The 57,479-nt window shown below is 75.0% G+C and carries 49 protein-coding genes and 3 tRNA genes (1 of these 52 only partly in view); 24 read left to right on the top strand and 28 right to left on the bottom strand.

Going from position 1 to position 57,479, the window contains the following annotated elements; all coding sequences use genetic code 11:
- Window positions 1-37 precede the first annotated feature (37 nt).
- The 3 genes from B8281_RS11055 to B8281_RS11045 all read right to left on the bottom strand — a co-directional run bounded on the left by B8281_RS11055 (window position 38) and on the right by B8281_RS11045 (window position 3,094).
- Entirely contained in the window at window positions 38-1,297 is a 1,260-nt protein-coding gene (locus B8281_RS11055) for a bifunctional RNase H/acid phosphatase (protein ID WP_085387733.1), read from the bottom strand.
- Window positions 1,294-2,037: a zinc ribbon domain-containing protein gene (locus tag B8281_RS11050; protein WP_034653131.1), complete on the bottom strand. Its 744-nt coding sequence runs from the start codon at window positions 2,035-2,037 to the stop codon at window positions 1,294-1,296. The genes B8281_RS11055 and B8281_RS11050 overlap by 4 nt, the downstream gene beginning before the upstream one ends.
- A 79-nt stretch (window positions 2,038-2,116) precedes the next feature.
- Window positions 2,117-3,094 (bottom strand): Nif3-like dinuclear metal center hexameric protein, encoded by a 978-nt coding sequence (locus B8281_RS11045; RefSeq protein WP_085387732.1) that lies wholly within the window; start codon window positions 3,092-3,094, stop codon window positions 2,117-2,119.
- Between the two features lie 90 nt (window positions 3,095-3,184).
- Between B8281_RS11045 and B8281_RS11040 the strand changes: the two genes are divergently transcribed.
- Genes B8281_RS11040 through B8281_RS11025 form a run of 4 tightly spaced genes read left to right on the top strand, consistent with a single transcriptional unit; the run spans window position 3,185 to window position 6,717 of the window.
- Window positions 3,185-3,631: a metalloregulator ArsR/SmtB family transcription factor gene (locus tag B8281_RS11040; RefSeq protein ID WP_085387731.1), complete on the top strand. Its 447-nt coding sequence runs from the start codon at window positions 3,185-3,187 to the stop codon at window positions 3,629-3,631.
- Entirely contained in the window at window positions 3,628-5,340 is a 1,713-nt protein-coding gene (locus B8281_RS11035; RefSeq protein WP_085387730.1) for a SulP family inorganic anion transporter, read from the top strand. The genes B8281_RS11040 and B8281_RS11035 overlap by 4 nt, the downstream gene beginning before the upstream one ends.
- Before the next feature lie 17 nt (window positions 5,341-5,357).
- A complete protein-coding gene (locus B8281_RS11030) occupies window positions 5,358-6,263 on the top strand; it encodes a helix-turn-helix domain-containing protein (protein ID WP_198163056.1) in 906 nt (301 codons plus the stop codon).
- Window positions 6,229-6,717: a VOC family protein gene (locus B8281_RS11025; protein WP_085387729.1), complete on the top strand. Its 489-nt coding sequence runs from the start codon at window positions 6,229-6,231 to the stop codon at window positions 6,715-6,717. Before B8281_RS11030 ends, B8281_RS11025 begins: the two co-directional genes overlap by 35 nt.
- Before the next feature lie 28 nt (window positions 6,718-6,745).
- On the opposite strand, the gene B8281_RS11020 is transcribed toward B8281_RS11025, so the two are convergent.
- The 10 genes from B8281_RS11020 to B8281_RS10975 all read right to left on the bottom strand — a co-directional run bounded on the left by B8281_RS11020 (window position 6,746) and on the right by B8281_RS10975 (window position 21,728).
- Window positions 6,746-8,437 carry a bifunctional 3'-5' exonuclease/DNA polymerase gene (locus B8281_RS11020; RefSeq protein WP_085387728.1) on the bottom strand — a complete coding sequence of 564 codons (1,692 nt, stop codon included), beginning with the start codon at window positions 8,435-8,437 and terminating at the stop codon, window positions 6,746-6,748.
- Window positions 8,434-10,035, bottom strand: coding sequence for a hypothetical protein (locus tag B8281_RS11015; RefSeq protein ID WP_085387727.1), 1,602 nt, complete (start codon window positions 10,033-10,035; stop codon window positions 8,434-8,436). The genes B8281_RS11020 and B8281_RS11015 overlap by 4 nt, the downstream gene beginning before the upstream one ends.
- A 505-nt stretch (window positions 10,036-10,540) precedes the next feature.
- On the bottom strand, window positions 10,541-11,746 hold the full coding sequence (locus B8281_RS11010) for a VWA domain-containing protein (RefSeq protein WP_198163055.1): 1,206 nt from the start codon (window positions 11,744-11,746) through the stop codon (window positions 10,541-10,543).
- Window positions 11,722-14,241 carry a DUF5682 family protein gene (locus tag B8281_RS11005; RefSeq protein WP_085387726.1) on the bottom strand — a complete coding sequence of 840 codons (2,520 nt, stop codon included), beginning with the start codon at window positions 14,239-14,241 and terminating at the stop codon, window positions 11,722-11,724. Before B8281_RS11005 ends, B8281_RS11010 begins: the two co-directional genes overlap by 25 nt.
- Window positions 14,232-15,365, bottom strand: coding sequence for an AAA family ATPase (locus tag B8281_RS11000; RefSeq protein WP_085387725.1), 1,134 nt, complete (start codon window positions 15,363-15,365; stop codon window positions 14,232-14,234). Before B8281_RS11000 ends, B8281_RS11005 begins: the two co-directional genes overlap by 10 nt.
- Window positions 15,362-16,783, bottom strand: coding sequence for a YihY/virulence factor BrkB family protein (locus B8281_RS10995; protein WP_085387724.1), 1,422 nt, complete (start codon window positions 16,781-16,783; stop codon window positions 15,362-15,364). Before B8281_RS10995 ends, B8281_RS11000 begins: the two co-directional genes overlap by 4 nt.
- A 36-nt stretch (window positions 16,784-16,819) precedes the next feature.
- The gene (locus B8281_RS10990) at window positions 16,820-20,548 is read right to left on the bottom strand and encodes a DUF4132 domain-containing protein (RefSeq protein ID WP_085387723.1); all 3,729 of its coding nucleotides are present in this window, start codon (window positions 20,546-20,548) and stop codon (window positions 16,820-16,822) included.
- Window positions 20,549-20,690: 142 nt separating this feature from the next.
- Window positions 20,691-20,764 (bottom strand) — tRNA-Val (locus tag B8281_RS10985).
- Between the two features lie 69 nt (window positions 20,765-20,833).
- Complete coding sequence (locus tag B8281_RS10980) at window positions 20,834-21,331, bottom strand: peroxiredoxin (RefSeq protein WP_085387722.1); 498 nt, start codon at window positions 21,329-21,331, stop codon at window positions 20,834-20,836.
- Entirely contained in the window at window positions 21,315-21,728 is a 414-nt protein-coding gene (locus B8281_RS10975; protein WP_031316633.1) for a DUF3052 domain-containing protein, read from the bottom strand. Before B8281_RS10975 ends, B8281_RS10980 begins: the two co-directional genes overlap by 17 nt.
- 431 nt (window positions 21,729-22,159) lie before the next feature.
- On the opposite strand from B8281_RS10975, the gene aceE reads away from it, so the two are divergent.
- Window positions 22,160-24,922: a pyruvate dehydrogenase (acetyl-transferring), homodimeric type gene (gene aceE / locus B8281_RS10970; RefSeq protein ID WP_034655442.1), complete on the top strand. Its 2,763-nt coding sequence runs from the start codon at window positions 22,160-22,162 to the stop codon at window positions 24,920-24,922.
- Between the two features lie 85 nt (window positions 24,923-25,007).
- Here aceE and B8281_RS10965 read toward each other — a convergent pair whose 3' ends face one another.
- Window positions 25,008-25,694, bottom strand: coding sequence for a hypothetical protein (locus B8281_RS10965; RefSeq protein WP_034651756.1), 687 nt, complete (start codon window positions 25,692-25,694; stop codon window positions 25,008-25,010).
- A 119-nt stretch (window positions 25,695-25,813) separates the two neighbouring features.
- Between B8281_RS10965 and B8281_RS10960 the strand changes: the two genes are divergently transcribed.
- From B8281_RS10960 to B8281_RS10940, 5 genes are all read left to right on the top strand, one after another.
- Window positions 25,814-27,013, top strand: coding sequence for a CdaR family transcriptional regulator (locus tag B8281_RS10960; protein WP_034651758.1), 1,200 nt, complete (start codon window positions 25,814-25,816; stop codon window positions 27,011-27,013).
- Between the two features lie 132 nt (window positions 27,014-27,145).
- Entirely contained in the window at window positions 27,146-28,132 is a 987-nt protein-coding gene (locus tag B8281_RS10955) for an ACP S-malonyltransferase (RefSeq protein WP_043654919.1), read from the top strand.
- Window positions 28,129-29,136 carry a beta-ketoacyl-ACP synthase III gene (locus B8281_RS10950; protein WP_034651764.1) on the top strand — a complete coding sequence of 336 codons (1,008 nt, stop codon included), beginning with the start codon at window positions 28,129-28,131 and terminating at the stop codon, window positions 29,134-29,136. The genes B8281_RS10955 and B8281_RS10950 overlap by 4 nt, the downstream gene beginning before the upstream one ends.
- Before the next feature lie 163 nt (window positions 29,137-29,299).
- Window positions 29,300-29,548 (top strand): acyl carrier protein, encoded by a 249-nt coding sequence (locus B8281_RS10945; protein WP_021482065.1) that lies wholly within the window; start codon window positions 29,300-29,302, stop codon window positions 29,546-29,548.
- Window positions 29,549-29,645: 97 nt separating this feature from the next.
- Window positions 29,646-30,890 carry a beta-ketoacyl synthase gene (locus tag B8281_RS10940; RefSeq protein WP_085387721.1) on the top strand — a complete coding sequence of 415 codons (1,245 nt, stop codon included), beginning with the start codon at window positions 29,646-29,648 and terminating at the stop codon, window positions 30,888-30,890.
- 112 nt (window positions 30,891-31,002) lie between these two features.
- Here the strand turns inward: B8281_RS10940 and B8281_RS10935 are convergent, their stop codons facing one another.
- The 3 genes from B8281_RS10935 to B8281_RS10925 all read right to left on the bottom strand — a co-directional run bounded on the left by B8281_RS10935 (window position 31,003) and on the right by B8281_RS10925 (window position 33,031).
- Window positions 31,003-31,503, bottom strand: coding sequence for a DUF3145 domain-containing protein (locus B8281_RS10935; protein WP_021481145.1), 501 nt, complete (start codon window positions 31,501-31,503; stop codon window positions 31,003-31,005).
- A gap of 168 nt (window positions 31,504-31,671) precedes the next feature.
- The gene (gene def, locus B8281_RS10930) at window positions 31,672-32,157 is read right to left on the bottom strand and encodes a peptide deformylase (protein WP_021481144.1); all 486 of its coding nucleotides are present in this window, start codon (window positions 32,155-32,157) and stop codon (window positions 31,672-31,674) included.
- Between the two features lie 67 nt (window positions 32,158-32,224).
- Entirely contained in the window at window positions 32,225-33,031 is an 807-nt protein-coding gene (locus B8281_RS10925) for a DUF1206 domain-containing protein (RefSeq protein ID WP_232322544.1), read from the bottom strand.
- 142 nt (window positions 33,032-33,173) lie between these two features.
- Here B8281_RS10925 and B8281_RS10920 point away from each other — a divergent pair, with 142 nt between their 5' ends.
- Window positions 33,174-34,292: an acyltransferase gene (locus B8281_RS10920; RefSeq protein ID WP_085387720.1), complete on the top strand. Its 1,119-nt coding sequence runs from the start codon at window positions 33,174-33,176 to the stop codon at window positions 34,290-34,292.
- Here B8281_RS10920 and B8281_RS10915 read toward each other — a convergent pair.
- Together B8281_RS10915 and B8281_RS10910 are read right to left on the bottom strand one after the other, a co-directional pair.
- Window positions 34,265-34,624: a DUF488 domain-containing protein gene (locus B8281_RS10915; RefSeq protein WP_198163054.1), complete on the bottom strand. Its 360-nt coding sequence runs from the start codon at window positions 34,622-34,624 to the stop codon at window positions 34,265-34,267. The two genes, B8281_RS10920 and B8281_RS10915, sit on opposite strands and share 28 nt — an antisense overlap.
- Window positions 34,625-34,675: 51 nt before the next feature.
- Window positions 34,676-34,749, bottom strand: a tRNA-Ile gene (locus tag B8281_RS10910).
- Between the two features lie 58 nt (window positions 34,750-34,807).
- On the opposite strand from B8281_RS10910, the gene B8281_RS10905 reads away from it, so the two are divergent.
- The 3 genes from B8281_RS10905 (at window position 34,808) to B8281_RS10895 (ending at window position 36,341) form a co-directional block, all read left to right on the top strand.
- Complete coding sequence (locus tag B8281_RS10905; RefSeq protein ID WP_085387719.1) at window positions 34,808-35,323, top strand: hypothetical protein; 516 nt, start codon at window positions 34,808-34,810, stop codon at window positions 35,321-35,323.
- A gap of 55 nt (window positions 35,324-35,378) precedes the next feature.
- Window positions 35,379-35,454 (top strand) — tRNA-Asn (locus B8281_RS10900).
- 182 nt (window positions 35,455-35,636) lie between these two features.
- Window positions 35,637-36,341, top strand: coding sequence for a hypothetical protein (locus tag B8281_RS10895; protein ID WP_085387718.1), 705 nt, complete (start codon window positions 35,637-35,639; stop codon window positions 36,339-36,341).
- Window positions 36,342-36,393: 52 nt separating this feature from the next.
- On the opposite strand, the gene dnaG is transcribed toward B8281_RS10895, so the two are convergent.
- Entirely contained in the window at window positions 36,394-38,340 is a 1,947-nt protein-coding gene (dnaG, locus tag B8281_RS10890) for a DNA primase (protein WP_085387717.1), read from the bottom strand.
- Window positions 38,341-38,349: 9 nt separating this feature from the next.
- Window positions 38,350-39,312, bottom strand: coding sequence for a helix-turn-helix domain-containing protein (locus B8281_RS10885; RefSeq protein ID WP_198163053.1), 963 nt, complete (start codon window positions 39,310-39,312; stop codon window positions 38,350-38,352).
- Window positions 39,313-39,408: 96 nt separating this feature from the next.
- Between B8281_RS10885 and B8281_RS10880 the strand changes: the two genes are divergently transcribed.
- On the top strand, window positions 39,409-39,861 hold the full coding sequence (locus B8281_RS10880) for a VOC family protein (RefSeq protein WP_043651788.1): 453 nt from the start codon (window positions 39,409-39,411) through the stop codon (window positions 39,859-39,861).
- Window positions 39,862-39,882: 21 nt separating this feature from the next.
- Here the strand turns inward: B8281_RS10880 and B8281_RS10875 are convergent, their stop codons facing one another.
- Entirely contained in the window at window positions 39,883-41,172 is a 1,290-nt protein-coding gene (locus B8281_RS10875) for a deoxyguanosinetriphosphate triphosphohydrolase (protein WP_051027575.1), read from the bottom strand.
- A gap of 113 nt (window positions 41,173-41,285) precedes the next feature.
- On the opposite strand from B8281_RS10875, the gene B8281_RS10870 reads away from it, so the two are divergent.
- On the top strand, window positions 41,286-41,717 hold the full coding sequence (locus B8281_RS10870) for a hypothetical protein (RefSeq protein ID WP_051027564.1): 432 nt from the start codon (window positions 41,286-41,288) through the stop codon (window positions 41,715-41,717).
- Here B8281_RS10870 and B8281_RS10865 read toward each other — a convergent pair.
- The 4 genes from B8281_RS10865 to B8281_RS10850 all read right to left on the bottom strand — a co-directional run bounded on the left by B8281_RS10865 (window position 41,714) and on the right by B8281_RS10850 (window position 47,503).
- A complete protein-coding gene (locus B8281_RS10865; protein ID WP_043651725.1) occupies window positions 41,714-43,555 on the bottom strand; it encodes a glycoside hydrolase family 13 protein in 1,842 nt (613 codons plus the stop codon). The genes B8281_RS10870 and B8281_RS10865 overlap by 4 nt on opposite strands.
- Before the next feature lie 4 nt (window positions 43,556-43,559).
- Complete coding sequence (locus tag B8281_RS10860) at window positions 43,560-44,471, bottom strand: sugar ABC transporter permease (RefSeq protein ID WP_043651727.1); 912 nt, start codon at window positions 44,469-44,471, stop codon at window positions 43,560-43,562.
- 1 nt (window position 44,472) lies between these two features.
- Window positions 44,473-46,119: an ABC transporter permease subunit gene (locus B8281_RS10855; RefSeq protein ID WP_051027565.1), complete on the bottom strand. Its 1,647-nt coding sequence runs from the start codon at window positions 46,117-46,119 to the stop codon at window positions 44,473-44,475.
- A gap of 151 nt (window positions 46,120-46,270) precedes the next feature.
- Window positions 46,271-47,503, bottom strand: a complete 1,233-nt coding sequence (locus B8281_RS10850; RefSeq protein WP_043651729.1) for an extracellular solute-binding protein — start codon at window positions 47,501-47,503, stop codon at window positions 46,271-46,273.
- A 264-nt stretch (window positions 47,504-47,767) separates the two neighbouring features.
- Here B8281_RS10850 and B8281_RS10845 point away from each other — a divergent pair, with 264 nt between their 5' ends.
- A complete protein-coding gene (locus B8281_RS10845) occupies window positions 47,768-48,844 on the top strand; it encodes a LacI family DNA-binding transcriptional regulator (RefSeq protein ID WP_232322543.1) in 1,077 nt (358 codons plus the stop codon).
- Between the two features lie 181 nt (window positions 48,845-49,025).
- A complete protein-coding gene (locus B8281_RS10840) occupies window positions 49,026-50,879 on the top strand; it encodes a glycoside hydrolase family 13 protein (protein WP_051027567.1) in 1,854 nt (617 codons plus the stop codon).
- Between the two features lie 113 nt (window positions 50,880-50,992).
- Here the strand turns inward: B8281_RS10840 and dusB are convergent, their stop codons facing one another.
- Window positions 50,993-52,228, bottom strand: coding sequence for a tRNA dihydrouridine synthase DusB (gene dusB / locus B8281_RS10835; protein ID WP_085387714.1), 1,236 nt, complete (start codon window positions 52,226-52,228; stop codon window positions 50,993-50,995).
- A gap of 117 nt (window positions 52,229-52,345) precedes the next feature.
- On the opposite strand from dusB, the gene B8281_RS19290 reads away from it, so the two are divergent.
- The gene (locus B8281_RS19290; protein ID WP_021483859.1) at window positions 52,346-52,504 is read left to right on the top strand and encodes a hypothetical protein; all 159 of its coding nucleotides are present in this window, start codon (window positions 52,346-52,348) and stop codon (window positions 52,502-52,504) included.
- A gap of 111 nt (window positions 52,505-52,615) precedes the next feature.
- On the opposite strand, the gene B8281_RS10830 is transcribed toward B8281_RS19290, so the two are convergent.
- On the bottom strand, window positions 52,616-54,019 hold the full coding sequence (locus tag B8281_RS10830; RefSeq protein ID WP_085387713.1) for a glycine--tRNA ligase: 1,404 nt from the start codon (window positions 54,017-54,019) through the stop codon (window positions 52,616-52,618).
- 155 nt (window positions 54,020-54,174) lie between these two features.
- Here B8281_RS10830 and B8281_RS10825 point away from each other — a divergent pair, with 155 nt between their 5' ends.
- The 5 genes in view from B8281_RS10825 to B8281_RS10805 are tightly spaced (at most 3 nt apart) and all read left to right on the top strand, a layout consistent with a single transcriptional unit that may run on beyond the window.
- Window positions 54,175-55,179 carry a metal ABC transporter substrate-binding protein gene (locus B8281_RS10825; RefSeq protein WP_085388722.1) on the top strand — a complete coding sequence of 335 codons (1,005 nt, stop codon included), beginning with the start codon at window positions 54,175-54,177 and terminating at the stop codon, window positions 55,177-55,179.
- The gene (locus B8281_RS10820) at window positions 55,176-56,006 is read left to right on the top strand and encodes a metal ABC transporter ATP-binding protein (protein ID WP_085388721.1); all 831 of its coding nucleotides are present in this window, start codon (window positions 55,176-55,178) and stop codon (window positions 56,004-56,006) included. Before B8281_RS10825 ends, B8281_RS10820 begins: the two co-directional genes overlap by 4 nt.
- Window positions 56,003-56,971, top strand: coding sequence for a metal ABC transporter permease (locus B8281_RS10815; RefSeq protein ID WP_074809730.1), 969 nt, complete (start codon window positions 56,003-56,005; stop codon window positions 56,969-56,971). The genes B8281_RS10820 and B8281_RS10815 overlap by 4 nt, the downstream gene beginning before the upstream one ends.
- On the top strand, window positions 56,968-57,360 hold the full coding sequence (locus B8281_RS10810; protein WP_009864106.1) for a Fur family transcriptional regulator: 393 nt from the start codon (window positions 56,968-56,970) through the stop codon (window positions 57,358-57,360). The genes B8281_RS10815 and B8281_RS10810 overlap by 4 nt, the downstream gene beginning before the upstream one ends.
- Window positions 57,361-57,363: 3 nt before the next feature.
- Window positions 57,364-57,479: the 5' end (the start) of a DedA family protein gene (locus B8281_RS10805; RefSeq protein ID WP_198163052.1), read on the top strand. 493 nt of this gene lie beyond the right edge of the window; 116 of the gene's 609 nt are visible here — the first part of the coding sequence; its start codon is at window positions 57,364-57,366; its stop codon lies beyond the right edge, outside the window.

Genomic DNA, 57,479 nt, shown 5'->3' with positions numbered 1-57,479 from the left:
CTCTACCTCGCGCTACCAGGCCTCTACCTCGGCCGGGTCAGAGGTCGCTCGGGACGCCCTGGGCCGTGAGCTCGCTCGTGCCGTCGGCCCACAACCGCAGGATGCTCACCGACGCCGGAGGGACGCGGATCCGCGACCACTGCTCGGGCGGCGCGCCCACGGACGTCCCGATCGCGGCCCGCACCTGGACGGCGTGACCCACGACGACGACGGTGCGGCCCGCGGGCCCGGCACCCGGCAGCATGGTGTCGACGAGGTCGCGCAGCCCCTGCCGGACGCGCACGCCGACGTCGGCGGCGGACTCGCCGCCCGGGGCCGGCGTCGTCCCGGTCGTGTACCAGGCGGGCAGGAGGCCGGGCCACCCGGCGTCCACCTCCGCGGCCGTGAGCCCCTCCCACGCGCCGAAGTCCACCTCGGCGAACCGGTCGTCCGTCGTCACGGGCACCCCGAGGCGGCGGCCGACGGCGCGCGCGCTCTCCTGGGCCCGGACCATGGGCGAGGAGACGACGGCCGACGGGCGCGGCAGGTCGGGCCACGCCTGGCGACCGATCCGGAACACCAGGTCCGCGGCCTGCGCGGCCTGCGTCCGGCCGCGCGCGGTGAGGGACGGTCCCGGCACCGACGAGCCGCTGAACGCGCCCGCGACGGTGAGCGGCGTCTGCCCGTGGCGCACGAGCACGACCGTGAGCGCGGGCGCGTCGTCGAACCGGACGGTGGCGCCCGACGGCCGGGCGGGCGTGTCGACCGCCGCGCCCTCGGGGACGGCGGGGAGGGTCGTCCCGTCCACGGGGACGGGTGCGGTCTCGGTCGCGGGGTCGGCCGCGGCGTCGGACGGCACCTCCGACGTGTCCGCGGGCTCGTGGTCGCGCACGACGGTCCCGCGGGTGTCCATCGCCTCGTTGGCCAGGGCGTCGGCTGCCGCGTTCTGCGCGCGCGGCACCCACTCGTAGGTGACCTGCGCGGCGGGGAGCACCGCCGCGGCCTCGGCCGCCAGGCGGCGCATGTCGTCGTGCTTGATCTGCCACCGCCCCGACATCTGCTCGACGACGAGCCGCGAGTCCATCCGGACGGTCACGCGCGCGTCCGGGTCGATCTCCGCGGCGGCGCGCAGCCCGGCGACGAGACCCGAGTACTCGGCGACGTTGTTCGTCGTCGTGCCGAGGTACGCGGCCCGCTCGGCGAGCACCTGGCCGGTCGCGGCGTCGCGCACGAGCGCCCCGAAGCCCGCGGGCCCCGGGTTGCCGCGCGAGCCGCCGTCGGCCTCGACGACGAGCTGCCGACCGCTCGCCCCGCTCACGCGCCGGCGCCCTCCGGCCGCACCACGATGTGGCCGTAGTCCTCGAGCCGCACCACCTGGTCGGGCGCGGCCGACGTGATCGCCGCGAGCTCGGCCGGGCTCAGCGAGACGTTGAGCCCGTCGACGTGCTGGCCGCGCAGCGCGACGACGCCACGCCCGCCGTTCTGGTCGCGCACGCGCTCGTAGAGCGCGAGCAGGCCCGCGTCGAGACCGGCGACGGCGTCCGTGCGCCGCCCCGCGACCTGCGCGGCCTCGGCGTCGAGCTCGGCATACCGGGCGTCGCGCGCGGCCACGACCTCGGCCTTGGCGGACTCGAGCTCGGCGTGCGCCGACTCGAGCTTCGCGAGGGCCTCCTCGTGCGCCTCGAGCCGCTCCATGACGTCGAGCTCGACCTCCTCGAGGACGCCCTGCCGGCGGGCGAGCGACTCGAGCTCCGCGACGAGCGCCTGCGCGTCCTTCGCCCCGACCTGCCCGGAGTCCAGGCGCGACTGGTCGCGGGCGGCGCGCGTGCGCACCTGCTCGACGTCGCCCTCGGCCTTGGTCAGCTCGCGCCGGAGGTCGCTCACCGCGGTCCGCGACTCCACGAGCTTGCCGCGCAGGTCCTCGAGCTGGGCGTCGAGCTCGGCGATGCGCGCGTGCTCCGGCAGGTTCTTGCGCTGGTGCGCGAGCTGCTGGGCACGCGTGTCGAGCTCCTGGACGTCGAGCAGGCGGAGCTGGTCGGCGGGCGGTGCAGTGGCCACGGGTGGTTCCTTTCGTGGGCCCGATGAGGGCCGGCGTGCGGGTCGGTGGGGACGGGTGGGGGTCGACGCGCGCCGGGGGTCAGCCCTGCGCGGTGTCGCGGGGCGGTCCGGCGTCGGCTGCGGGGTCGGCGGGTGCGGACGGGAACCGCGCCGTCCACGGGTCGGTGACGAGCGTGCTGACCCGCGTCTCCACGGCCGCGCCGGAGCGCGCGAGGACGCGCACGAGGTCCTCGGCAGCGTAGCGGAGCCACGGCCACTCGGAGGCGTAGTGCGGCACGTCGACGAGGAACGGCGTCCCGGCCTCGCCGCCGTCGAGCCGCGCGCGCTCGCGCAGCTCGGACACGGGGTGGTGGCGCAGGTCGGACGTGAGGTAGACGTCGGCCCCGCTCGCGCGCACGGCGTCGAACAGCGAGTCGCCGGACCCGCCCACCACCGCGACCGACTCCACGCGCGCATCGAGGTCGCCCGCCACGCGGACGCCCTGCACCGTCGGAGGCAGCACCTGCGCGACGCGCTGCGCGAACGCGCGCAACGTCGTCGGCTCCGCGAGCCGGCCCACGCGGCCGGTGCCGGTGCGCGCCGCCTCGTGCGGCGACGGCGCGGGGTGCGGCACGAGGGGGACGCGGTGCAGCAGGTCGAGCGCGTCGGCGAGGGCGTTTGCGACCCCGCGCTGCGCGGCGTCGGCGTTGGTGTGCGCGACGTAGAGCGCGCAGCCGCCCCGGATGAGGCGGTGCACGAGCGAGCCCTTGAAGGTCGTCGCGGCGACGGAGTGCACGGGCCGCAGGAACAGCGGGTGGTGCGTCACGAGGAGGTCGGCGCCCCAGGCCAGCGCCTCGTCCGCGACCTCCTCCACGGGGTCGACGGCGAGCAGCACCTTGCCCACGGGCGCGTCCGGGTCCCCGGCGACCAGGCCGACGGCGTCCCAGTCCTCCGCCGTCGACGGCGGGTACAGCTCGTCCAGCGTCCGCACGACGCGGCCGAGCGTCGGGTGCCCCGCGCCCTCGGCCGCCGGGTCCGCAGGAGACGTGTCGGTGCTCGGGTCGGGCGCGGCGGTCATGGCGGCAGGCTATCCCGGGCGGGCCGCCGGACGCCGCTCGCCATGGTTTGATGGATTGCGCAAGCCATCATCCCGTAGCCCGGAGGACCCGTGCCCCGCCCACCCCGACCCGACGACGGCGCCCCGGCCACCGACGAGACCGCCCCCCTCTACCGCATCAAGGCCGAGCTCTTCCGGTGCCTCGCGCACCCCACGCGGATCCAGGTGCTCGAGGTCCTCGCTGCCGACGCCGACCACACCGCGCCCGTCTCCGTGCTGCTCGACGTCACCGGGTGCGAGGCGTCCCAGCTCTCCCAGCACCTCGCGGTGCTGCGCCGGGCGGGCGTCGTCACCTCGACGCGCAGCGGGAACGCCGTCGAGTACCGCCTCGCCGAGCCGCTCGTCGCCGAGCTGCTCGTCGTCGCGCGGGCGTTCCTCCTGTCGAACCTCGCCGGCGCGTCCGACCAGCTCGAGGCCGCGCGGCGGCTCCCGGCCCTGCCCGGCGCGTCCGCGCGCGCGGTGCTCGACGCGACCACGGCGTCGTCCCCCTCGGCATGAACCGCCTCGCCGCCGTCCGCGACCTGCTGCCCCGGCGCTCCGACTACGACCTGCGCCCCCGGACCCTGCGCGCCGACCTCCTCGCCGGCGTCACCGTGGGCGTCGTCGCGCTCCCGCTCGCGCTCGCGTTCGGCGTCAGCTCCGGGGTCGGGGCGGCCGCCGGGCTCGTCACCGCCGTCGTCGCCGGCGTGGTCGCGGCGGTCCTCGGCGGGTCGAACCACCAGGTGTCCGGACCGACCGGGGCGATGGCGGTCGTGCTCGCGCCGGTCGTCGTCACGCACGGCCCGGGCTCCGTGGCGCTCGTCACCGTCCTCGCCGGGCTCGTGGTCCTCGTCGCCGGGCTCGCCCGGCTCGGGCGCGTCGTCACGTACATCCCGTGGCCGGTCGTCGAGGGGTTCACGCTCGGGATCGCGTGCATCATCTTCCTCCAGCAGGTCCCGGCCGCGGTCGGCGTCGAGGTCGCGCCCGGCCACAACACCCTCGTGTCCGCGGTGGAGGCCGTGCGCGCCGCCGTCACCGACGTGCCCGCCGCCCCGGCACTGTGGACGCTCGGCTGCGTCGCGCTCGTCGCCGCGACCATGGTGCTGCTCCCCCGGCTCCACGCGGGGATCCCCGCGTCGCTCGGCGCGGTCGTGCTCGCCACCGTCCTCGTCGAGGTGCTCGGTGCGCCCGTCCCACGCATCGGCGCGCTGCCGTCGTCGCTGCCCGCGCCCGTTCTGCCGTCGGTCACGCCCGGCGCGCTGCGCGACCTCGGCGGCGCCGCGCTCGCCATCGCCGCGCTCGCCGCGATCGAGTCCCTGCTGTCCGCGCGCGTCGCGGCGACCATGGTCCAGTCCGGGCCGGGCGGCGGTTCCGTCTACCAGCCCGACCGGGAGCTCGTCGGCCAGGGCGCCGCCTCCGTCGCCAGCGGCCTCTTCGGCGGCATGCCCGCCACGGGGGCCATCGCCCGCACCGCGGTGAACGTGCGCTCCGGCGCCCGCACGCGGCTCGCCGCCGTCGTGCACGCGGTCGTGATCCTCGCGGTCATGTACCTCGCCACCGGCCCGGTCTCGCGGATCCCGCTCGCCGCGCTCGCCGGCGTCCTCATGGTGACGAGCTTCCGGATGATCGGCGGGCGCACGATCCGCTCCGTCGTCGGCGCCGGGCGCTCCAGCGCGGCGACCTTCGCCGTGACCGCCGTCGTCACCGTCGCGTTCGACCTCGTGCAGGCCATCGAGATCGGCATCCTCGTCGCCGCGTTCTTCGCGCTGCGGACCGTCGCCCGCGCCTCCGGGGTCCACCGCGAGCCGCTGCCCGGCCCCGCCGAGCCGGGCGACGAGCACGTCGCGCTCTTCCGCCTCGAGGGGTCCATGTTCTTCGGCGCCGCCGACCGCGTGCTCGCCGAGGTGACCGACGCCTCGGCGCACGAGGACGTCGCGGTCGTCGTCCTGCGGCTCTCCCAGCTCCGCATGGTCGACGCGACCGGGGCGAAGGCGCTCGGCGGGCTCATCGAGGGCCTCGAGGCGCGCGGCGTCACCGTCCTCGTCAAGGGCGTCCAGGACCGGCACCGCGCGCTGCTCACGAACGTCGGCGCGCTCGCCGAGCTCCGGCACGAGAACCATCTGTTCGACACGCTCGACGCCGCCGTCGAGCACGCGCGCTCCCACGTGCGCCGCGCGGCCACCGGCACCGACGTCCCGCAGGTGCGCGGTCTGCGACCCGCGACGTGAGTGCCTAGCCTGGAGGCGTGCACGAGTACGTGCGGGCCCTGCCGCGAACGCTGCCGCCCGGCGTCGTGTCGATGGTCGGCTACCGTCTGCGGACCGCGACGGCGGACGGCACGCCGTCCGTCCACCGCGGCCTGCCGTCGCCGTGGCTCACGCTCGTCGTGAGCACGGCGGGCGCCGTGCCGACGGCGGTCGGGCCGGACGACGCCCCGGTGGGCTACGCCTCGCTCGTCGGCGGGCTGCACACGCGGCCCGCGTACATCCACCAGCCGCCCGAGCAGGCAGGCGTGCAGCTCGCCCTCGACCCCCTCGCGTGCCGGGAGCTGCTCGGCGTCCGGGCCGGCGAGCTCGGGCTCGTCGAGGACGCGGACGCGGTGCTCGGGCCCGTCGCCGAACGGTTGCGCGAGCATGTGGCCGAGGCGGGCTCGTGGCGCGCGGCGTTCGACGTCGTGCGGGCGGTGCTCACGCAGCCCGGGGGCGTCGCGCCGGGTGGCTCCGTCGCCCGGCGCGACGGCGTGCGCCCCGACGTCGCGGAGGCATGGCGGGTGCTCGTGCGCACGCACGGGCGCGCCCGGGTCCGGGACGTGGCCCGCCACGTCGCGCTGGGCGAACGCCGTCTGGAGACATTGTTCCGGGCGGAGCTCGGGGTCTCGCCGCGCGCGGCCCGCGGGCTCGCGCGGTTCGACGCCGCCCGTCGCGCGGTGCAGCGCCTCGCCCTCGGCCGCGGGCCCCGCACGCTCGCGGACGTCGCCGCGAGCGCCGGGTACGCCGACCACTCCCACCTCGTGCGCGACTTCCGGCGGTTCGCCGGCACGACCCCGACCGGATGGGTTCAGGAGGAGGTCGGGAACATCCAAGCCGGGGGCCACACCGACGGCCCAGCCTGGGACCATGAGCATCCACGAGAGCACCCGGGACACCGCTGACCACACCCCCGCCGTCGACGCGGCCGGGACGCCGACCGGGACGCCGAGCCCCCAGGTCTGGCCCACCCTCCAGGCGCGCGACGCCCGCGCGCTCGTCGCGTTCCTCACCGACGTCGTCGGGTTCGTCGCGACGGCCGTCATGGCGGGCGACGACCGCGACGTCGCGCACGCCCAGCTCGACTGGCCGCACGGCGGCGGGATCATGCTCGGCAGCCACTCCCCCGAGCGGGAGTGGTCGCGCGAGCCGGGGACGTGCGGCACGTACGCCGTCGTGCCCGACGACGCCGCGATCGAGGCGCTCGACGCCCGGCTGCGCGAGCGCGTGCCGGGTACCGGCGGTCGCGTCGTCGTGCCGCTGCGGGACACCGACTACGGGAGCCGCGAGCTCGTGCTCCGGGACCCCGAGGGGAACCTCTGGTCCTTCGGCACGTACCGCGGCGAACCGCGACGGTGACTGCACCGGGCGTCCTGCCCGCCGCGCCTCACTTCGCCTCGGCGTAGTGGTCGACGACCGCGACCGTGAGCGGGAAGTCGACCGGGAAGTCGCCGAACAGGAGGCGACCCGCCTCGGCCGCTGCGGCGCGGACCTCGTGCGCGACCGTCTCGGCGAGCTCGGCCGGCGCGTGCACGACGACCTCGTCGTGCAGGAAGAAGACGAGGTGCGCCCGGTCGGCGAACGGGGCGGGCGCCGCCCCGGGGGTCGCGGCGAGGGGCAGGTCCCACAGCCGCCGCCGGATCGACGCGAGCCAGCACAGCGCCCACTCGGCCGCCGTGCCCTGCACGACGAAGTTGCGCGTGAACCGGCCCCAGGCCCGCGTGTACGACCGGGCCCGCGCCTGCGCGTCGGCCCCGGACCCGGCGTCCTCCGTGGCACCGACCTCCTCGACCGCGTACGCCCCGTCCTGCGCGGCGTGCCACGACTCGCCGGGGCGCGGGGAGCTGCGGCCGAGGAGCGTCGAGACGATCTCCCCGCGCTCACCCGCCTGGGCGGCGCGCTCCACGAGGCCGATGGCGTCGGGGAACGCCTTCGCGAGCCGCGGGAGCACGAGCGCGCTGTCGCCGGTCGTGCCGCCGTACATCGCGCCGAGCATCCCCACCTTCGCGTGGTCGCGGGTCGCGACGGCGCCCGACGCGACGATCCCCGCGTACATGTCGCCCCCACGGCCCGCGGCGGCCATGCGCTCGTCGTGCGCGAGCCCGGCGAGCACGCGCGGCTCGAGCTGCGCGGCGTCGGCCACGACGAGCCGCCAGCCCGGGTCCGCGACGACGGCGCGCCGCACCTGCTTCGGGAGCTGCAGCGCTCCCCCGCCGCTCGACGCCCACCGGCCCGTGACGACCCCGCCCACGACGTACTCGGTACGGAACCGGCCGTCGTGCACCCAGGTGTCGAGCCACGCCCAGCCGTTCGCCGTGAGGAGCCGTGCGAGCTTCTTGTACTCCAGCAGCGGCTCGACGACGGGGTGATCCGTGCGCTCGAGCTCGCCCTTGCGCAGGGACCGCACGCCGACGCCCGCGTACTGCAGCGCCTTGAGCAGGTCGGGGTGGGAGTCGGGGTTGAGCGTGGGCGGCGCGTCGAGCGCCGTACGGATGCGCGCGACGAGCTCCTCCATGCGCGCGGGCCGCTCGCCCGGCCGGGGCCGTGGTCCGAGCTCGCCGCTGAGGATCGCGTCGTGCACGTCGGCGCGCCACGGCACGCCCGCGTGGTGCATCTCGGCGGCGACGAGCGCGCCCGCGGACTCGGCGGCGAGCAGGAGCCGCAGCCGCCCGGCGGCGTCCGGCCCGTCCGCGGCGACGACGGTCGCGAGCTGGTCGCGGAGCTCGGCGACGGGGTCGAGCCGCACGCTCGGGCCGTCCTGCGCACCGAGCTCGAAGAGCCCGACGGGCTGCCGCGGCGCGGACGGGTCGCGCCCGGCCGGCACCGCGACGAGCGCGTCCCAGGGCCCGGGGTCACGTCGTGCGAACGGCGTGCCCGCGACGAGCCGCGAGCGTCGTAGCAGCACGTGGGACAGACGCAGGTCGTGCGACCGCTCCACGCGCCGCCCGGCCGTGAGCAGGGGCGGGTACCACCGGTTCGTGTCGTCCCAGGTCTCGCGGACCGGGTCCGGCGGACCGTCCGCGACGTGCTCGACCCGGGCCCGTCCCGGCGAGCCGACGTGGACGGCGTAGGTGCTCACGCGCTCGCCTCCCGTGCTCGGGGCCCGGGGTCGGGCGCGGCGGCCACGGCGCGCGCGAGCGCCCGGCCCCGGGACGCGATGAAGCCGGCGCGCAGGAGCCGGGCGGAGTCGGGCTCGTGCGCGACGAGGCCGACCGTGGCGGCGAGCGTCGTCGCCCCGAGGTCGTCGGCGGTGCGCGCGGCGCGCGCGAGCGCGCTCGCCTGGTGCGGCGTGAGGTGTCGGCGCCCCGTGGCGGCGAGCGCCACGACCGTGTCGAGCAGCGTGTCGCACACCTCCTCGACGGGCGTGGGCACGACCACCTCCCGCGCGTGCGCGCCGGCACGCCCGCGCAGCGACCGGACCCGGGCGCGGAGCCGGGTCCACGGGGTCGACCACGCCCGGTGGTCGTACGCCGGCGTCAGCGTCGGGACGACGACGTCGAGGCCCTCGCCCGGGCGGTCGACGAACAGCCCGACGGCCTCGTCGCGCCGCGACGCGAGGTCGCGCTCGACGGCGACGGCGACCACGCGCCGGCTCCCCGCCGCGACCCCGAGCAGGGTGTCGCACGCCGCCTCGTCCGCGGCGTCGACGCGCACGACCGTCTCCGCGCCGTCCGCCGCGACCAGCGTCCAGGTGAGCTCCTGGGCGACCTCGTCGAGACCGATCGCCCCTGCCTCGCGCACCATGACGACCCGCACGGCGGCGGGTGTCCGGCCGAACCCGGCCTCGACCCGCGGCGGGGTCGTCGCGGTGCGGGCCGCGACGTCACGGAGCTCGTCGGCGTCGAGCGCCCCGAGCGGCTCGACGGCGGGCCCCTCGCCCGCGCGCAGCCCCGTGTCCGCCCGCTCAGTCGCGCCGCGGAGCGCGAACGGGCCGCGGCACAGCGCCTCGACCGAGCGGCCCCAGACGAGCGGGAGGTCCCACGAGCGCCGGAAGGTCGGGTCGGCGCCCGGCGGGCGGCCGGTGGTGACCGACCGCACGCGCCCGGCGTCCGCGTCCCACAGGTGCACGGTCACCCCGCGCGCGCCCGACGCCGCGACCCACCACCGCGCACCGAGCGGCACGACCCGCGCCAGGTCGGTCGGGCGCTCGTCGGGCGTGCCGGCGTCGGGCGGCGGCTCCGCCTGCACGTACGCCCACAGCTCGGCCAGGGCCAGGAGGCAGTCCGTCTCGTCGACCGCGTCGCGGCGGTCCGCGAGCGCCTCGAGCCGCCCGACCGCGGACGTCACGAGACGCTGGACCGCGGGCCGTCGGCCGAGCCGCGCCACCACGCCCGCACCGCGCAGCTCCTCCAGGTCGTCGCGGCCGACGTGCGAGAGCCCGACGTCGAGCAGCCGCTCGACCGCGCGCACGACCTCGTCGGCCACCGCCCGGGCGTCGGGGACGCCCGTGACACGCGGCGTCGCGGCGGCCCGCTCGGGCCAGGGCCACGGCCGGCCGTGCGCACGCCACACGTGCACGAGCGCCTCCAGCCGCCACCGGCGCTCGTCGGCGTCGCTCCACGCCGCCCCCTCGCGGGCCACGAGCATCCCCGGGAACCCCGCCCCCGCGACGTACGTGACGCGCGGCGCGCCGGGCCACGAGACCTCCGCGCGCGGGCCGTCGACCGCCACCTCCACGGGCGGCCCCCGACCGCCCCCTCCACGGGCAGACCGTCGGCCGACGCCTGCGCGGGACGAGCGGGCACCGTCTCGGCGACCGCCCGCACGACGGCGGCGCCCGCGGCACGGTGCACGACGCGCGGGTCGAGCGCGAGGATCTCCGCCACCGGGTCCGGGGCGGGAGGGGACGGCGTCGCGCCGTCACCTGCCACGGCGGGAGGCGGCGCGGGTGCGGCACCCGTCCCCCGCGCCCACAGGCTCGCGGCCACGACGTGCTGGCACGTGCCCGGCGTCGGGCACGCGCACCGCGCCCCCGCGGGACCGCGCGCGTCGAGCTCGACCCGCACCCCGGCCACGGACACGACGACGCCGTCGGGGCGCGCCTCGACCGGCTCGACCCGCCCGGCGGCGACGTCCTTGCGGGCGCGCCGCACGAGGCCCGGGCTCGCGAGCGTGGCGAGGGCGTCGTCGTCGTACCCCGCGTACACCGCAGCCCACGCACCGGGCCCGGCGCCGACCCCGTTCACGGGAGCACCTCGCCCAGCCACTCGGCGAACCGCTCCGGCGTGAGCGCCGCGATCTCCATGCCCTGCTCCGCGAGCCGGCGCGCGACGCCGCGGTCGTACGCGGGGTTCGCCTGCCCGTCGAGGGCCGCGAGCCCGAGCAGCCGGACGCCCGACGCGTGCAGGCGCCCCACCGCGGACACCAGTTGCGACACCGAGCCACCCTCCTCGAAGTCGCTGACGAGCGCGACGACCGTGCGCCGCGGGTCGCGCACGTGCTGCTCCGCGTACCGCACGGCGCGCGCGATGTCGGTCCCGCCGCCGAGCTGCGCGGTGAGCAGCACCGTCACCGGGTCGTGCGCGAGGTGCGACATGTCGACGACCGCCGTGTCGAACAGGACGAGGCGGACCGTGATCCCCGGCAGCCCCGCGAGGATGCCCGCGCTCACCGCGCTGTAGAGCACCGAGGCCGCCATGGACCCCGACTGGTCGACGAGCAGCACGACGTCGTACGACAGCGCCCGGCGCCGCCGCGCCGAGAAGCGCAGGTCCGTGACGAGCAGGCGCCCGCGCTCCGTGTCCCACCGGCCGAGGTTCGCGCGGACCGTCGCGGCGGCGTCGAACGTGCGGCTGGATCGCACGAACGAGCGGCGGGACCGGTCCCGGCGCCCGTCGACGGCCGTCACGAAGCGGGGGCGCAGGCGGCGCACCACGTCCTCGACGACGCGCGCGACGAGCCGTCGCAGCCCGTCCTGGACCTGCGGCCCGAGCCTGCCTCGCACGCGCAGGAGCGCCGACGCCAGCTCGGTGCTCGGCTCGACGGCCTCGACCGCCTGCGGGTCCGCGAGCAGCTCCGTCATGCCGTACCGGCCGACCGCCTCGACCTGCATGCGCTCGAACGTCTCGCGCGGGAACAGCGCGCGCGCCGACCCCAGCCAGTCGAGCCCCTCGACGATCGACCCGCCGCGGCCGCCTCCGCGGCCCCTGCCCCGGTCGCCGTCGGGGTCTCCCCCGGTGCCGTGCCGGTGGCCCCGCGCGGTGTACTCGCGGTCATAGAGGTGCCCGAGCGTGCGGTCCAGCGACTGGTCCGGCGGCGCCACGGGCAGCGTGTCGCCCGCGTACCGGCCCAGCACGAGGCGCCAGCGCCGCGCGGCCTCCTGGTCGTCCGCCCGCCCGGCCACGCCCAGACCGCCGCCCGCCGTCACGAGGCGCTCCCGCGAGCCCACGCGCCCAGCCCGTCCCGCTCGAGGACGGCGACGAGCTCGCGCTCCACCACCAGCGCGGCCCGCAGGTCGTCCTCCGAGACGTGCACGCGCCGGTCCAGCGCGTCCGCGCGCGTCCCGGTGCGGGCGGCGACGCGCTCGGCGAGCCGGTGCGTCTCGGTCGGCCGCAACCACGTGAACGCGCGCCGCAGGTCCGGCAGGACCGCGCGGAACGCGTCCTCGTCGAGACCACGCAGGCCCTCGTCGACGGCGTCAAACATCTCCGGCGTGTGGAGCAGGAGGTCCGGGGCCGCGCGCAGGACCCCGCCGAGGAACGCCGTCGCCGCCACGGGGTCCGCGCCGGGTGCGAGCTGGGCCCGCACCCGCTCGACGAGCCCGCGGTCGCCGGGCTCGCCGCCGAGCTCGTCGTCGAGCTCGTCGTCGACGGCGGCGAACGCGGTGAGCGCGCCGCGCACCGCCGGGGACGCGTCGGCGTCCTCGCGCACGAGCGCGAGCGCCTGCCCCACCGTCGCGGCCGCCGAGCCCGGTCCGTCCCGGCCCGCGCCGCGCACGTCGCGCACGAGGGACCGCAGCGCGACGAGGCTCGCCAGGGCGTCGTCCTGCGTCGTCGCGTCGGCCGCCGCGAGGTCCGGGACCAGGTACGCGGCCGTGGCCAGCCCCTGCTCCGCGAGGTCGAGCAGGGCCTCCGCGTGGTCGCCCAGCTCCAGCTCGACGCGCGCCCGCCACAGCGCGACGAGCCGTCGCATGCCCGCGACGACGGACGCGAGCGACGGGTCCACGTCGAGCGTGGAGCGCACGAGCGCGACGAGCGGGGGCAGCCGCTCCGGCAGGCCGACGACGACGCACTGCGCGACGAGGCGCGCGACGGCGTCGCTCGAGCGCTCCTCGCGCGCCCGGTCGCGCGCGTCGTCGAGCAGCGCGACCGCGACCGCCTCGAGCGTCGCCCCGCGGTGGGAGAGCTCGACGAGGCGCGCCTCGACGAGCGGCGTCCACGCGTACGTCCACTCCTCCAGCACGAGACCCAGCCCGCGGCCCGCGACGTGGTCGGGGCCCGAGACCCGGCGGGCGAAGCCCAGCTCGAGGAACGCGCACAGCGCGAGGAACCGGCGCCGGTCGCGGTGCGCGGCACGACGGCGGGCGTCGAGCCGCACGGTGCGCGGCACGGCGTCGGACACGTCGAGACGCAGCGCCCGGGCGCGGGCCCGGGCCTCCTCGACGAGCGGCGGGGCCGCACCGCCCGGGGCGACGTCACCGAGCGCGCGCCCGGCGAAGACCTCGGCGACCGCGAGACCGAGCGGGCGGTCGCCCGCGGCGTCCAGGTCGTCCGGGTCCTTCACGTAGCACGAGGTGATCGCGTCGAGCAGGTCGGTGCGGCACGGCCAGGGCCGTTCCCGCAGGGCCGCGAGCCGGTGCGCGTGCTCGACGGCGGCCTGGGACTGGGCCACGCTCACGAGGGCCCCGCGCTCCGACGCCCCGCGCCCGACGTCGACCAGCACCCCGGCCGCGGCGGCAGCAGGCCCGGCCGGGTCGTGGTGCGCGGCCCAGAGCCGGTCGTAGTAGCCCGGCGCGGGCATGCCCGCGCCGTACCCCCGCAGGGCGTCGAGCCGCTCGTCGTCGTAGCGGACGAGCCACGCGGGAGCGTCGGCGAGGTCGCCGTACCCGTCCGCGGGGCGCCGCGCCACGACCGTCGCGCCGTGCTCGCTCCCGACGAGCGCCTCGACGAGGGCGAGCGTGTGGAACGCGCCCGTCACGACGACGACCGGCCCGTCCGCACGCGCGGCGTGCTCCGCGACGCGCGCGGACATGCGCGCCTCGCGGTCCAGCGAGCCGTCGGCGGCGAGCGCCTCGTCCTCGTAGTCGAGCCGCGCGAGCGCGGCCCACGCGAACACGTCGTCGACGAGCTCGCGCCAGTCGTGCAGGCGCGCCGTCTCGCGCGCCTCGAAGAGGTGGTCCCACAGCTCGTCGTGGTCGCGGCATCCGAGCCGCTCCGCGAGCCGGGCGACCGTGCGCGAGTGCGCGAGGTGGCGCTCCGCGAGGACGGTCCGCGCGGCCGCTCCCCGCTCGTCGTCCTCCTCGGCCGTCCGTTCCCCCCACGGGGAGTCGACGAACGCGAGCTCCGCGCCCGCCGCGTGCCCCGCGCGCAGGGCGACCCACTCGGGCGAGTACCGCGCGAGCGGGTAGAAGCCCGCGGCGCGCACGCCGCCTCCCGCGGCGTCCGCGAGGTCGCCGGCGAGGCTGAGGACCGCGACGGGCGGGACCGTCCGCTCGTCGAGCAGCGCGGGCAGGAGGCGCGTGTACTCCTCGGGCCCCTCGACGAGCACGACGGACGGCCGGACCTCGGCGACCAGCGCGGCCACCGCGACCGCGCAGGCGGGACTGTGGTGGCGCACCCCGACGAGGTGCACGCCGTCCCGCTCGCGCAGCAGCGCGAAGTCGTGGGCCGCCTGGCGCAGCCGCGGCGGCGCGGCGCCCCACGCGGCGCGCAGGGCTACCGCCACAGGTCGCCCGCCGCCGTGAGGAAGTCCTTCCAGCGTGCGTCCGACCGCGCGCGCTCCCGCACGACGTTGTCCACGTAGTGCCGCAGCCGCCGCGCGTCCTCCTCGTCGCCCTTGAGCGCGACGCCGCCCACCTGGCGCGCGACCTGCCCGGCCGTGACCGTGCCGTCGCCGAGGTAGCGCGCCTCGAGCGACGCCGCGATCGCGACGTTCACCGCCTCCGCCGTCGACATCACGGTCTCGGGGCGCTTGACCGGTGCGCCGCTCGCCGTCGTGCCGGTGCGCAGGTCCTGGAACACGGTGACGAGCACCTCGAGCACGTCACGGTCGAGCACGGGACGGTCCGCGGCCGGCCCCAGTTCCGCCGTGAGGCGCGTCTCGACGAGCTCGATCTCGAACGCGCGGTCGCGGATCGGCGCGACCGTCTCGAAGTTGAAGCGCCGCTTGAGCGCGGCCGACATCTCGTGGACCCCGCGGTCGCGCAGGTTCGCCGTGGCGAGCACGTTGAATCCGGGCCGCGCCGCGACACGGGCGTCGGCGCCGAGCTCGGGAACCATGAGCTGCTTCTCGGACAGCACGGAGACGAGCGTGTCCTGGATCTCCGGGGCGCAGCGCGTGATCTCCTCGAACCGCGCGACGCGCCCGCTCTCCATCGCGCGGTAGACGGGCGACGGGACGAGCGAGCGCTCGCTCGGCCCCTCCGCGATGAGGAGCGCGTAGTTCCACGAGTACCGCACGTGGTCCTCGCTCGTGCCCGCGGTGCCCTGCACCGTGAGGGTCGACGTGCCGCTCGCGGCCGCGGCGAGCAGCTCGGACAGCAGGGACTTGGCCGTGCCGGGCTCACCGACGAGCATGAGGCCCTGCCTGCCGAGCAGCGACACGACCGCGCGGTCGACGAGCGGGTCGTCACCGAAGAACTTGCGGCTCACGCCCAGCTCCCGGTCGCCCACGACGAACGCCCGCACGGCGCGCGGGCTCAGGCGCCAGCCCGGCGGGACGTCGGCCCCGCGCCGGGCGTCGGCCTGCGCGAGCACCGCGAGCTCGTCGGCGTACCGGACCTCCGCCGGCGGTCGCAGCTCGGCGAGCGCCAGGGGCGCCTGCTCGTCACCGGTCGTCGTGCTCGTCACCCGGGCTCCTCCTCGGTCCGGTCGCGGGCACCGTGCCCGTGGTCCTGCAGGTCAGCGTAGGAGCCGCGTCCCACACGGCCGGCGCCGGTGCCGCGGGAGCGGTCGTCGACGGGTTCGGCGGCCGTGCCCGTCACGGGGGCGCGCTCCCCACCGGCCCAGGATGCGCCCGTGGCACGTCCCGCCGGGACCACGCGGTGCGGGTCGGCCTCCGCGTTCACGACGCCGCCCACGAGCACGACGATGCTCGTGAGCCAGCCCCAGAGGACCCCGGCGAGGACGAGGCCGAGCATCTGCCCGGCCGCCTGGACGACCGCCGTCGTCCCCGCCTCGGAGCCCGGCGCCGCCGGTCCCGCGAGCCGGACGTAGAGACCGAACCCCCAGGACACGAGGAGGACGCCACCGGTCCCGACGGCCGCGCCGGGCAGGCACCGCCGCCACGTCGTGTCGACGTTCGGTGCGTAGCGGTAGAGCAGCGTGAGGTACGCGCCGCAGACGAGCACGACGGTCGGCCAACGCAGCACGTCCCACGTCTGCCGGAAGGCCGCGTCGAGGCCGAGCCGCTCGGCCAGGTCGGCGCCGTCGCCCAGGAGCGGGCCGACGACGACGAGAGCGACGACGGACACCGCCGTGACGATCGCGCCGAGGGCGAGCGCGACCCCCAGGACGTACTGCGCCACGACCCCGCGGCGCCGCTCGACGCCATACGCGTCGTCCAGGGCGCGGACCGCGGCGCGGAAGACGCGGCTCGCGAGCCAGAGCGCCACGAGGAACGACCCGACGGCGAACCCGGTGCGCTGCTCGTCGAGCAGGCTGTCGACGAGCGGCGCGACGACCGAGGTCGACACGTGCTCGGCGAACACCGTGGTGAGCCCGCCGACGATCGACGAGCGGATCGAGTCGACGGTGTCGTCGCCGAGGAGCGGGCGCAGGAAGCCGAGGCTCGACCCGATCGCGGTCGTCAGCGGGATGAGCGAGATGAGGCCGTAGTACGACATCTCGGCGGCGAGGCCCGTGACGCGGACCCCGGCGACGCGGAACGCCGAACGGGCGGCGACGTCGGCGACGCGCACGCCTCGCACGCGCGGCCCGGTGCGCGCCGCGGCGGCGAGCACGCGGTCCTGCCACGCGACCCGGCCCGCCGCGCGCTCGCGCCGCCGCGCCGTCCACGGGCGGACCACCGCTCGCGCGCACCACGTCCCGGCGGCGACCGCGCCGGCCGCGGCGGGCACGCTCGCGAGGGCGCCGAGCGCCCGGGTCCCGCCGTCGTCCGCGGCGACGGCCACCACGACGACGACCGCCCCGACGCCCGCGAGGGCGAGCAGCGTCGACGTCGCCGTGCTCACGGCGGACCGGACCGCCGTCGACCGACGCGCGAGCACGGCGACGAGCAGCCAGGCGAGCGTCGCGACGACGATCACGGGGCGGCGCCGCCGCTCACGGGAGCGTCCGGCGGGTCACCACTGGCTCTTCCGCTCCCAGTCGGGGTCGAACGAACCCGCCTCGGCCACCGCCACATAGTCCCGGTAGGCCTCCGCGACGAGGACGGGCGGCAGGTCCGCGATCCGCGCGGTCCCCCGTCCGGAGCCGCGGCCCGTCCGCTCGAACGTCAGCGCCGTCACCGCGGCCGGGATGTTCTCCTCCGGGACGAACGACCCCGTGAACTCGATCTGCACGACGATCCCCGCGCTCGTGAACGCCTTGGTGTACGCGCTGAACCACCCGGCGTCCTCGGCCTGCGAGCGGGAGTAGCCCCGCTTCGTGGCGCGCCCGCGGATCGAGAAGCTGTCGGAGAACCAGCCCTTGTGGTCGTCGATCGCGGTCGCGCCCGCGGGGACGTCGGGCGTCGCGACGTCGAGCTGCGCGAAGAGCGGGGTGACCTCGTAGTCCGCCAGGTGCGCCGTCCAGGCCGCCGTCGCCTCCGGGCCGAGCAGGACGGCGTGCGCGAGCCCGACCGTGGACCCCTCCCCGAGCTCCACGTCCTCGTCGTCGGCGTCGACGAGCGCGCCGCCGTCGGGCCGGAACGGGCGGGCACCCTCCGTCCCGGGGTTCTCGACCCAGACGAGCCGCTCGACGAGGCGCGACATCACGGGGTGACCGAGGAGGTACTCCTGCCACTCCGACGCCGTCCACGTGCGGCCCACGCACATCGCCTCGTAGAGCCGCTGGTTCTGCAGGGCGACCACGGCCTTGAGCTCCTTGCGGCTCGCGGTGAGCTGCTTCTTGGCGGCCGCGACGAGCTCGGGGTCGTCCTGCGCCCGGGGCGCCGGGAGCGCCTTGACCACCTTGCCGGCGTCGCTCGTGAGCTCGAGCGTGAACGCGGGGGTGATGCGCCCGACGTACTCCCGGGAGCCGAGGTCGAGGTGGAGCAGGCCATCGTCCTCGAAGCCCGCGGTCTGGACGGTGCGGTCGGCGAGCTGGTCCGCCGTCCAGCCGCGCCGCTCCGCGAGCTCGCCCGCGAGCCGCTGCGCGGTCTCCTGGACCGTCGCCTGGCGGAACCGCCGCGAGACGGCGAGGAGCTCCTGGATCGCGGCCGGCTGCCCGTTCGCCGCGAGCGCGTGCACGAGCGCCTCGGTCTGCGCGCGACGCCCGACGTGCGCCTTCGCGTAGCGCTGGAACGTCGCGGCGAGCTCGGCGCCCGGCATCGCGACGGTCAGCGCGAGCAGACCCTTGTCCTTGACCGCCGAGCCGACGTACGTGGCCTGGTGCTCGCGGTACAGGTCGCGGTGGTGGTCCTCGAGCGTCTTGGACGCCTCGACCGAGTAGTGCTCGGGCGAGCGCTTGGCCCAGGCCTGGTACTGGTCGTACCGCAGCTGGGCACCGGCCGTCGCGTACCCGTCGCTCTCCTGCGGCGAGGGGTTGCGCGTGTCCTGCGCGACCCACGCCGCGAGCACGTGGCTGCCGAGCCGTGCGCGGTCCTCCTCCTGGAGCAGCGACAGGTACCGCTCCAGCAGCCCGGCACCGCTCGGGTCCTTGAGCTTGACCGCGAGCACGACCCACCAGCGCAGGACCGTCGGGTCCACCGGCGAGCCGTCCGCCGCCCAGCGGGCCGCGGGCAGCGCGTCGAGGTCGAACCACGCCATGCTGACCGGCTTCTTCGCGCGCAGGCCCTTGGTCGCCTCCGCGAGCAGCGCCTCGGGCGCGAGGTCGGCCGAGATGTCCTCGCCCAGCGCCTCGAGCGCCGTGAGGAGCGCGGCGCGCACGACCTCGCTGCGCTCCTTGCCCAGCGCGGCGCGCAGCGCAGGCACCGCGTCGACGTCGCCGAGCCGGGCGAGCCACTCCGCCGCGCTGCGGCGCACCTCGGACCGGCCGTTCCCCAGGCCCTGCTCGGCCAGCCCGCGCACCCCGGGGTGCGTGCTCAGGGCCGCCTGCGCCGTCGCACGATAGGTGCGGCCCTCACCCAGTGCGAGCTCGGTCAGGCGCGGCAGGAACCGGCGCGGGACCTGCGGCAGCTGGGCGAGCACCGCGAGCGCCCGGGCCGGCTTGGCGCTGCCGTACGTGCGCTCGCGGTCGTCGAGCGCGGCGGCGAGCCGGTCGAGGTGCCCCGCGTAGTAGGGCCACGCGTGCTCGGGCGTCACCGTGTCGGTCGCCCACCAGGTCGAGAAGTACAGCTCGTCGACCAGCGCCCCGGCGTCGTCGCGTCCGACGCGCCGCAGCGCCTCGTCGAGGACGCGCAGGTCGACGTCGAGCAGGTCGCCCTCGTGGAGCCGGTACCAGCCGAACCGCTCGCTGCGCCCGCGTCCCTCGTTCCCCTGCAGCCGCAGCCGGTGCAGGAGCGTGATGCCGGGGAGGCGCGAGAAGACGCCCGGCGCGGACAGCCGGCGCATGACGACGCCGCCGGGGCGCCGGGCGCTCGTCCCGGACAGGAACGCCGCGAAGACCCGGAGGTCGTCGTCGGTGATGCCGGGCAGCTCCTTGAGGTCCTGCTCGACGGTCAGACGGCGCCACCGCGGCCACCCGTCGTCGTCCTTCTTCCCTGCGTGCGCCGCCTGGTCGGCGCGGGCGCGCTCGAGGGCGGTGTCGATCGCGGCCCGCGCGGCGCGCACGAACTCGTCGCCGAGCACCGTCTCCGGCAGCGGCGCGAAGGGCGGCACGTCGATCTCGGGCTCGTCCTCCTGCGCGGCGTCGAGCACACGCGCTCGCTCGACGGTGTCGCGCAGCAGCGTCGCCCGGGCGCCCGTCGACCGCTCGGCCGCCTCCTCCAGGGCGGCCAGACCGCCGTCGACCTGGGCGAGCCGCGTCACCACGGCGCCGACGCGCGAGGCCGGGAGCGACGTGAGCAGAGGGGCGAGGAGCTCGCGCTGCCGCGCCGCGGGGAGCGGGACGAGCGCGGCGACCGCCGCCTCGCGCACCGCCTTGCTCGTGTCCGCGGCGAGCACGGCGAGCAGCGGGGCGAGCGTCTCGGTCGCCGCCGGGTCCGCCGCGACGAGCGCCACGAGCTCACCACGCCCCGCGGCGCTCACCCCCGGCAGCACCCGCGTCGCGACGTCCAGGTGCGCGACGACGAACTCCCGCGCCGGGTCGCCCAGCAGCGCCGGGCCCAGGTGCCGCGACGCCCAGCCTGCCGACGCCGGCCGCTCGAACAACTCGCGCAGCACCACCGCCGGCGCGTCCGCCTCCGGCACGCCGCCCTCGACCGCGAGGGCCACGAGCAGGTCCGGCGTCCAGCGGTCGGGCGCGCCCTTGCCCTTCTGGCCGTGCCGGCGTTCGTTCGCGCGCCGCGACATGTCGTTGACGAGCGTGGTGAGCCAGCGCGGGTCCGACGCCCGCTCGCGGTCCACCTCGGACGAGACCGCGCTGAGGACGCGGCCGAGGCGCACGAGCTCCGGGACGGTGACGGAGTCCGAGAGCGTGTAGAGGTTGGAGCGCGCGGTGACCGCCTTCGCCGACGTCCACCCCGGCACGGCGGCCTTCAGCCGGTCGTCCTGGGCGGGGGTCGTCCACGAGTAGACCCCGGACTGGCCGGGACGGCCGAGGAGGGCTTCGACGTCGCCGCCCCGCAGCGCCTCCAGCTCGAGCAGCACCTCCGGTCCCTCACCCCGGTGCACGTACGCGACCGCGCGGTCCGCGAGCTCCGGCGAGGCGACGGCGAGCACCTTCAGGGCGTCGACGAGCCGAGCGCTCGGGCGGTCGCCTCCCGTCTGCCCCTCGTCACGCCGGAACAGACCCTTGACCTTCTCGAGCACCCTCTACCTCACCGTCACGTCGTCGCTGCTGGTGGGCCCGATGCTAGGGGCGGCCGCCGACACGGCGCGCTGCGCTCGCACGGGCGACGGGTGCCATGTCGCAGCACGGCACGACCATGACCGGCGGGGAGGGAGGTGTGGGTGGGCCCGGAGGGACTCGAACCCCCGACATCCACGGTGTAAGCGTGGCGCTCTAACCAGCTGAGCTACAGGCCCTGGAACGGCGGAGCACAGCCTACCGGGTCGGCACCCCGCCACCGGCCACGACCGCCGGGCACTCGGGGCTCAGAGCTGTTCCAGCGCCCGTCGGTAACCGTCGAGGTCACGACGCTGCCCGCGCGGGTTGACGACCGACCACCGGACGATCCCGTCGGCGTCGAGCAGGAACGAGCCACGCAGCCCGAGGCCGTTGTCCTCGTCGAGGACGCCGTAGGCCCGTGCGACGTCCCCGTGCGGCCAGAAGTCGGAGAGCAGGTCGAACTCGAAGCCCTCCTGCGCCGTCCACGCCTTCTGCGCGAACACCGAGTCGCACGAGATGCCGAGCAGGGTGACGCCGGCCGCCTCGAACTCCTCGAGGTTGTCGCGCAGCTCGCACAGCTCGCCCGTGCAGATCCCCGAGAACGCGAAGGGGTAGAACACGAGGAGCACCGGCCCACCCCGCAGGTCCGCGAGGTGGACGGGCGTGCCGTGGGTGTCCGGCAGCGTGAAGTCGGGCGCCGGGTCGCCCGGACCGGGCGGCGTCGTGCGCCCGGTCGTCGCGGCGTCGTCAGCGACCGCGGCCACGGGTCCCGAGCTTCGTCGCGGACCAGTCGGGCGCGATGGCGAACGTGCTCGTCGCGTGCAGCCCGGCCGTGGTCGCGGCCTCCTGGATGTCGTTGTGGCCCACGTGGCCGGGCCGGCCGGGCTTCGGGGTGAGCACCCAGATGAGACCGCCGTCGTCGAGCACGGTCTGGACGTCCACGAGCAGGTCGGTGAGGTCGCCGTCGTCCTGGCGGAACCACACGACCACGCCGTCCGTGACGTCGTCGTAGTCCTCGTCGACGAGCTCGCCGCCGACGAGCTCCTCGAGCTCACCGCGCAGGTCGTCGTCGACGTCGTCCGCCCAGCCGAACTCCTGGACCACGTTGCCGGGCGCGAACCCCAGTCGGTCCGCCCCGCTGGGCCCTACGGTGTCGGTCACTGTCGTGTCGTTCCTTTCCTCGTCCTGTCCGTGCGGTGGGCCGTCGCGCGCGCCCGGGCGGGCGCCCGCGCGCACGACGACCTGCCGTGTCTGGCAAAGGTAGCCCACCGCAGGGTGCGGTGCTTGGCAAGGCACCGCCCACGGACGGCCGTCGCGCGGGTCGTCGGCCGTGGCCGGGCACGGCCGGGCGGCCGCACGACGGCGGCGCGCACGCCGTCCGCCCCGTGTCGCCGAAATCACGCCCTCTTGACCACCCGATGGTGTGACTTACGCGCGCGTTGTGAACACAATGGGTAGACCACCCTGGTCTCGTGAAGAGGCGCGGTCGCCACCAGCGGCCGCGGCCGCGTGCCCGGAGTGGGCCCGAGACGGGTGTCGGCCGTGTACCGCGCGGCCGAGCGCCCGGCATCCGACGAGATATGAGGTTGCTGGTGGCTTCGTACGACGAGACCGGACCGCTGATCAACGGTCTGCTCAGCCAGGTTCCGGACTTCGACCCCGCCGAGACCGGCGAGTGGGTCGAGGCCCTCGACGGCCTGATCGACGACCGCGGGGGCCCGCGCGCCCGCTACGTCCTGCTGAACCTGCTCAAGAGGGCCCGGGAGCGCAACGTCGCCGTCCCGACCTCCCTGACCACCCCCTACGTGAACACCATCGGTGTGCACGAGGAGCCCTACTTCCCCGGCGACGAGGCGCTGGAGCGCCGCTACCGCTCGTGGATCCGCTGGAACGCCGCCGTCATGGTGACGCGGGCGCAGCGGCCCGGCATCGGCGTCGGCGGCCACATCTCCTCCTACGCCTCGGTGGCGACGCTGTACGAGGTGGGCCTGAACCACTTCTTCCGCGGCAAGGACCACCCCGGCGGCGGCGACCAGGTCTACTTCCAGGGCCACGCTTCCCCCGGCGTGTACGCGCGCGCCTTCCTCGAGGGCCGCCTCTCCGCGGACCAGCTCGACGGGTTCCGCCAGGAGAAGTCGCACCCGGGCGGCGGCCTGCCGTCGTACCCGCACCCGCGGCTCATGCCCGACTTCTGGGAGTACCCGACCGTCTCCATGGGTCTCGGCCCGGCGAGCGCGATCTACCAGGCGTGGACGGACAAGTACCTGCACAACCGCGGGATCCGTGACACGGAGCAGCAGGACGTGTGGGCGTTCCTCGGCGACGGCGAGATGGACGAGCCCGAGTCGCGCGGCATGCTCCAGCTCGCGGCGCAGCAGCAGCTCGACAACCTGACCTTCGTCGTGAACTGCAACCTGCAGCGCCTCGACGGCCCGGTGCGCGGCAACGGCAAGATCATCCAGGAGCTCGAGGCGCAGTTCCGCGGCGCGGGCTGGAACGTCATCAAGGTCATCTGGGGCCGCGAGTGGGACGTCCTGCTCAACGCGGACAAGGACCGCGCCCTGGTCAACCTCATGAACGTCACGCCCGACGGCGACTACCAGACGTACCGTGCGGAGTCCGGCGCGTTCATCCGCGAGCACTTCTTCGGCCGCGACCCGCGGACGAAGGCGCTCGTCGAGAACATGACCGACGACGACATCTGGAACCTCAAGCGCGGCGGCCACGACTACCGCAAGATCTACGCGGCCTACGCGGCGGCGCGCGCCCACACGGGCCAGCCGACCGTGATCCTCGCGCACACGGTCAAGGGCTACGCGCTCGGGCCGTCGTTCGCGGGCCGCAACGCGACGCACCAGATGAAGAAGGTCGGCCTGGCCGACCTCAAGGCGCTGCGCGACTCCCTGCGGATCCCGATCACGGACGAGGAGCTCGACGCCAACCCGTACGAGCCCCCGTACTTCCACCCGGGCCCCGACGCGCCGGAGATCCAGTACCTGCTGAACCGGCGCCAGCAGCTGGGCGGGTTCGTGCCCGAGCGCCGCTCGTCGCCGAAGCCGATCACGCTGCCCGGCGACAAGTCCTACGAGATCCTCAAGAAGGGCTCGGGCCAGCAGGAGATCGCCACGACGATGGCGTTCGTCCGCCTGCTCAAGGACCTCATCAAGGACAAGGAGTTCGGCAAGCGCGTCGTGCCGATCATCCCCGACGAGGCCCGCACGTTCGGCCTGGACTCGATCTTCCCGTCGGCGAAGATCTTCAACACCCAGGGCCAGCACTACCTCGCCGTGGACCGTGAGCTCATGCTGAGCTACAAGGAGTCCGAGGCCGGGCAGATCATGCACACCGGCATCAACGAGGCGGGCTCCGCGGCCGCCTTCCAGTCGGTCGGCACGTCCTACGCCACGCAGGGCGAGATCATGGTGCCGTTCTACATCTTCTACTCGATGTTCGGCTTCCAGCGCACCGGCGACCAGTTCTGGGCGGCGGGCGACCAGCTCACGCGCGGCTTCATCATCGGCGCGACCGCGGGCCGCACCACGCTCACGGGCGAGGGCTTGCAGCACGCCGACGGCCACTCGCCGCTCCTCGCGGGCACGAACACCGCGATCGTCCAGTACGACCCGGCGTTCGGCTACGAGATCCGGCACATCGTGCGCGACGGCATCGAGCGCATGTTCGGCCCCGGCGAGCACGGCGTGGGCGCGGACGGCCGCGACCAGAACGTCATGTACTACCTCACGGTGTACAACGAGCCGATGGTCCAGCCGGCCGAGCCGGAGGACGTGGACGTCGAGGGCATCCTCAAGGGCATCCACCGCATCTCCGTGGGCGAGGGCGACGGGCCGCGCGCCCAGATCCTCGCGTCGGGCGTCGGCGTGCCGTGGGCGCTCGAGGCGCAGCAGCTCCTGCGGGAGGACTGGGGCGTCGCGGCGGACGTGTGGAGCGTGACGAGCTGGAACGAGCTGCGACGCGACGCGCTCGCCGCCGACCAGGCCGCGTTCCTCGACCCGGCCGCGCCCGCGCGCGTCCCGTTCGTCACGGAGAAGCTCTCCGGTGCCGAGGGGCCGTTCGTCGCGACGAGCGACTACGACCACCTGGTCCCCGACCAGATCCGCAAGTGGGTCCCGGGCGACTACGAGGTGCTCGGCGCCGACGGCTTCGGGTTCTCGGACACGCGCGCGGCGGCCCGCCGGCACTTCAAGATCGACGGCCCGTCCGTCGTCGTGCGCACGCTCCAGGCGCTCGCCAAGCAGGGCAAGGTCCCCGCGGACGCGTCGGCCCGGGCGATCGAGAAGTACCGCCTGATGGACGTCACCGCCGGCACGTCCGGCAACGCGGGCGGCGAGGCCTGACGGCCACCGCCTGAGACGACGACGGCCGGTCACCCCGCGGGGTGACCGGCCGTCGTCGTCTCCGGAAGGTGCCGGACGCCGTAGGTCAGGTCCCGGCGCGGTGCTGCTCGGCCTGGGCGACGGCGCGCTCGAGGTCCGCGCGCAGCGGCGCGACGCCCCGGGGGTCGCCGTACTCGACGAGCGACTCGAGGTGATGGCGGGCGTCGAGGGGCCGGTCGGCCTCGATGGCCGCGAGGACGAGCTGGCGCCCGACCTCGGCCTCGTGCTCGCGGGCGCGCCAGTGGCCGACGCCGAGGCCCAGCGCCTCGACCGGCAGGCCCGCCGTGCGCAGCACCTCCATGGACTGCGCGAGCGCGTGCCCCGAGGGGTCGCGCTCCGCGGCCGTCGCGAAGCGGCGCAGGGCCGCCTCCGGGTCGTCGTCGAGGGAGAGGCGGCCGAGCTCCACGAGCGGGTACCACCCACGGGGGTGCCCGGCGAGCTCTTCGGCGAGCGCCCAGACCGCGAGGTCGGCGGCGCGCTGCTTCTCCGTCTCGTCCGCCGGGGCGGCGAGCGGGTCGTCCGTGGTCGGTCCCTCCGCGGCGCGACGGCGGACCAGCTCCGCGAGCGCGCGGAAGGCCCGCTCGTCGTTGGGGTCGTCGACGAGCATCGCCCGCAGCGCGTCCTCGTGGACCGTGTCGCCACGCTTCTCCCCGGACCGTGGGCGGCGCGTGCCGACGGTCGACGCGGACGTCGGCCGACGCATGAGCTGTCGAAGTCGGGGCATGAGTGCCATTCCCCGACCCTAGCGGGTCGTCCGGGTGCTCACCCAGCGACCCGGTCCCCCGGCGACCCGGCGGCCGCCACGGCGCACGCTTTGTGGACTGTCCACAACCCCGGCCGTATGCTCGGCGCGTGACGGCCACCCCCAGGACCCCGGCGACCGCGCCGACCCCGACGAGCCCGGCCGGCAACGCGGACAACCTCCAGCGCCTGCGCGACGGCAGCGGCCTGCTCATGTCCGCCGCGCTGCGCCGGCTCGACGACGAGATCCGCTGGTACCGCGAGCTCCCGGCCGAGGACCGCTCCTACGTGGGTCTCGTCGCGCAGTCCGGCATCACGGCGTTCGTCACGTGGTACGCGGACCCGCAGGCCCCGCCGCACGGCGTGAGCGACATCTTCGCCGCGGCCCCGCCCGAGCTCACGCGCTCGATCTCGCTCCAGAACACGCTCCAGCTCGTCCGCATCGTCGTCGAGGTCGTCGAGGCGTACTCGGACCAGCTCGCGGCGCCGGGCGGCGAGCGCGACCTGCGCGAGGCCGTGCTGCGCTACTCCCGGGAGGTGGCGTTCTCCGCGGCCGAGGTCTACGCCCGCGCCGCGGAGGTCCGCGGCGCGTGGGACGCGCGCCTGGAGGCCCTCGTCGTGGACGCGCTCATCCGCGGCGACGGCGACGACTCGCTGCGGTCGCGCGTCTCGGCGCTCGGCTGGGGCGGCCACGGCTCGACGCTCGTCATGGCGGGCACGATCGCCGCGACGCTCGACGAGGTCCGGACGGCGGAGCTGCGCCGGGCGACGCGCCGCGCGGCGGGCGACGCGCTCGTGGGCATCCACGGCGACCGGCTCGTCCTCGTGCTCGGCGGCGAGGGCGACCTCCAGGCCGCCGCGGCGTCGCTCCTGCCCCGCTTCGGCCCCGGCCCGGTCGTCATCGGGCCGACGGTCCCCGGGCTGGAGGAGGCCGCGCGCTCGGCGCAGGCCGCGCTCGCGGGGCTGCGGGCCGCGCCCGCCTGGCCGCAGGCCCCGCGCCCGGTGCTCGCCGACGACCTGCTCCCGGAGCGCGTCCTCACCGGTGACACCACGGCGCGACGCACGCTCGTCGCCCAGGCGTACCGCCCGCTCGCCGAGGCGACGGGCTCGGTGCTCGAGACGCTGTCCGCCTACCTCGGCACGGGCCGGTCGCTCGAGGCGGCGGCCCGGTCCCTGTACGTGCACCCCAACACCGTGCGCTACCGCCTGCGCAAGGTCTCGGAGATCACCGGCTGGGACCCGCTGGACGCCCGCGAGTCGTTCGTGCTGCAGGTCGCGCTCGCGCTCGGGCAGCTCTCGACGGTCCGCTGAGGAGCCGGGCGCCCCCCCACGTCCCGCGAGCTCCCCGCCTGCGACGCCTTGTAGGTTCGGCACAACCACCCTCCGCAAGGTTGGTGCGCGTCGTGACGTGGCGCACGGCCCTCGCGTTGGCACAGTTGACGGGTGCTCGCCGTCTTGTGCCCTGGACAGGGCTCCCAGTCCCCCGGAATGCTCGCCCCCTGGCTCGAGCTGACCGGCGTCGCCGACCAGGTCTCCGCGTTCGGCGAGGCCGCGGGCCTCGACCTGCGCGCGCACGGGACGGAGTCGGACGCCGACACGATCCGTGACACGGCCGTCGCGCAGCCGCTCATCGTCGCGTCGTCGCTCGTCGCGCTCCGCGTGATCCTCGACGGGCGCGACACCGCCGACGTCGTCGACGTGACCGCCGGGCACTCGGTCGGCGAGCTCGCCGCCGCGGCCGTCGCGGGGGCGCTGACGGACACCGGCGCCGTCGGGCTCGTCGCGCACCGCGCGCGCGCCATGGCCGCGGCCGCCGCCGCGACGCCCACCGGCATGAGCGCCGTCGTCGGGGGCGACCCGGAGGAGGTCCTCGCCGCGATCGAGGCGGCCCACCTGTGGCCCGCGAACGTCAACGGCGGCGGGCAGGTCGTCGCCGCCGGCGCCCTCGACCACCTCGCCGCCCTCGCGGAGAACCCGCCCGCGAAGGCGCGCGTCATCCCGCTCCAGGTCGCGGGCGCCTTCCACACGCCCTTCATGCAGCCGGCGCTCGAGGAGTTCGAGCCGGTCGCCGCGTCGTGGGACGTCGCCGACCCGCGCCTGCCGCTCCTGTCCAACGCCGACGGCGAGTCCTACGGGACCATCGACATCGAGGGCAGCACGTACGGCAAGGCGCGCGACGTCGTCCGCCGCCTCACCGCGCAGATCGCGGCGCCCGTGCGCTGGGACCTGTGCCAGGAGACCCTCGCGGAACTCGGCGTCACCGCGCTGCTCGAGCTCGCGCCCGGAGGCGTCCTCACGGGTCTCGCCCGCCGCTCGCTCAAGGGTGTCGAGGCCGTGGCCGTGAAGTCGCCCGACGACGTCGAGGCCGCTCGCGACCTCGTCGCCCGGCACTCGGTGGCGGCCGGCGCGGCCACGGGCGTCGACGCGTGAGCGGCGCGACCCTGCGCCAGGCCACCGGGCCGGCGCACTCGCGCATCCTCGCGATCGGCGGGGTGCGCGGCGAGAACGTCGTCACGAACGACGACATCGCCGGCCCGATCGACTCCTCCGACGAGTGGATCCGCCAGCGCACCGGGATCGTCACGCGGCGTCGTGCGGGCGCCGACGTCGACGTCCTCGACCTGTCCGAGGCCGCGGCGCGCGACGCGCTCGCCCGGGCGGGCCTCCAGGGCGCCGACGTCGACGCGGTGATCGTCTCCACGGTCACGTACTTCCACCAGACCCCCGCAGCCGCGGCGGTGCTCGCGGAGCGCCTCGGCGCGACGCCCGCCGCCGCGTTCGACGTCTCCGCCGCGTGCGCGGGCTACGCCTACGCCATCGCGCAGGCCGACGCCCTCGTGCGTGCCGGCATCGCGACGCACGTGCTCGTGGTCGGCGCGGAGAAGATGAGCGACTTCATCGACCCGACCGACCGCTCGATCTCGTTCCTCCTGGGCGACGGCGCCGGCGCCGCCATCGTCGGGCCGTCCGACACCCCGGGCATCGGCCCGACGGTGTGGGGCTCCGACGGCGGCAAGGCGCAGGCGATCCGCCAGACGCACGCGTGGTCGGACCTGCGCGAGGACCCCTCGCTCGGGTGGCCCACGCTGCGCCAGGACGGTCAGAGCGTGTTCAAGTGGGCCGCGTTCCAGATGGCCCCCGTCGCCGCCAAGGCGATGGCCGAGGCCGGGGTCGCCCCGGCCGACATCGGCGCGTTCGTGCCGCACCAGGCGAACATGCGGATCATCGACCAGATGATCAAGCAGCTCGAGCTCCCCGCGTCCGTCGCGGTCGCCCGGGACATCGCGGAGACCGGCAACACGTCGGCCGCCTCGATCCCCCTCGCGACCCGGCGCCTGCTCGACGAGGGGCAGGTCCGCTCCGGCGACCTCGCCCTCCAGATCGGGTTCGGCGCCGGGCTCGTCTACGCGGCGCAGGTGGTCGTGCTGCCGTAGGGGAGAATCACCCTGGACGGACGGCCGCCCTCCCCGCGGGGAGGACCCACGCCGTCGGCGGACCCGTCCGTCGCGCGCACCGTCTGACGAAGTACCGCCCGGCACACCCACCGGGCACCGCCACCGGGACCGGTCGCCGCCGGCCCCACGACAAGGAGAAACCATGGCCTACACCGAGCAGGAAGTCCTCGCCGGCCTCGCGGAGATCGTCGCCGAGGAGACGGGTCTGCCGACCGACGCCGTCGCGCTCGAGAAGTCCTTCACCGACGACCTCGACATCGACTCGCTGTCGATGATGACGATCGTCACCCACGCCGAGGACAAGTTCGGGGTCCGCATCCCGGACGACGAGGTCAAGAACCTCACGACGGTCGGCGACGCCGTGTCCTTCATCACGGGCGCCCAGGCCTGAGCACGCCCCGCCTGCCTCGCAGGCCTGCGGGCGGGCCGGCGTCACCCACGCCGGCCCGCTCGTCCTCCCGCCCCCGCCGCAACCCCCGAGGAGCACCATGTCTGCCGCTACTGAAGTCGTCGTCACCGGCCTCGGCGCCACCACGCCGCTCGGCGGCGACGTGCCCTCCACCTGGGCCGCGGCACTGGCCGGCGAGTCCGGCGCGCGCACGCTCGAGAACGACTGGGCGGAGCGCTACGAGATCCCGGTGACGTTCGCCGCGACGATCAAGGTCGACCCGGCCGAGGTCCTCGCGCGCCCCGAGATCAAGCGCATGGACCCCTCCACGCAGTACGCGATCATCGCCGCGCGCGAGGCGTGGGCGGACGCGGGCAGCCCCGAGGTCGACGGCGACCGGCTCGGCACGGTCGTGTCGTCGGGCATCGGCGGCATCTGGACCACGCTCGACGGCTGGGACACGCTGCGGGAGCGCGGCGCGCGCCGCATGCTGCCCATGACCGTGCCCATGCTCATGCCGAACTCGCCCACCGCGTACGTCTCGCTCGAGCTCGGTGCCCGGGCGGGCGCCCACGCTCTCGTCTCCGCGTGCGCGTCCGGCGCCGAGGCGATCGGCTACGGCGTCGACATGATCCGCGCGGGCCGCGCGGACGTCGTCGTCGCCGGCGGCACCGAGGCCACGATCCACCCCATGCCGATGGCGGCCTTCGCCGCCTCGCGCACGCTCTCGCTGCGCAACGACGACCCCCAGGGCGCGTCGCGCCCGTACGACGTCGACCGCGACGGCTTCGTCATCGGCGAGGGCTCGGGCGTCGTCGTCCTCGAGAGCGCCGAGCACGCCGCGGCCCGCGGCGCCCGCGTCTACGCGCGCCTCGCGGGCGTCGGGCTGTCCTCCGACGCCTACCACATCACCTCTCCCGACCCGGAGGGCCGGGGCCAGGTCGCGGCGATGCGCCGTGCGCTCGAGGAGGCCGGTGTCACCGGGCGGGACGTCGTGCACGTCAACGCGCACGCGACCTCGACCAAGGTGGGCGACCTCACCGAGACCCGCTCCATCCGCTCGCTCCTGGGCGACGACGCCGACCACGTGCTGCTCTCGGCCACCAAGTCGATGACCGGGCACCTCCTCGGCGGCGCCGGCGCGCTCGAGTCGATCTTCACGATCAAGGCCGTCGCGGAGCGCCTCGCTCCCCCGACGATCAACGTGACGAACCCCGACCCGGAGCTCCAGGTGCCGCTCGTGCGCGACACGCCCGCGCCGCTGCCGAGCGGCAACGTCGTCGCGATCAACAACTCGTTCGGCTTCGGGGGCCACAACGTCGCCCTCGCCGTGGCCAGCGTCTGACCACGCACCACGACGACGCGAAGGGCGCCTCCCCGACCTCGGGGAGGCGCCCTTCGTCGTCCCTGCGGACGGGCGTTCGTGGGCAGTCGCTGCCGACAGGCGCGCGCGAGCGTCAGCCGACGCGGTGCAGCCAGCGCACCGGCGCGCCCGCGCCGGCGTAGCGGAACGGCTCGAGCTCGTCGTCCCAGGCCTTGCCGAGCGCGAGGTGGAGGGCGTCGCGCATGGCCCAGGGCTCGCTCACCTGCTCGAGCGCGGCCCGGATCCGGTCCTCGGGCACGACGATGTTCCCGTGCACGTCCGTCTGGGCGTAGAAGATGCCGAGGTCGGGCGTGTGGGACCAGCGGCCGCCGTCGACCCCGTGGCTGGGCTCCTCGGTCACCTCGTACCGCAGGTGGGACCACCCGCGCAGCGCGGAGGCCAGCCTGGCGCCCGTCCCCTGCGGCCCCTGCCACGAGTACTCGGCCCGGTAGAGGCCGCGCGCGGCGGGCTGCTCGGTCCAGTCGAGCGACACGCGCACGCCGAGGACGTTGCCCGCGGCCCACTCCATGTGCGGGCACAGAGCACGCGGTGCTGAGTGCACGTAAAGAACACCGCGGGTGATGGCACCGGCCATGTCTGCCTCCCTAGGTCGAGGTTTCGTCTTCCCCAACGTCCTCACCCAGGGCGGGTCCACAGCGCTCGCACAGGTGTCGCGGCGTGTCTCGTGCTCATCTTGCACGACATCGCGCGTGCGCGCGAGAGATCGGGCGGGCGTGCCCGGGACCGACCGGGCACAACCCCGTCAGAGGTGCTCGCGCAGCTCGCGCATCGCCTTCTTGCGCACGGAGCGGTCGAGCCGGTCCAGGTAGAGCATGCCGTCGAGGTGGTCGCACTCGTGCTGGAGGCACCGGGCCATGAGCTCGGTCCCCTCGACCACGACCTCGTTGCCGTCGAGGTCGGTGCCGACCACGCGCGCGTACCAGGCGCGACGCGTCGGGTACCAGAGGTCGGGGACCGAGAGGCAGCCCTCGTCGCCGTCCTGGTAGTCGTCGGACAGCTCGACGATGCGCGGGTTGAGCACGTACCCGATCTCGTCGTCGATGTTCCACGAGAACGCCCGGAGGTTGACGCCGATCTGGTTGGCGGCGAGCCCCGCGCGTCCCTCGTGGTCGACCGTCTCGACGAGGTCGGCGACGAGAGAGCGCACCCGGTCGTCGATGGTGGTGATCTCGTCGCAGGGGGTGCGGAGCACGGGGTCCGGGATGGTCCGGATCTCTCTCATCGCCATGGTCACCATTCTTCCATGCGCACGACGACGTCCGGCCGTCGTCCCCGGCCTCGCACCGGGGCGCGCGTCACATCCGCGCGTACCGCGCCCGCGCGAACGAGTAGAGCCCGTAGGCCGCGAAGCCCAGACCGACGGCGACGAGGAGCGCGACCCCGAACGGCTGCGCCGCGAGCGTGGCGAACGCGCTGTCGAGGCCGCCCGCCTGCTGCGGGTCGTGCTGGACCGCGGCCACGACGAACAGCACGCCCAGCACGCCGAGCGCGATGCCCTTGGCGATGTACCCGACGCGCCCGAGCGTCACCACGGCACGGCCCAGGTGCCCGCTGGTCCCGCCCTGGAGGTCCTCGAGGAACTTCTTCCGCCACCCCTTGACGACGTGGTAGACGCCACCGGCGATGATGCCCACCCCGACCGCGCCGACGAGCAGCACGCCGCCGGGCTTCTCCATGAGGGTCGCGGTCATGCTCTCCTCCTGGCCGGAGCCGCCGGCGGACCCGGTCACGACCTGGAGGGCGATCACCCCGAGCGCCAGGTAGAGGACGGCCTTGCCCGCGGCCTTGAGCCGGTCGGACGTCTCGGCCGCGCCGCTCAGCGCGACCGTGACCTGCCACAGGGCGAGCGCCGCGAACGCCACGACGGCGAACCAGAGCAGCGCGGTGCCGCCCGGCGTCTGCGCGATCGCGGTGAGCGCACCGGTCTGGTCGGCCTGCTCGCTCGAGGCCGAGCCCGTCGCCACCTGCACGGCGAGGACGCCGACGACGAGGTGGAGCAAGCCGCTCACCGCGTAGCCCCCGCGGGCCAGGAGCTCCAGGGTCTTGCTGCCGCGTGCGCCGCGTGCTGCCGCCTTGCCGGTCGAGCTCATGCTCGGTGCCACAGGACCTCCTCGGTCGTCGGGACGCCGCCCCCACCGCGCCGCCGGGTTCTCCGGCCCGCACACGGTGCCAGAACTGCGCACTCCGCGCACGCCGGACGCCGTTCCCAGGCGGCGTTGATCACGATTCGGTAACGTGCCGCGGATGCCCACGCAGAACCCCCGCCTCGCCGTGCTCGACGGACTCCGGTTCGCGGCAGCAGCTGCGGTGCTCGTCTACCACTTCGTCGCCGTCAACCACCACGCGTGGGGCGCGCGCACGAGCGCCTCCCTCCCCGACGCCCAGGCGGTCACGGCCTACGGGTCCCTCGGGGTTCAGCTCTTCTTCGTCGTCAGCGGCTTCGTCATCCTCATGACGGCGTGGGGCCGCGACGTGCGCGGCTTCGTCGCGTCGCGCGCCGGGCGGCTCTTCCCCGCATACTGGGCCTCCGTGCTGCTCACGGTGGTCCTGCTGGTGCTCGTGGTCCCCGGCCGGCGCGACGTCGACCTGCCGCAGGCGGCGGCCAACCTCACCATGGTCCAGCGCGCGTTCGGGATCCCCGACCTCGAGGCCGTCTACTGGACGCTCTGGTCCGAGCTGCGGTTCTACGTCCTCGTCGGCGTGCTCGTCGCCGTCGGCCTCACCCGGGCGCGGGTCCTCGCGTTCGTCGTGCTGTGGCCCGTCGCCGGCGCGGTCGCGACCCAGACCGGCTCCGAGCTGGCAGCGACGGTGCTCGTCGCCCCCGACGCCCCGCTCTTCGCGGGCGGCATGGTGCTCTACCTGCTGACCCGCGAGCGCCGCTCCCCCGTCCTCTGGCTCGCGCTCGCGCTGAACGTGCTCCTCGGTGCGGCGCTCTCCGGCCGGATCCAGTCCGGCCGCATCGAGAACAGCACCGACGTCGTCGTCTCCCCCACCGCGTGGTGGGTCGCGATCGTCGTGTGCTTCGCGCTCGTCGCCGTGGCGACGCTCACCCCGCTCGCCCGCGTCTCCTGGGGCTGGCTCACCGCCCTCGGCGCCCTCACGTACCCGCTCTACCTCGTGCACTCGTCCTGGGGGCGATGGGTCATCGAGTCCGTGCACCCGTACCTCTCGCGCGCCGCGACCCTCGCGGTGGCGGTCGCGGTGTGCCTCGCCCTCGCCTGGGTGATCCACCGCGCCGTCGAACGCCCGCTCGGGCCCCGGCTGCGCCACGCCCTCGACCGTGACCTGCGCCGCGACCTCGACCGCCCGGACCAGGTTCCCGCGTCCCGGGGCGCTCAGGACGAGGCGCTCGCCGCGAGGTAGTCGCGCAGCACCACGGCCTGGTTGTGCTGCTCGTCCCTCGCCCCGTACACCAGCGTCACCACGGGGTGCTGCCCGACGACGTCCCGCAGCTCCGCGACCGCGTCGCCGTGGGCGTCGAGCTCGGCGCGGTACCGCTCGGCGAACTCGTCGAACAACCGCTCCTCGTGGTGGAACCAGCGCCGCAGGTCCGTCGACGGCGCCACGTCCCGGAGCCACAGATCGACGTGCGCCGCCTCCTTGCTCACGCCGCGCGGCCACAGGCGGTCGACGAGCACACGGAACCCGTCCTGCTCCTCGGCCGGCTCGTACACGCGCTTGGTCCGCACCGTCATGAGGCCATGACACCGCGCGGACGCTCGCGCCGCACGCGCGACGCGGAAGGGTGCCCCGTGCAGGACTTGAACCCGCGACCGAGAGATTATGAGTCTCCTGCTCTGACCAGCTGAGCTAACGGGGCGCGCGGGCGAGCATACCGCCCGTGCGGCAGGCGGTCGGAGAGCCGCTACGGTGGGGACGTGTCCTGGTTCCGCCGTCCCGCGCTGCCCGACCCTGTCCGCCGTGCGCTCGACCTCCCGGCCACCGATCGTGTCCTCGCGTCGGCGGAGCTCGCCGACGGGTCGTGGGCCGTCGCGACGCGGGCCGGGCTCCTCACGAGCGACGCCGGCGGGACGACCGTCGTCCGGCGCCTCTGGTCGAACGTCGACCGGGCGGGGTACGACCCGGAGAGCGCGACGATCACGGTCTCGTGGGTCGACGGCGCCCCTCCCCTGGCCCTGCGCCTCGCCGACCCGCGCCGCACGTCGCTCGCGCAGACGCTGCGTGAGCGCGTGCAGTCGTCGGTCGTGCTCTCGGAGACCGTGACGTTCGCCGCAGGCCTCACCGCGCGCGTCGCCGTGCGGCGGGACGCGGACGGCGAGCTCTTCTCGCAGGTCGTCGCCGACCCCGGGCTGGACCTGACGGACCCGGAGGTCGAGGCACGGGTCGACGCGGCCGAGGGTCGGGTCCGGTCGGCGTCCGGACTACCCCTCTGAGCCTGCTAGAGTTTTCCCCGGTCGCTGCGGTGCAAACCCCGACGGCCATGGTCGATCCCGCGTAGCTCAGCTGGCAGAGCATCCGACTGTTAATCGGACGGTCGTAGGTTCAAGTCCTACCGCGGGAGCCATCGCCCCCATCCGGATCCCCGGGTGGGGGTTTTCTTTTCCTCGAGCGACCCAGACGCACTCATCGCACCCGTCCGCTTGCTCGTGTCCGTGTCTCCGGAGGTCGGGTCGCTGTCCGGTCGGCGGACCGGGGGCGGCGAACCTTCGCGGTGGTGGCCGGTTGAGGATCGTTACGCTCACGTCCATGCATCTGCCGTCAGCGCTCGACTCGCTCCGCGCCGGGCTCGAGTCCAAGGCCGTGGAAGCGCGTGGTGCCGCGAGGAGCCGCTGGCGGCGCCTGCAAGGGCGCCACGGTGCGTTCGCGCACGGAGAGGTCAGTGCGCGGGCGACGCGCCTCACCGAGCTCTGGGAGCGCAGGTGGCCCGGTGTCGAGCCGCTCGCGCACGTGCTGCGAGTCGAGCACCCCGACAGGTGGGTCCGGTTCCACAGTCTCCCCGAGTCGAAGCGATGCGCCGAGAACGCGACCGACGACGAGGAGATCGTGCGGCGGCACCGCACGATCCTGCACGAGCTGCTCGGCTCTTCCGACTCCCGCGCCTTCCACGGCGTGTACGTCGTCGGTGTCGACTGGGACTGGCGGGACCTGGCTGCGGGCTGGACGAAGCGCCGTCTGCCCGGAGCGTGGCCCTGGCGGAGCAGCACCCCGGACGGCGACGACGCCCCTCAGTACTTCTGGGCGGTGTCGGATCGGTCCCCGCAGGAGATCGACGCGCTCCTGCTCGGGGCAGCGGACGACCAGTGCCACCTCGTCATCGGCGCGCACGACCTCTCGTGGCTCTACTGCCCGTACGACGGGGGCGCCGACGTCCTGCTCCCGACCGAGGCCGAACGCGACACCCTGCGGGAGCGCCATACCGACTGGCTCTCGCCGCACCCGGGCGGGCTCTGAGCCGCACCCGGTATCGGCTGCGCCGCGGCCCTCGCCGGTCGAGCGGTGGGGGTCAGGCGATCTCGCCCTCGCGCAGCGTGCGGCGCTCGGCCTCGACGGCGAGGAGCGCGGCGAACGCCTCCTGGTACGCGGCGAGGTCGACCGACGGGTCGAGCCGCTGGAGCCGGCTCTTCGCGTCGGCGACGCGGCGCGTGAGGCCCAGGTCGACGAGGCCGCGCACGACGCCCGCGACGTAGCCGCCGACGACGTTCTCCCGGTCCTCGGGCAGGGGCGCGACGGCGAGCTCGGTCACGAGGCCGCGCACGGGCTCGGCGGCCTGCTCGACGACCGCCTCGACCCAGTGCCCGGCGCCGAGCGACCTGCCCTCGCGCACGCCGCCCGCGGCGCGGATCGCGGCGTGCACGGCACGCCAGGCCGGGACGGCGAACGCGTCCTCGCCGAGGTCGTCGAACATCGGCGGCACGTGCTGGGGGTACTGGAGGACGGCGGCGAGCGCGAGACGCTCCCGGCGCGCGACGGGGTCGCGCGGGTCGGGCGAGGGCAGCGCGGGGACCTCGGGCTCGGGCGGCCGGGCCTCGGCGCCGGGGCGGGCGTCGTCGGGCCGGGCGGTCCGCACGGGCCCGGGCGCGCTGCCGCGCTTGGCGGCCGCGGCGACCTCGCGCCGGACGCGCTCCGCGTCGGTGCCGATCCAGCCGGCGAGCATGCGCGCGTACTCGGGCCGCAGCGCGGTGTCGCGGATGCCGGCGACGACGGGAGCGGCCGCGCGCAGGGCGCCGACGCGCCCCTCGGCCGTGTCGAGGTCGAACGAGGCGAGCGTCGTGCGGATGACGAACTCGAAGAGCGGCTGGCGGCCGTCGACGAGCGCGCGCACCGCGTCCGGCCCGCGCGCCATGCGCAGCTCGCAGGGGTCCATGCCGCTCGGCTCGACCGCCACGAACGTCTGGGCGTAGAAGCGCTGGTCCTCGCCGAACGCCCGCACGGCGGCCTTCTGGCCCGCGGCGTCGCCGTCGAACGTGAAGACGACCTCTCCCCCGACGGACGCGCCCGACGCGAGCTGCATGCCGCCGCCCGCGGTCGTGTCGCCGAGGAGGCGCCGCACGATGCGCGCGTGGTCCGAGCCGAACGCGGTGCCGCACGTCGCGACGGCGGTCGTCACGCCGGACAGGTGCGCGGCCATGACGTCCGTGTACCCCTCGACGACGACGACGCGCTTCTGCTTCGCGATCTCGCGCTTGGCGAGGTCGATGCCGTAGAGCACGTGCGACTTCTTGTAGAGCGTGGTCTCGGGCGTGTTGAGGTACTTGGGGCCCTGGTCCTCGTCGTAGAGGCGGCGCGCGCCGAACCCGATGATCTCGCCCGTCACGTCGCGGATCGGCCACATGAGCCGGCCGCGGAACCGGTCGTAGATGCCGCGCTGCCCCTGGCTCATGAGGCCGGAGGCGACCAGCTCCGCCTGCGTGAAGCCCCGGCCCTGGAGGTGGCGCTGGAGGTTGTCCCAGCCGGTCGGCGCGTACCCGACGCCGAAGTGCTCGGCGTCGGCCCGCTCGAAGCTGCGCTCGGCGAGGAACGCGCGCGCGGCCTGGGCGCCCGGGGCGAAGAGCTGCTCGGAGAAGTACTGGGCCGCGACGCGGTGCGCCTCGAGCAGGCGCTGGCGGCGGCCGGGCTCCTCGCGCGGGCGCTGCGGGCCGCCGGAGTCCTCGTAGCGGAGCTGGATGCCGATGCGGTCCGCGAGGTACTCGACGGCCTCGACGAACGTCAGACCGTCGATCTTCTGCACGAACGAGATGACGTCGCCGCCCTCGCCGCAGCCGAAGCAGTGCCAGCGCCCGACGCCGGGACGCACGTGGAACGACGGCGAGCGCTCGTCGTGGAACGGGCACAGGCCCTTGAGCGAGCCGACGCCTGCGGTCTTGAGCGTGACGTGCGCGGAGACGATCTCGTCGATCCGCGCGCGGTCGCGGACGGCTTCCACGTCCTCGCGTCGAATCAGACCTGCCACGAGGCGAGTCTATGCGCCCCGGGCCGGCCCGGCGGGTGCCCCGGCGGCGGCGTCCGTCACCCCGGCGCCGGTCCCCGCCGCCGCCCCCACGAGGGCCGCGCGCGACGCCGCGCAGCGGCGCGCGTACGCGCCCGGGGTGACGCCCGTCGCGCGCGCGAAGTCCGCCCCGAGGTGGGCCTGGTCGTAGTAGCCGACGGCGGTCGCGAGCGCCGCGAGGTCCTGGCCCGGGTCCGCCGCCAGGAGGTCCGCGGCGAGGTGCACGCGGTGCCGCTGGAGCACCCACTTGGGGCTCACGCCGACGGACGCGGCGAACAGCCGCTGCAGCGAGCGCGCGGACGTGCCGACGACGTCCGCGAGGTCGCCCACGCCCGCCCCCGGCCCGAGCTCGCCGCCGACGAGCGCCGCGAACGCCCGCGCGACCCGGTCGAGGTCACGCGTCACGCGCGCGGTGCGGACCCGCTCGGCCCGGGCGCGCAGCAGGGGCTCGACCGTCCGCGCGGCCTCCTCGTCGCGGCCGGTGACCGCCAGGGCGAGCGCGGCGGCGCCGGTGCGCTCCGCCGTCGGGCCGAGCAGCGCCGCGGCCGGGACCTGCACGCCCGGACGCACGGCGTCCGGGTGGCCGAGCAGCACCCGGAAGGCGCCCGGCCGGAGCTTGGTGCCGACGACGGCGCCCGACCCGGTCAGGGTGCGCTCGAACAGCCCGGGCGGGATCCCGTGCGCGACGTACCCCGACTCCTCGGCCACGACGTTCGCGACGGGGTGCGGCACGAGGACCTGGGTGAACTCCGTGCCGGGCGGCAGGTCCCACCGCACGACCCAGTGCCGCTCCACGAGGTCGGCGAGGTCGGGGGCGGGCTCGACGCGCACGAGCTCGAAGCCGCGCCGCGCGGCCGCGGGGTCGACGAGGCCGCGGACGGACGTCGTCGGGCGCCGGGGACCCGCGGGGGCGCCGGCACCGGCGGGTTCGAACACCTGTCGCATTCCTCCAAGACTGGCACGGCCCGCCGACACGAGCATGGGGGGACGGCCCGCCCCGGGTCGGTGGGGAACCACGAGGAGGAGGACACCATGGAGATGTCGGCACTGCACCCCAACGTCACGGTGAGCGGCGCGCGCGAGGCCATCGCGTTCTACGAGGCCGCGCTCGGCGCCGAGGTGGTCGACACGATCACGGCGGGCGACGCCGTCATCCACTCCGACCTGCGGCTCGTCTCCCCGGCGGGGACCAGCACGTTCACCGTCGCGGAGGCGTTCCCGCCGGACTCGGTCGCGCCCGAGCCCGGCGCCCCGACGCACGCGTCGTTCACCGTCCCGGTCGAGGACGCCGACGCCGCGTACGCGCGGGCGCTCGCGGCCGGCGCGTCGAGCCTCGCGGAGCCGTCGGACTGGTTCGAGGGGTTCCGCCAGGCGGCGGTGCGCGACCCGTTCGGGCACCGCTGGTACTTCGCGACCGTCGCGGAGTCGGTGACGGCCGAGGACGTGCAGCGCGCGAGCGACGCGTGGGTCGCCGAGCGCGGCTGACCCGGCCCGTGCGCCCGCCGGTCAGGCGGGCGGGCGCACGAGGCGCGCGTGGAGCTGCATCGCGGAGACGTCGGTGAGCGACGCGACCTGGTCGATCACCACGCGCAGGCGGGCGGCGTCGTCGGGCGCCGCCTCCCAGTCCGCCGCGAACGACGGCTCGAGCGCGACGGGCGCGCGGTCGCCAAGCACGTGCACCAGGTCGGCGATCACCTCGCGCTGGCGCTGGTAGAGCGGCTCCTGCTCGCGCGGCGCCATGACGTACGCGACCGCGACGCCCTTGAGCACGAGGATCTCGGCGACCGTCTCGTCGGGCACGACGAGACGCGCCGCGTACCGCGTGAGCGGGCCGTCCCCGAACAGCGCCCGCGTCGCGTCCTGGGCCGCACCGGTGAACCGGCCGATGAGCTGGCTCGTGGCGTCCTTGAGCGCGGCGAGCGCGCGGCGCGACCCGTCGAAGCCGGTGACCAGGTGCCCGGTGCCCTGGAGCCGGGTGATCGCGGCGTCGAGCGCCGCCTCGTCGTACGCGGTGCCGTACCACGAGTGGACGGCGCGCACGACGCGCGCGCGCTCGTCGGGGTCGTCGAGCACGGCGAGCTCGATGCGCCCGCCGACGACGGCGTCCTCGACGTCGTGCACGGAGTACGACACGTCGTCCGCCAGGTCCATGACCTGCGCCTCGAGGCACTTCACCTGCGCGGGTGCCCCGGCGCGCAGCCAGTCGAACACCGGGCGGTCGTCCTCGTAGACGCCGAACTTGTGCGTGGGCCGACCGTCCGCGCGCAGCGGGGCCTCCCCCGCGCCCCACGGGTACTTGACGCTCGCGTCGAGGCTCGCGCGCGTGAGGTTGAGCCCGTACGACCGGCCGTCCTCCACGACCTTGGGCTCGAGCCGCGTGAGGAGGCGCAGCGTCTGCGCGTTGCCCTCGAACCCGCCGACGTCGACCGCGAGGTCCGCGAGCGCCCGCTCGCCGTTGTGCCCGAACGGCGGGTGCCCGAGGTCGTGCGCGAGGCACGCGGTGTCGACGATGTCCGGGTCGCAGCCGAGCGCCTTGCCGATCTCGCGGCCCACCTGCGCGACCTCGAGCGTGTGCGTGAGCCGGGTGCGGACGAAGTCGTCGCTGCCCGGCCCGAGCACCTGCGTCTTGGCGCCGAGACGGCGCAGCGCCGACGAGTGCACGATGCGCGCGCGGTCACGCTCGAACGGCGTGCGGGCCCGGGACTTCGCGGACTCGACGAACCACCGCTCGGTGTCGGCGTCGGAGTACGACGCCGTGCCCTCCTCGCCGCGCGCCGGGCGCGGGCCGGTCCCCACGACCGCGGGGTCGAACGCCTGCTGCTCGAACGTCTGCACGGGCCCCAGCGTAACGACGCCGGTCGGCACCCGGCGGACGGCGGGCGGGCCGCCGTGGGCGTACCCTCCGGCGTATGGGTGCAGCGCGTGCGCTCGAGCTACGGGCCGTCACCGTCGACGGCCTGGTCGAGGTCGTCCCGTACGTGGACGGCCGGTCGCTCGTGGACGTCGTCGGACGGTTCGAGTCGGCGCGCGGGTACTCCCCCGCGGGCGCGTACGGCGGGCTGGTCCCCGCGTTCTTCCGCTACGGCGACGCCGCGCACCAGTGGTACGGGCGGGGTCGCGTGCCCGCGGGCGGGCGGGCGTGGGTGCTCGCGTGCGACTGCCACGAGGCGGGGTGCTGGCCGTTCGAGGTGGCGGTCGACGCCGACGCGACGACCGTCACGTGGCGCGACCTCACGCAGCCGTTCCGTCCCGAGTGGGACTACTCCGCGCTCGGGGCGTTCACGTTCGACCGTGCGCAGTACGACGACGCGGTGCGCGCGGTCGCGCACCTGTTCGGCTAGGGCAGGCGCCACACCCCGACGGCCGGGCCGTCGCCCGCGAGCCGGGCGCCGCCGTCGTGCGGGGCGAGGGTCAGCGCGCCGTGCAGCCGCTCGGGCTCCCCGCGCCCCACGAGCGCGGGGTGCAACGTGACGCCGCCCCACGGCGCGCGCGCGAGCGCGACGAGGACACGCTCCTCGGGCGTCTCCCGGAGGTAGACGAGCGCGTCGTCGGCGACGTGCACCCAGCGCAGGCCGCCGTGGCGCAGCGCGTCCGAGCCGCGGCGCACCGCGATGAGCGCCCGGTACAGGTCGAACGTCGCGCCGTCCCAGCGCCCGTGGCCCGAGCCCGCGTCGTCCCACGGCATGGTCGCGCGCGCGTGCTCGCCGTTGAGGCCCGTGAGCCCGACCTCGTCGCCCGCGAAGACGACGGGCGTGCCCGGGTAGGTGAGCAGGAGCGTCGCCGCGACCTCGACCATCTCGCGCGAGCCGACGATCGAGCGCAGCCGCGGGGTGTCGTGCGAGCCGAGCATGTTCCACTGCGACGCGGTCACGCGCCACGGCAGCACGGCGTCGAACTCGCGCATCGTCTCGACGACCGCCGGCCCGGCCCGGCGCGGCGTGCGCACCGGCAGCCCGAGGTAGGGCACGGGCGAGTGCGCGGGAGACAGCCAGGTCCACGCCGGGCGCGTGAACGCCGAGTAGTTCATGTTCGCGTGCCAGCCGTCGCCCGCGAGGTCACCCGAGGCGTCGTGGAAGTGCTCGGCGACGAGGGCGGCCTCCGGGCTCACGCCCCGCATCGTCGTGCGCAGGCGCCGCGCGACGTCGAGCGTGCGGTCCTCGGCGCCGAAGCGGCCCGTCATGTTGGCGACGTCGATGCGCCACCCGTCGAGACCGAACGGTTCGCGCAGGTAGCGCCCGACGACGGACCCGGGCCCGTCGATCATGCGCGCCCCGAGCTCGGCCGAGCCGTACGACAGCTTCGGCAGCGACGCGTGCTCGAGCCAGCCCACGTACCCGGGCTCGCCGTCGGTCCAGTAGTAGAAGTCGCGCTCCGGCGCGCCGGGGTCCGCGAGCGCCCGCGCGAACCACTCGTGCCCGGCGCCCGTGTGGTTCGTCGTGAGGTCGCCCATGACGCGCAGCCCGCGCGCGTGCGCGGCGCGGATCAGCGACGCGTACGCCGCGTCGCCGCCGAGCAGCGGGTCGACGTGGTCGAACGTGCTCGCGTCGTAGCGGTGGTTCGAGCGCCCCGGGAAGACGGGCGTCGTGTAGAGCGTCGTGACGCCGAGCGCCACGAGGTGGTCGAGCCGCTCCTCGACCCCGGCGAGGTCGCCCCCGTAGTACTGCGTGCCGACGTCGGGCCCCGCGCCGTGCGGCTCGTCGTCCCAGGCGGCGGGGACGGCCCACTCCGGGAGCGGACGCCCGTCGGCCCCGGCCGAGCGCGCGAACCGGTCGGGGAAGACCTGGTACACGACGCCGTCGCGCATCCACGCGGGCGCGCCCTCGTGGACGGTGAGGCGGAAGTCCGCGGCGTCGGGCACGTCGCGGTCCCACACCCCCCGGCCGTTGAGCCAGCGGTAGCCGCGCTCGCCCTCGTCGAGGAAGAACCGGTAGCCGGTCACCGGGTTGTGCACGAGGACCTCGGCGACGTACCAGTCCTCGTGCTCGTCCGAGCGGTCGAGGCGCGCCGGGGCGAGGCGCGGCTCGCCGTCGCGCACGGTGCGCAGCCACACGTCGCGCACGCCGGCCGACCGGGGCACGCGCACGCGGACGGGGACCGTGTCCCCGAGGGCGGGGACGCCCTCGGGGACGTACAGCGCCGAGCCGTCGTGGTGCGGGACGGGGGTGGCGACGTCGTGCACGCGGTCAGCCCTTCACGGAGCCGGCCGTGAGGCCGCCCACGATGTACTTCTGCAGGTAGAGGAACAGGGCGAGCACGGGCAGCGCCGAGATGACGGCACCGGCCGTGAAGAGGCCCCAGTTGGCCTCCTTGAGCGACGACACCCACCCGTACAGCCCGACGGCGAGGGTCCAGTTGCTCTCGGACGACAGGACGATGCGCGCGATGATGAACTCGCCGAACGTGCTGATGAACGACAGCAGCGCGACCACGGCGAGGATCGGCGCGACGAGGCGCAGGATGATCGTCCAGTAGATCTGCGTGTGGGTCGCGCCGTCGATCTTCGCGGCCTCGTCGAGCTCGCGCGGCACGGTGTTGAAGAACCCGTACATGAGGAACGTGTTCACGCCCAGGGCTCCGCCGAGGTACACCGCGACGAGCGCGATCTTGCTGTTGAGGCCGAGGACCGGCACGACATTCCCGAGCCCGATGAGCAGCAGGAAGATCGCGACGAATGCGAGCATCTGCGGGAACATCTGGATGATCAGCAGGGACGTGAGGCCGGCGCGCCGGCCGCTGAAGCGGAACCGCGAGAACGCGTACGCCGCCGCCGCGCCCATGAGCACGGTGCCGACCGACGTCGCGACCGCGATGACGAGCGTGTTGCCCATCCACGTCCAGAACATCGTGGTGCCGAGCTGGGCGTAGTTCGCGGTGCTCACGTCGGAGAACAGCGAGTTGGAGCCGGTGAGCGTCCCGTTCTCCGACAGCGACGCCGACAGGACGTACACGAGCGGGAACGCGGCGTAGACGACGGCGATCACGCCGACGACGTGCCGCCAGCCCAGCTCGGAGAACCAGCGCCCCGGGCGCATGCGGTTCCGGGACGCCGGGACGGCGGTGCCGCCGACGACGGGGGGTGCCTGGGTGGTCGCCATGTCAGCTGATCTCCTCGAACTTGCGCGTGCTGCGGAAGGCGATGGCCGAGATCGTCCCCACGATGACGAAGATGACGATCGACAGGGCGCTCGCGAGCCCGAAGTCCTTCTGCGCCGAGCCGTCGACGCCGGAGATCGAGTACACCATCGAGATGAGGATGTCCGTGTGGCCGAGCGGCACGGACGCGTCGGCGAAGCGTGGCCCGCCCCCGGTGAGCATGTAGATCAGGGTGAAGTTGTTGAAGTTGAAGGCGAACGACGAGATGAGCAGCGGGGCGGTCGAGATGAGCAGCAGCGGCAGCGTGATCGCGCGCCACGTGGTCCAGCGGCCCGCGCCGTCGATCTTCGCGGCCTCCATGACGTCGGACGGCAGGGACTGCAGCGCGCCCGTGCAGATGAGGAACATGTAGGGGAAGCCCAGCCACAGGTTCACGCCCAGGACGGACAGCTTCGCCAGCCAGGGGTCGGTGAGCCACGGGATGTGCGCGCCGCCCAGGATCACCTCGTTGATGAACCCGAACCGCGTGTTGAGCAGCCCGGACCACAGCAGCGCCGCGAGGAAGCCCGGGATCGCGTACGGCAGGATCATGAGCGTCCGGTAGACCTTGCGCCCGCGCATCCGGGTGTCGTTGAAGACGATCGCGAGGAACAGGCCGAGCAGGAACGTCGTGGCGACCGAGCCGATCGCGAACACGAACGTCCACAGCAGGATCTTGACGAACGGCTGGGCGTAGCGGGCGTCCGAGAACGCGGTGACGAAGTTGTCGAACCCGACCGGGACGCGCCACCCGACCGCGAGGGTCGAGCCGTCGGGCGCCTGGAACTGGCCCTCGTCGTTCGGCGTGTAGACCGTGCCCGTCGTCGTGTCGGTCATCGTGTCGGCCGCCGCGTCCCACTCGAGGGCGGACGTGTACACGTAGCCGGTGCGGGCGTCGGTGGTGCGGATCGAGCCGTCCTCGGGGTCGTCCGAGACGGGGACGCGCAGCTCGGTCACCTCGGCCTGGCGCTGCAGCACCTGGTCGCGCGGCAGGACCGTGTACCCGGGGACCTCGGTCGCGCGGCCGTCCTCGACGGTCGCGCCGTCGACGACCGACAGCGGCCGCTCGGCCGTGCCGGCCTCGACCTCGCCGTCGTCGGTGACGACCGCGAACCCGAGCGCGTCGCCGTCCTCGACGACGGTCAGCGCGGAGGACGCCGAGCCCTCGACCCGGCGCTCGTTCTGGATGAGCAGCGCGGAGACCGCCTGCTCCTTCGTCGAGTTGTGGCCCGTGCCGTAGTTGGTGAACGCCACGTAGCCCGTGTACCCGACGACGAAGATCTGGTAGACGAGCAGGAAGATCAGGCCGGGCAGGATGTACTTCAGCGGCAGGGACCGCTTGGAGAAGTACACCCAGTTCGCCGCGACGAGCATCGCGAGCGTCGCGGCGAGGATGCCGTACGAGCCCGCCGTCCACGCGGACCAGACCACGTACACGCCGAGCGCGTCCACGACCGCCATGAGGGCGAGCTTGACGAAGAACCCGGGCCCGTAGTCGCGCGCGTGCGAGGCGTCGCGCGGCCGCAGGCGGCGCTCGCCGCGCGGCGGCGGGCCGTCGGCTCCGGAGGTGCCGACGCGCTCGTCGCCGGCCGTGGTCTGAGGGGCGGACATCGTGGTGCCTCCGAGGTCGTCGGACGCGCGGGGTGCTGCGTCTTCTGGAGTGTCGTCGTGCTGCGTCGCGGCCCGTTCCGGGCCGGAGGTCGGGACGCGCCGTCGCGGTGCGCAGGAGCCCTGCGCACCGCGACGGCGGGCTGCACCCGGATCAGGAGTCGATCGCGCCCTGGATGTCGGCGATCATCTTGTCCCAGCTCGAGACCGGGTCGGCACCGGCGACGATCGCCGCCTCGGTGACGCCCCAGAAGCTCCACACGGCAGCCATCTCGGGGATCGACGGCATCGGCACGGCCTCGGCACCCACGGCGCGGAAGCCCGCGACGATCGGGTCGTCCGCGGCGGCGGTGTCGGCGGCGGCGGTCAGCGCCGGCGGACGGTTGCCCGCCTCGTACAGCGCGAGCTGCGCCTCCTCGGTGGACAGGAAGTTCACGAGGAAGTCGTTCGCGACGATCGCGTTGTCGCTCTCCGCGCTCAGGTAGAAGCCCTGGACGCCGACGAACGGCTGCGCGGGCTGGCCGCCCGCGGTGGGGATCGGGTCGATCGACAGGTCGAGGCCCTCGAACGAGTCGATCATCCACGGACCGCCGACGATGAACGGCGACTGGCCGTTCTTGAACGCCTCGACGGCGATGTCGTAGGTCGTGTCCTGGCTGAGCACGCCGGCCGCACCCTGGGCGCCGAGCCACTGCGCGAACGCCTGGCCCTCGGGGCCGCCCATCGCGAGCTCGGACGAGTAGCTGCCGTCCTCGTTCTGCGCGAAGACAGGGGCGCCGAACGACGTCTGGAACGGGTAGTGGGTGTACGGGTCACCCTTGTCGCCGTCCGACTGGACCAGGATCGGGAACTGCGTCCCGGCGGCCTGGCCCGCGGCCACGGCCTCGTCCCACGTGGCGGGGGCGGTCGGCGCGAGCGCGGTGTTGCGGATGAGGGCGATGTTCTCGATCGCGTAGGGCAGGCCGTAGACCTGGCCGTCCTGCGTGAACGCCTCGATGGAGACGTCCTCGAACTCGGCTGCCTTGTCGCCCAGCTCGAGCGGCGCCACGACGCCGTTCGTGGTGAGCTCGCCCAGCCAGTCGTGGGCGCCGACGGTGATGTCGGGGCCCTCGCCCGTCGGGACCTGGGCGAGGAAGTCCGCCCGGATGTCCTCGAAGTTCTTGAGCACGACGTCGACCGTCGTGCCCGTCTCGGTCTCGAACGACTCGGCCGCCGCGGTCACGGCGTCCTGACGGGTCTCGTCGACCCAGACGGTCAGCGAGCCACCGGCGGACGAACCCTCGGCGCTCGGCTCGTCGGTGGTCTCGTCGCCCGAGCCGCCGGACGAGCAGGCGGTCAGCGCCAGCGTCGTGGTCAGCGCGGCGGCAAGAAGGATGCTCCGTCGCATCAGTGGTCACTCCAAGCGTGTCGTGATGGGCGGCCCGCTCCGGCGTTGGCACCGGCGCCGGACCCTGATGAGCACGACGGTAGAGCGGGAGGTGGCACAGGTGCAAGTCGTTGCGGTAACTTTCATGCAACGCTTTGCAGGGCGTCGACCGGCGCCCACCCGCCTCCTCCGGTCGACGGGTCCGCGCGCCTCCGCACAGGGGATCGCGGCTCGCCGACCGGACGACCAGGACGAGGAGGTCCGGTGTCCCCTACGCTGCCCCATGTGCGTACCCGTCTCAGTGATCTCGCCGCCCAGGCAGGCGTCTCCACGGCGACGGTCTCGCGCGTCCTCAACGGGAAGCCCGGCGTCGCGAGCGAGACCCGCCAGGCGGTGCTCGCCGCGCTCGACGTGCTGGGCTACGAGCGACCGTCGACGCTGCGCACCCGCTCCGCCGGCCTCGTCGGCCTCGTCGTCCCGGAGCTGACGAACCCCGTCTTCCCCGCGTTCGCCCAGACGATCGAGTCGCTCCTGTCCGAGCACGGGTACACGCCGCTGCTGTGCACGCAGTCGCCGGGCGGGACCACGGAGGACGACTACGTCGACATGCTCATGGACCACGCGGTCGACGGCATCGTCTTCGTCTCGGGCCTGCACGCGGACACCCAGGCGAGCCACGAGCGCTACGAGCGGCTGCGCAGCCGGGGCATCCCGATCGTCCTGGTCAACGGCTTCGCCGAGGGCATCGACGCCCCGTTCGTCTCGCCCGACGACGTCGCGAGCGTCGAGCTCTCGGTGCGCCACCTCGTCTCGCTCGGGCACCGCAGCGTCGGCCTCGCGATCGGCCCCGACCGCTTCGTCCCCGCGCAGCGCAAGCTCGCGAGCTTCGCCGAGTCGCTCGTGCGGCACGGCCTCGTCAGCGACGAGACGGAAGCGGCCCAGCACGTCGTCGTGACGCTCTACACCGTCGAGGGCGGCCAGGCCGCAGGCGGCGAGCTCATCGACTCGGGCCACACCGCGATCGTCTGCGGCTCCGACCTCATGGCGCTCGGCGCCATCCGTGCGGCGCGCTCGCGCGGGCTGCGCGTGCCGCAGGACGTCTCGGTGCTCGGCTACGACGACTCGCCCCTCATCGCCTTCACCGACCCGCCGCTCACCACCGTGCGCCAGCCCGTGAGCGCCATGGCGCACGCCGCCGTGAGCGCGCTGCTCACGGAGATCGCGGGCGAGCGGGCACCGCGGACCGAGCTCCTCTTCCAGCCGGAGCTCATCGTCCGCGACTCGACCGGGGCAGCCCCGGCCCGCGCGGCGTCCGCGACGGACGCGAGCACGGTCGCCGCGGCGGGCTCGCCGACCGCCTGAGACCGGCGCCCGGAAGTCCACGCACCTCGCTGCGGGCGTCCGCCGACCCCTCGTCGGCACCGCACCGCAAGCGCTTACACTCGACGGAGGGTCGGCGACACCCCGCTCCGCCAGCCGAGTGACCACCACCGGAAGATCCCCTGAAAACCCCAGCACCACGTACGTGAGGACCGACAGCTCGATGACTCGTATCGATTCGACGCCGACCGCCGCCGCGACCAGCACCGGGCTGGCCACCGCCCCGGCGCCCTTCAGCACGGGCGCGCTCGTGCACACCGGGCCGGGCGAGGCCCCCGAGTGGTGGCGCGACGCCGTCATCTACCAGGTGTACCCGCGCTCCTTCGCGGACGGCGACGGCGACGGTGTCGGCGACCTGCCCGGCATCACCTCGAAGCTCGACCACCTCGCCGAGCTCGGGGTCGACGCCGTCTGGCTGAGCCCGTTCTACCGCTCGCCCCAGAAGGACGCGGGCTACGACGTCGCGGACTACCGCGACGTGGACCCGCTGTTCGGCACGCTCGCGGACTTCGACGAGCTCCTCGCCCAGGCGCACGCGCGCGGCATCCGGATCATCGTCGACCTCGTCCCGAACCACACGTCGGACCAGCACGCCTGGTTCCAGGCGGCGCTCGCGTCGCCCGAGGGCTCGCCGGAGCGCGCGCGGTACATCTTCCGCGAGGGCGAGGGCGAGCACGGCGAGCTGCCCCCGAACAACTGGCAGTCCATCTTCGGCGGCCCCGCGTGGACCCGCGTCACGGCCGGTGCGAACGCCCGCCCCGTGACCGGCGCCGAGGGCGAGACGCCCGGGCAGTGGTACCTGCACCTCTTCGACTCGACCCAGCCCGACCTCGCGTGGGACAACCCGGAGGTCCGCGAGGAGTTCGAGCAGGTCCTGCGCTTCTGGCTCGACAAGGGCGTGGACGGGTTCCGCGTCGACGTCGCGCACGGCATGATCAAGGCCGACGGCCTGCCCGACTGGGACGGCACCGTCTCGATGGTCGAGGGCACCGAGGCCGCCGACGGCGAGGAGGGCACCGACCCGGGCGCCCCCGAGGACGGCTCGACGGGCGCCGGGAACTCCGGCCCGATGTTCGACCAGGACGGCGTCCACGAGATCTACCGCGCGTGGCACCGCGTCCTCGCCGAGTACGACGGCGACCGTGCGCTCGTCGCCGAGGCGTGGGTCGAGCCGCTCTCGCGCCTCGCGCGCTACGTGCGCCCGGACGAGATGCACCAGGCGTTCAACTTCTCGTTCCTCACCACCGGCTGGGACGCCGCGCCGCTGCGCACCGTGATCGCGGCGTCGCTGCACGCGAACGACGAGGTCGGCGCGCCCACGACGTGGGTCCTGTCGAACCACGACGTCGTGCGCCACGCGTCGCGCCTCGGCCTGGCCGACCCGGGCCTGCGCCCCAACGGCATCTTCGCCCACGACCCGCAGCCCGACGAGGAGCTCGGCCTGCGCCGTGCGCGCGCCGCGTCGCTGCTCATGCTCGGCCTGCCCGGGTCGTCGTACCTCTACCAGGGCGAGGAGCTCGGTCTCCCCGAGCACACCGCCCTGCCCGACGACGTCCGCGAGGACCCCGCGTTCTTCCGCACCCAGGGCGCCGAGGCGGGCCGCGACGGCTGCCGCATCCCCCTCCCTTGGCGCGCCGACGCCGAGGGCTTCGGGTTCGGGCCGTCCGGCAAGACCTGGCTCCCCCAGCCGCAGTCGTACGGCCGCTACGCCGCGGACGTCCAGCGCGGCGTCGAGGGCTCGACCTACGAGACGTACCGCACGGCCCTCGCCACGCGTCGCGCGGAGCGTCTGGGCGCGGGCACGCTCGCGTGGGTCGAGGAGTTCGCCGGCTCGGCGGACGTCGTCGCCTTCCGCAACCGCGACGTCGTCGTGCTCGCGAACCTGGGCGCCGAGCCCGTGGTCCTGCCGCACGGCGCGGAGGTCCTCGTGGCCTCCGGCCCGGTCCTGACCGACCGCTCCGCGGACCCGCAGGTCCGCGTCCCGTCCGACACGACCGTCTGGCTGCGCGCGCACTGACCGACGCCGCCGCGTCGTGCACGACGGCCGGGACCCCCGCGGGGGTCCCGGCCGTCGTGCTTCTCGTCCCGTCGGCGCAGGGCAGCGCGGAGCGGTCGGCGAGGAGGCGGCGCTCAGCCGCCGGAGACGCTCAGCTCGGCCTCGCGCAGGCGCTCCTCGTGCTCGGCGTCGAGCTCGCGCGAGTCGAGCCAGCCGTACGGCAGGTGCGGCGTCTTGGGCGACCCGGCCCGGCCGCGCTGACCCTCCGCGGCCTCGCCGGGGTAGGGCGCGACCTGGTCGAGGTCGCCGAGCAGCGCGCGCAGCTCGGCGAGCGTCGAGACCATCGCGAGCGCGCGGCGCGCGTCGCCGCCCACCGCGTAGCCCTTGAGGTACCAGGCCATGTGCTTGCGCAGGTCGCGCATGCCCTTGCCCTCGTCGCCGTCGAAGTACTCGATCATGAGCTCGCCGTGGCGGTAGATCGTGCCCGCCACCTCGCGCAGCCCGGGGCGCACGCGCTCCGGGCGGCCCGCGAACGCCGCGGCGAGGTCGGCGAACAGCCACGGCCGGCCCTGGCAGCCGCGCCCGACGACGACGCCGTCGCACCCGGTCTCGCGCACCATGCGCACGGCGTCCTCGGCCGACCAGATGTCGCCGTTGCCGAGCACCGGCACGCTCGTCACGGCCTCCTTGAGCCGCGCGATCGCGGACCAGTCGGCCGTGCCGGAGTAGTGCTCGGCGGCGGTGCGCGCGTGCAGCGCGACGGCGGCGACGCCCAGGCCTTCCGCGATCCGACCCGCCTCGAGGTACGTGAGGTGGTCGTCGTCGATGCCCTTGCGCATCTTCACGGTCACGGGGACCCCGTACGGGCGGGCGGCCTCGACCGCGCCCTGCACGATCGCCGTGAACAGGTCGCGCTTCCAGGGCAGCGCCGCTCCCCCGCCCTTGCGCGTGACCTTGGGCACCGGGCAGCCGAAGTTCAGGTCGACGTGGTCGGCGCGGTCCTCGGCGACGATGATGCGCACGGCCTCGCGGACGGTCGCGGGGTCCACGCCGTACACCTGCGCGGACCGCGGCGTCTCGTCGGCGCCGAACGTCACGATGCGCAGCGCCTCGGGGTTGCGCTCGACGAGCGCGCGGCTCGTGACCATCTCGGCGACGTAGAGGCCGGGGTCGTCGCCGCCGGACGCGCCGGCCTCGCGGCACAGCGTGCGGAACGCGCGGTTCGTGACGCCGGCCATCGGGGCGAGGACCACCGGCGTCCGGACGACGATCGGGCCGATCCGCAGCGGCGCCACGAGCGGACCGGTCCGCGGGTCGGGGCGGTCGGTCGTCGTGCTGAGGGCAGGAGCGGGTGCAGTCACGCGCTCCATTGTCCCACCCGGCTCCCGCTGCACGACGAGCCCCGTTTCGACGAGCGAGCAGCGCACGGTCGTGGCAGTGTTGAGGAGGTCCGGCAATCCAGGCCGGACACGGACGAAAGGGACGACATGCCTCTCTGGCTCATCCTGGTCATCGTCGGCGCCGTGCTCCTCATCCTCGGCGTCGCCATCGAGGCCGCGAAGATCCTCATCTGGATCGGCATCATCGTGCTCGTCGTGAGCCTGGTGATCGGCCTGCTCAACAGGGCTAAGGGGGCGGCCCGCTAGCGCGAGGCCGCTGGGGGCGACGCGTCCCGACGAGACGCGACAGGAGGGGCGGGACCGTACGGTCCCGCCCCTCCTGCGTGCCCGGCGCCGGTGCGCCGGGCCGCTGACGCGTCAGGCGCCGAGCAGGTGCCCGGCGAGGTACTCGGTGACCTTGTCGAGCGCGACGCGCTCCTGGCTCATCGAGTCGCGGTGGCGGATCGTCACGGCCTGGTCGTCGAGCGTGTCGAAGTCGACCGTGATGCAGAACGGCGTGCCGATCTCGTCCTGGCGGCGGTACCGGCGGCCGATGGCGCCGGCGTCGTCGAAGTCGACGTTCCAGTACTTGCGGAGCTCCGTCGCGAGGTCCTTCGCCTTGGGCGAGAGCTGCTCGTTGCGGCTCAGCGGGAGCACGGCGGCCTTGACCGGCGCGAGGCGGTGGTCGAGGCGCAGGACCGTGCGCGTGTCCACGCCGCCCTTCGCGTTCGGCGCCTCGTCCTCGGTGTACGCCTCGACGAGGAACGCCATGAGCGAGCGCGTGAGACCCGCGGCCGGCTCGATGACGTAGGGCACCCAGCGCTCGTTCTTCGTCTGGTCGAAGTACGACAGGTCCTTGCCGGAGTGCTCGGCGTGCGTCTTGAGGTCGAAGTCGGTGCGGTTCGCGATGCCCTCGAGCTCGCCCCACTCCGAGCCGGAGAAGCCGAAGCGGTACTCGATGTCGACCGTGCGGGTCGAGTAGTGCGAGAGCTTCTCCTGCGGGTGCTCGTACAGGCGCAGGTTGTCGCGCTGGATGCCGAGGTCCACGTACCAGTCGGTGCGCGTGTCGATCCAGTACTGGTGCCACTCGGCGTCCGTGCCGGGCTCGACGAAGAACTCCATCTCCATCTGCTCGAACTCGCGCGTGCGGAAGATGAAGTTGCCGGGCGTGATCTCGTTGCGGAACGACTTGCCGATCTGGCCGATGCCGAACGGCGGCTTCTTGCGGCTCGCGCCCATGACGTTGGCGAAGTTCACGAAGATGCCCTGCGCCGTCTCGGGGCGCAGGTAGTGCAGGCCCGACTCGTCCTCGACGGGGCCGAGGTGCGTCTTGAGCATCATGTTGAAGTCGCGCGGCTCGGTCCACTGCCCGCGCGTGCCGCAGTTCGGGCAGACGATCTCGGCGAGGCCGCCCTCGGGCGCACGGCCCTTCTTCTCCTCGAACTCCTCGATCATCTGGTCCTCGCGGAACCGCTTGTGGCAGTGCAGGCACTCCGTCAGCGGGTCGGTGAAGACGCCCACGTGGCCCGACGCGACCCACACCTGGCGCGGCAGGATCACGGACGAGTCGAGGCCCACGACGTCGTCGCGGCTCGTGACCATCGCGCGCCACCACTGCTTCTTGATGTTCTCCTTGAGCTCGGTGCCCAGGGGCCCGTAGTCCCACGCGGAGCGGGTGCCGCCGTAGATCTCGCCCGAGGGGAAGACGAACCCGCGCCGCTTGGCGAGGGAGACGACGGCGTCGAGACGGGCGGTGGGTGAGGGCGCTGCGGCCACGGACATCACTCCTGGTGCTCACGGCCCCGCACGTGGCTCGTGGGGGCTGGACGGGTGGGCGACGCCCGCACGGGCGCCGACCGACCAGCGTACCCGGCCGTGACCCGGCTCACCGGGAACGGTTTTGACATTCATTCTCAAGAAGGCGGAGACTGGTGGTCATGCACCGCTCCCCCGCCCGGCGCCGTCGCGCCCTCGCCACCACCGCCGCCCTCGCCACGGCCGCGCTCGTCGCGGCGTGCTCCCTCGGCGACTCCCCCGGAGACGGCGGCTCGGGAGGAGGAGGCGGCGACGACGGCCGGCTCCAGGTGCTCGCGTCGTTCTACCCGCTCCAGTACGTCGTCGAGCAGGTCGGCGGGGAGCACGTCGACGTCGCGAACCTCACGCCGCCCGCGGCCGAGCCGCACGACCTCGAGCTCGCACCCGCGCAGGTCCGCTCGATCGGCGACGCCGACCTCGTCGTCTACCTCTCGGGGTTCCAGCCCGCGGTCGACGAGGGCATCGAGCAGCGCGCCCCCGAGCACGTGGTCGACGCCGCGGCGTCGGCCGGGCTCGAGGAGCACCCCGGCGGCGAGGGCGACCACGCGGACGAGACCGCGGAGGAGCACGCCGAGCACGCGGACGAGTCCGGCGACGGTCACGACCACGGCCCCACGGACCCGCACTTCTGGCTCGACCCGACCCGTCTGGCCTCGGTGGGCGACGCCGTCGCCGACGAGCTCTCCGCGCTCGACCCCGACCACGCCGACGACTACGCGGCCGGTGCCGCCGCCCTCACCGCGGACCTCGACGACCTGGACGCCGAGTTCGCCGAGGCGCTCGCCCCGTGCGCGGGTGCGACGCTCGTCACCTCCCACGAGGCCTTCGGCTACCTCGCCGAACGTTACGACCTGCACCAGGTCGGGATCTCCGGGATCGACCCCGAGGCGGAGCCCTCCCCCGCGCGCCTGCGCGAGGTGGGCGAGGTCGTCCGGGAGAACGGCGTGACCACGCTCTTCTTCGAGACGCTCGTCAGCCCCAAGGTGACCCAGACGCTCGCCGACGACCTCGGCGTCCGGACCGCGCTGCTCGACCCGCTCGAGAGCCTCGCGGAGGGCGCGACGGACTACCGTGAGGTCATGGAGTCCAACCTCGAGGCGCTCACGTCCGGCCTCGCGTGCGCATGACGGACGCACCGGAGCTGATCGCCGCGCGCGACGTCCACGTGACCCTCGGCGGGAGCGAGATCCTGCGCGGCATCGACCTCTCGGTCCGCGCGGGCGAGGTCGTCTCGCTCCTCGGCGCGAACGGCTCGGGCAAGTCGACGCTGGTCCGCGCGCTCGTCGGGATCGTGCCGCTCTCCCGCGGCTCCGTCGACCTGTTCGGCGCGCCGCTCGGCCCGCGGCTGCCGTGGCGGCGGCTCGGGTACGTGCCGCAACGCGTGAGCGCACCCTCGGGCATGCCGTCCACCGCGTCGGAGGTCGTCGCGTCCGGGCTCCTCGGCGGGGGCCGCCTCCGGCTCCCGCGCGGGTGGCGCGACCGCACGGTCGAGGCGCTCGAGCTCGTGGGCCTCGCGGACCGCGCCGACGACTCGACGGCCGAGCTCTCGGGCGGGCAGCAGCAGCGCGTGCTCATCGCGCGCGCCCTCGTGCGCCGGCCCGACCTGCTCGTGCTCGACGAGCCCGTCGCGGGCGTCGACAAGCCGAGCCAGGAGGCGTTCGCCGCGACGATGACGCGGCTCGTGGGCGACGGCCTCACGGTCCTCGTGGTGCTGCACGAGCTCGGGGCGCTCGCCCCGCTCGTCGAGCGCGCGGTCGTCCTGCGCCACGGGCGCGTCGTGCACGACGGTGCCCCGCCCCGCGCGTCGTCCACGCACGCGGGCGCGACGCACCAGCACCTGCACCCGCACGAGCCCGTGGACGGCGACACCCGTCCCGCGGGCCCGGAGACGGGCCTCACCGACACCCTGAACCCCGACCTCTCCGCAGGCCACGCACCCAGGACGGCCTCATGACCACCCTGTTCTCCGAGATCTCCCTGCTGCTCACCGACCCGCTCATGCAGCGCGCCCTCCTCGCGGCGCTGCTCGTCGGCGTCAGCGCCCCCGTCGTCGGCACGTACCTCGTGCAGCGCAAGCTCTCGCTGCTCGGCGACGGCATCGGGCACGTCGCGCTCACCGGCGTCGCGCTCGGGTGGCTCGTCGGCGCGGCGATGGGCGTCGTGCCGAACGACGCGCTCGCGATCCCCGGCGCGGTCGTCGCGGCGGTGCTCGGCGCGGTCGCGATCGAGGTCGTGCGCGAGCGGGGCCGCACGAGCGGTGACCTCGCGCTCGCGCTCCTCTTCTACGGCGGCATCGCGGGCGGCGTCCTGCTCATCGGCCTCGCGGGCGGCTCCTCCGGCAGCCTCATGCAGTACCTGTTCGGCTCGATCTCGACGGTGACGTCGTCGGACCTCGTCCTCACGGTCGTCCTCAGCGCGGTGATCCTGCTCGTCGGCGTCGGCCTGCGGGCCGCGCTGTTCTCGGTGAGCCACGACGAGGAGTTCGCGCGCGCGTCCGGCCTGCCCGTGCGCACGCTGAACATCGCCGTCGCCGTCGTCGCCGCGCTCACCGTGACCGTGTCGATGCGGGTCGTCGGGCTGCTGCTCGTCAGCGCCCTCATGATCGTCCCCGTCGCGGTCGCCCAGCTCGTCACGCGCTCGTTCCGCCGCACGATGCTCGTCGCCTCGGTCGTCGGGGTGGTCGTGTGCGTCGTCGGGCTGTCCTTCACGTACTGGAAGAACGTCTCGCCGGGTGCGACGATCGTCGTCCTCGCGATCGCGACGTACCTCGTCGTCGCCGTCCTGCGACCCCTGTGGGTCCGCCGGCGGCCGCGCGTCGCGCGGGACCCGCACCCGGACATCCCCGACGACGTCGAGCTCGACCTCGTACCCTCGGGGTCGACCCACCGCACCACCGGAGGTGACCCGTGCAGCGCATGACCCGCCAGCGCGCCGCCGTCTCGGACGCGCTGGAGGACCTGGAGGACTTCCGCAGCGCGCAGCAGCTCCACGAGATCCTGCGCACGCGCGGCGACAACGTGGGGCTCGCCACCGTCTACCGCACGCTGCAGAGCCTCGCGGACGGCGGCGACGTGGACGTGCTGCGCACCGAGGAGGGCGAGAACCTCTACCGCCGGTGCGAGCGCCGCGAGCACCACCACCACCTCGTGTGCCGGGCGTGCGGCCGGACCGTCGAGATCGACGGCCCGACGGTCGAGGCCTGGGCCAACCAGGTCGGCACCTCGCACGGGTTCGTCGACATCCAGCACACCATCGAGCTGTTCGGCACGTGCGCGGGCTGCGCGCGGGCCACCGCCGTCCAGGACTGAGCGGTGCCCGACGCGCTGGACGGCGCCCCGTTCGCCGCGCTGTTCGCCTTCTTCTTCGCGATCGCGTTCGTGCGGACGCAGGCGACCTACTGGATCGCGCGCCTCGTCACGACGTGGAC

This window comes from Cellulosimicrobium sp. TH-20 (genome assembly GCF_002105775.1).
GTDB classification, from domain to species: Bacteria; Actinomycetota; Actinomycetes; order Actinomycetales; family Cellulomonadaceae; genus Cellulosimicrobium; species Cellulosimicrobium funkei.
Note: the sequence above shows the minus strand (reverse complement) of the source record. Positions and strands in the feature narration are given on the sequence as shown.

Bases quoted from the DNA above. Each gene is read 5' to 3' on its own strand.
- B8281_RS11045 (WP_085387732.1), bottom strand. From the start codon at position 3,094: ATGACCGCCGCGCCCGACCCGAGCACCGACACGTCTCCTGCGGACCCG.
- B8281_RS11035 (WP_085387730.1), top strand. From the start codon at position 3,628: ATGAACCGCCTCGCCGCCGTCCGCGACCTGCTGCCCCGGCGCTCCGAC.
- B8281_RS11025 (WP_085387729.1), top strand. From the start codon at position 6,229: ATGAGCATCCACGAGAGCACCCGGGACACCGCTGACCACACCCCCGCC.
- B8281_RS10965 (WP_034651756.1), bottom strand. From the start codon at position 25,694: ATGGCACTCATGCCCCGACTTCGACAGCTCATGCGTCGGCCGACGTCC.
- B8281_RS10945 (WP_021482065.1), top strand. From the start codon at position 29,300: ATGGCCTACACCGAGCAGGAAGTCCTCGCCGGCCTCGCGGAGATCGTC.
- B8281_RS10940 (WP_085387721.1), top strand. From the start codon at position 29,646: ATGTCTGCCGCTACTGAAGTCGTCGTCACCGGCCTCGGCGCCACCACG.
- B8281_RS10935 (WP_021481145.1), bottom strand. From the start codon at position 31,503: ATGGCCGGTGCCATCACCCGCGGTGTTCTTTACGTGCACTCAGCACCG.
- def (WP_021481144.1), bottom strand. From the start codon at position 32,157: ATGGCGATGAGAGAGATCCGGACCATCCCGGACCCCGTGCTCCGCACC.
- B8281_RS10920 (WP_085387720.1), top strand. From the start codon at position 33,174: ATGCCCACGCAGAACCCCCGCCTCGCCGTGCTCGACGGACTCCGGTTC.
- B8281_RS10915 (WP_198163054.1), bottom strand. From the start codon at position 34,624: ATGACGGTGCGGACCAAGCGCGTGTACGAGCCGGCCGAGGAGCAGGAC.
- B8281_RS10895 (WP_085387718.1), top strand. From the start codon at position 35,637: ATGCATCTGCCGTCAGCGCTCGACTCGCTCCGCGCCGGGCTCGAGTCC.
- B8281_RS10880 (WP_043651788.1), top strand. From the start codon at position 39,409: ATGGAGATGTCGGCACTGCACCCCAACGTCACGGTGAGCGGCGCGCGC.
- B8281_RS10870 (WP_051027564.1), top strand. From the start codon at position 41,286: ATGGGTGCAGCGCGTGCGCTCGAGCTACGGGCCGTCACCGTCGACGGC.
- B8281_RS10860 (WP_043651727.1), bottom strand. From the start codon at position 44,471: ATGGCGACCACCCAGGCACCCCCCGTCGTCGGCGGCACCGCCGTCCCG.
- B8281_RS10855 (WP_051027565.1), bottom strand. From the start codon at position 46,119: ATGTCCGCCCCTCAGACCACGGCCGGCGACGAGCGCGTCGGCACCTCC.
- B8281_RS10850 (WP_043651729.1), bottom strand. From the start codon at position 47,503: ATGCGACGGAGCATCCTTCTTGCCGCCGCGCTGACCACGACGCTGGCG.
- B8281_RS10840 (WP_051027567.1), top strand. From the start codon at position 49,026: ATGACTCGTATCGATTCGACGCCGACCGCCGCCGCGACCAGCACCGGG.
- dusB (WP_085387714.1), bottom strand. From the start codon at position 52,228: ATGGAGCGCGTGACTGCACCCGCTCCTGCCCTCAGCACGACGACCGAC.
- B8281_RS19290 (WP_021483859.1), top strand. From the start codon at position 52,346: ATGCCTCTCTGGCTCATCCTGGTCATCGTCGGCGCCGTGCTCCTCATC.
- B8281_RS10830 (WP_085387713.1), bottom strand. From the start codon at position 54,019: ATGTCCGTGGCCGCAGCGCCCTCACCCACCGCCCGTCTCGACGCCGTC.
- B8281_RS10825 (WP_085388722.1), top strand. From the start codon at position 54,175: ATGCACCGCTCCCCCGCCCGGCGCCGTCGCGCCCTCGCCACCACCGCC.
- B8281_RS10820 (WP_085388721.1), top strand. From the start codon at position 55,176: ATGACGGACGCACCGGAGCTGATCGCCGCGCGCGACGTCCACGTGACC.
- B8281_RS10815 (WP_074809730.1), top strand. From the start codon at position 56,003: ATGACCACCCTGTTCTCCGAGATCTCCCTGCTGCTCACCGACCCGCTC.
- B8281_RS10810 (WP_009864106.1), top strand. From the start codon at position 56,968: ATGACCCGCCAGCGCGCCGCCGTCTCGGACGCGCTGGAGGACCTGGAG.